54 protein-coding genes and 1 pseudogene (1 of these 55 only partly in view) are annotated in these 56,393 nt (G+C 37.3%); 31 read left to right on the top strand and 24 right to left on the bottom strand.

Annotation, left to right across the window (positions count from 1 at the left end):
• Nucleotides 1-2,011 carry the 5' portion of a TonB-dependent receptor plug domain-containing protein gene (locus ACM46_RS14640; protein ID WP_048507420.1) on the bottom strand. 845 nt of this gene lie to the left of the window's left edge, so the window shows 2,011 of its 2,856 coding nt (coding positions 1-2,011); it begins with the start codon at nt 2,009-2,011; its stop codon lies off the left edge, out of view.
• Between the two features lie 235 nt (nt 2,012-2,246).
• Here ACM46_RS14640 and ggt point away from each other — a divergent pair, with 235 nt between their 5' ends.
• The gene (gene ggt / locus ACM46_RS14645) at nt 2,247-3,935 is read left to right on the top strand and encodes a gamma-glutamyltransferase (RefSeq protein ID WP_048507421.1); all 1,689 of its coding nucleotides are present in this window, start codon (nt 2,247-2,249) and stop codon (nt 3,933-3,935) included.
• A gap of 184 nt (nt 3,936-4,119) precedes the next feature.
• A complete protein-coding gene (locus ACM46_RS14650) occupies nt 4,120-5,400 on the top strand; it encodes a dicarboxylate/amino acid:cation symporter (RefSeq protein WP_048507422.1) in 1,281 nt (426 codons plus the stop codon).
• 112 nt (nt 5,401-5,512) lie between these two features.
• Here ACM46_RS14650 and ACM46_RS14655 read toward each other — a convergent pair whose 3' ends face one another.
• From ACM46_RS14655 to gyrB, 6 genes are all read right to left on the bottom strand, one after another.
• Nucleotides 5,513-6,364 carry a diacylglycerol/lipid kinase family protein gene (locus ACM46_RS14655; protein ID WP_048507485.1) on the bottom strand — a complete coding sequence of 284 codons (852 nt, stop codon included), beginning with the start codon at nt 6,362-6,364 and terminating at the stop codon, nt 5,513-5,515.
• Between the two features lie 44 nt (nt 6,365-6,408).
• Nucleotides 6,409-7,236, bottom strand: a complete 828-nt coding sequence (locus ACM46_RS14660) for an RsiV family protein (RefSeq protein WP_048507486.1) — start codon at nt 7,234-7,236, stop codon at nt 6,409-6,411.
• A 102-nt stretch (nt 7,237-7,338) separates the two neighbouring features.
• Nucleotides 7,339-9,273, bottom strand: a complete 1,935-nt coding sequence (locus ACM46_RS14665; RefSeq protein WP_048507423.1) for a transglutaminase-like domain-containing protein — start codon at nt 9,271-9,273, stop codon at nt 7,339-7,341.
• Between the two features lie 6 nt (nt 9,274-9,279).
• On the bottom strand, nt 9,280-11,169 hold the full coding sequence (locus ACM46_RS14670) for a DUF3857 domain-containing protein (RefSeq protein ID WP_241486021.1): 1,890 nt from the start codon (nt 11,167-11,169) through the stop codon (nt 9,280-9,282).
• 255 nt (nt 11,170-11,424) lie between these two features.
• Nucleotides 11,425-11,850, bottom strand: coding sequence for a DUF5684 domain-containing protein (locus tag ACM46_RS14675; protein WP_048507488.1), 426 nt, complete (start codon nt 11,848-11,850; stop codon nt 11,425-11,427).
• 83 nt (nt 11,851-11,933) lie between these two features.
• Nucleotides 11,934-13,868, bottom strand: a complete 1,935-nt coding sequence (gene gyrB / locus ACM46_RS14680; RefSeq protein ID WP_048507424.1) for a DNA topoisomerase (ATP-hydrolyzing) subunit B — start codon at nt 13,866-13,868, stop codon at nt 11,934-11,936.
• Between the two features lie 231 nt (nt 13,869-14,099).
• On the opposite strand from gyrB, the gene ACM46_RS14685 reads away from it, so the two are divergent.
• Both ACM46_RS14685 and ACM46_RS14690 read left to right on the top strand, forming a co-directional pair.
• Nucleotides 14,100-15,443: a cytochrome ubiquinol oxidase subunit I gene (locus ACM46_RS14685; RefSeq protein ID WP_048507425.1), complete on the top strand. Its 1,344-nt coding sequence runs from the start codon at nt 14,100-14,102 to the stop codon at nt 15,441-15,443.
• Nucleotides 15,440-16,444: a cytochrome d ubiquinol oxidase subunit II gene (locus ACM46_RS14690; protein ID WP_048507426.1), complete on the top strand. Its 1,005-nt coding sequence runs from the start codon at nt 15,440-15,442 to the stop codon at nt 16,442-16,444. Before ACM46_RS14685 ends, ACM46_RS14690 begins: the two co-directional genes overlap by 4 nt.
• Nucleotides 16,445-16,521: 77 nt before the next feature.
• Here ACM46_RS14690 and lysS read toward each other — a convergent pair whose 3' ends face one another.
• The 4 genes from lysS to ACM46_RS14710 all read right to left on the bottom strand — a co-directional run bounded on the left by lysS (nt 16,522) and on the right by ACM46_RS14710 (nt 19,979).
• Entirely contained in the window at nt 16,522-18,216 is a 1,695-nt protein-coding gene (gene lysS, locus ACM46_RS14695; RefSeq protein WP_048507427.1) for a lysine--tRNA ligase, read from the bottom strand.
• A 235-nt stretch (nt 18,217-18,451) separates the two neighbouring features.
• Complete coding sequence (gene rlmF / locus ACM46_RS14700; RefSeq protein WP_048507428.1) at nt 18,452-19,378, bottom strand: 23S rRNA (adenine(1618)-N(6))-methyltransferase RlmF; 927 nt, start codon at nt 19,376-19,378, stop codon at nt 18,452-18,454.
• A 2-nt stretch (nt 19,379-19,380) separates the two neighbouring features.
• Nucleotides 19,381-19,755, bottom strand: a complete 375-nt coding sequence (locus tag ACM46_RS14705; protein WP_048507429.1) for a c-type cytochrome — start codon at nt 19,753-19,755, stop codon at nt 19,381-19,383.
• Nucleotides 19,755-19,979: a hypothetical protein gene (locus ACM46_RS14710; protein WP_048507430.1), complete on the bottom strand. Its 225-nt coding sequence runs from the start codon at nt 19,977-19,979 to the stop codon at nt 19,755-19,757. Before ACM46_RS14710 ends, ACM46_RS14705 begins: the two co-directional genes overlap by 1 nt.
• A 206-nt stretch (nt 19,980-20,185) precedes the next feature.
• Here ACM46_RS14710 and ACM46_RS14715 point away from each other — a divergent pair, with 206 nt between their 5' ends.
• The 15 genes from ACM46_RS14715 (at nt 20,186) to ACM46_RS14785 (ending at nt 32,520) form a co-directional block, all read left to right on the top strand.
• Nucleotides 20,186-20,671 (top strand): hypothetical protein, encoded by a 486-nt coding sequence (locus tag ACM46_RS14715; protein ID WP_131707599.1) that lies wholly within the window; start codon nt 20,186-20,188, stop codon nt 20,669-20,671.
• Nucleotides 20,672-20,769: 98 nt separating this feature from the next.
• A complete protein-coding gene (locus ACM46_RS14720) occupies nt 20,770-21,393 on the top strand; it encodes a hypothetical protein (protein WP_241486022.1) in 624 nt (207 codons plus the stop codon).
• 250 nt (nt 21,394-21,643) lie between these two features.
• Nucleotides 21,644-23,068 carry an anthranilate synthase component I family protein gene (locus tag ACM46_RS14725; RefSeq protein WP_048507433.1) on the top strand — a complete coding sequence of 475 codons (1,425 nt, stop codon included), beginning with the start codon at nt 21,644-21,646 and terminating at the stop codon, nt 23,066-23,068.
• An 86-nt stretch (nt 23,069-23,154) separates the two neighbouring features.
• Entirely contained in the window at nt 23,155-23,763 is a 609-nt protein-coding gene (locus tag ACM46_RS14730; RefSeq protein ID WP_048507434.1) for an anthranilate synthase component II, read from the top strand.
• 1 nt (nt 23,764) lies between these two features.
• A complete protein-coding gene (locus tag ACM46_RS14735; RefSeq protein ID WP_048507435.1) occupies nt 23,765-24,247 on the top strand; it encodes a hypothetical protein in 483 nt (160 codons plus the stop codon).
• 52 nt (nt 24,248-24,299) lie between these two features.
• Nucleotides 24,300-25,289 (top strand): anthranilate phosphoribosyltransferase, encoded by a 990-nt coding sequence (gene trpD / locus ACM46_RS14740; protein ID WP_048507489.1) that lies wholly within the window; start codon nt 24,300-24,302, stop codon nt 25,287-25,289.
• 107 nt (nt 25,290-25,396) lie between these two features.
• The gene (gene trpC, locus ACM46_RS14745; protein WP_048507436.1) at nt 25,397-26,170 is read left to right on the top strand and encodes an indole-3-glycerol phosphate synthase TrpC; all 774 of its coding nucleotides are present in this window, start codon (nt 25,397-25,399) and stop codon (nt 26,168-26,170) included.
• Between the two features lie 89 nt (nt 26,171-26,259).
• Nucleotides 26,260-26,952, top strand: a complete 693-nt coding sequence (locus tag ACM46_RS14750; RefSeq protein WP_241486023.1) for a phosphoribosylanthranilate isomerase — start codon at nt 26,260-26,262, stop codon at nt 26,950-26,952.
• Between the two features lie 11 nt (nt 26,953-26,963).
• Nucleotides 26,964-27,488, top strand: a complete 525-nt coding sequence (locus tag ACM46_RS14755; protein WP_048507437.1) for a hypothetical protein — start codon at nt 26,964-26,966, stop codon at nt 27,486-27,488.
• Nucleotides 27,472-28,017, top strand: a complete 546-nt coding sequence (locus ACM46_RS14760) for a hypothetical protein (protein ID WP_048507438.1) — start codon at nt 27,472-27,474, stop codon at nt 28,015-28,017. The genes ACM46_RS14755 and ACM46_RS14760 overlap by 17 nt, the downstream gene beginning before the upstream one ends.
• Nucleotides 28,018-28,021: 4 nt before the next feature.
• Entirely contained in the window at nt 28,022-29,206 is a 1,185-nt protein-coding gene (gene trpB / locus ACM46_RS14765) for a tryptophan synthase subunit beta (RefSeq protein WP_048507439.1), read from the top strand.
• Nucleotides 29,207-29,285: 79 nt separating this feature from the next.
• A complete protein-coding gene (gene trpA / locus ACM46_RS14770) occupies nt 29,286-30,020 on the top strand; it encodes a tryptophan synthase subunit alpha (protein WP_048507440.1) in 735 nt (244 codons plus the stop codon).
• A 78-nt stretch (nt 30,021-30,098) separates the two neighbouring features.
• Nucleotides 30,099-30,845, top strand: a complete 747-nt coding sequence (gene lipB / locus ACM46_RS14775; RefSeq protein WP_048507441.1) for a lipoyl(octanoyl) transferase LipB — start codon at nt 30,099-30,101, stop codon at nt 30,843-30,845.
• Nucleotides 30,846-31,186: 341 nt separating this feature from the next.
• On the top strand, nt 31,187-32,143 hold the full coding sequence (locus tag ACM46_RS14780; RefSeq protein ID WP_131707600.1) for a protein-glutamine glutaminase: 957 nt from the start codon (nt 31,187-31,189) through the stop codon (nt 32,141-32,143).
• 65 nt (nt 32,144-32,208) lie between these two features.
• Nucleotides 32,209-32,520, top strand: coding sequence for a hypothetical protein (locus tag ACM46_RS14785; RefSeq protein ID WP_131707601.1), 312 nt, complete (start codon nt 32,209-32,211; stop codon nt 32,518-32,520).
• 105 nt (nt 32,521-32,625) lie between these two features.
• Here the strand turns inward: ACM46_RS14785 and ACM46_RS14790 are convergent, their stop codons facing one another.
• On the bottom strand, nt 32,626-33,378 hold the full coding sequence (locus ACM46_RS14790) for an SDR family oxidoreductase (protein ID WP_048507444.1): 753 nt from the start codon (nt 33,376-33,378) through the stop codon (nt 32,626-32,628).
• Nucleotides 33,379-33,678: 300 nt separating this feature from the next.
• Here ACM46_RS14790 and ACM46_RS14795 point away from each other — a divergent pair, with 300 nt between their 5' ends.
• From ACM46_RS14795 to ACM46_RS14820, 6 genes are all read left to right on the top strand, one after another.
• Complete coding sequence (locus tag ACM46_RS14795) at nt 33,679-34,311, top strand: NAD(P)H-dependent oxidoreductase (protein ID WP_048507445.1); 633 nt, start codon at nt 33,679-33,681, stop codon at nt 34,309-34,311.
• Between the two features lie 32 nt (nt 34,312-34,343).
• Nucleotides 34,344-34,778: a MarR family winged helix-turn-helix transcriptional regulator gene (locus ACM46_RS14800; protein ID WP_048507446.1), complete on the top strand. Its 435-nt coding sequence runs from the start codon at nt 34,344-34,346 to the stop codon at nt 34,776-34,778.
• Nucleotides 34,779-35,201, top strand: coding sequence for an organic hydroperoxide resistance protein (locus ACM46_RS14805; protein ID WP_048507447.1), 423 nt, complete (start codon nt 34,779-34,781; stop codon nt 35,199-35,201). It abuts the gene before it with no gap.
• A 190-nt stretch (nt 35,202-35,391) separates the two neighbouring features.
• Nucleotides 35,392-36,129: a hypothetical protein gene (locus tag ACM46_RS14810; protein ID WP_048507448.1), complete on the top strand. Its 738-nt coding sequence runs from the start codon at nt 35,392-35,394 to the stop codon at nt 36,127-36,129.
• A gap of 11 nt (nt 36,130-36,140) precedes the next feature.
• Nucleotides 36,141-36,869 (top strand): hypothetical protein, encoded by a 729-nt coding sequence (locus tag ACM46_RS14815; protein WP_048507449.1) that lies wholly within the window; start codon nt 36,141-36,143, stop codon nt 36,867-36,869.
• Nucleotides 36,870-37,029: 160 nt separating this feature from the next.
• Nucleotides 37,030-37,746 (top strand): NERD domain-containing protein, encoded by a 717-nt coding sequence (locus tag ACM46_RS14820; protein WP_083997418.1) that lies wholly within the window; start codon nt 37,030-37,032, stop codon nt 37,744-37,746.
• Nucleotides 37,747-37,807: 61 nt separating this feature from the next.
• On the opposite strand, the gene def is transcribed toward ACM46_RS14820, so the two are convergent.
• The 9 genes from def to ACM46_RS14865 form a co-directional block, all read right to left on the bottom strand.
• Entirely contained in the window at nt 37,808-38,437 is a 630-nt protein-coding gene (def, locus tag ACM46_RS14825; RefSeq protein WP_048507450.1) for a peptide deformylase, read from the bottom strand.
• Between the two features lie 177 nt (nt 38,438-38,614).
• The gene (locus ACM46_RS14830) at nt 38,615-39,487 is read right to left on the bottom strand and encodes a ChaN family lipoprotein (protein ID WP_048507492.1); all 873 of its coding nucleotides are present in this window, start codon (nt 39,485-39,487) and stop codon (nt 38,615-38,617) included.
• 537 nt (nt 39,488-40,024) lie between these two features.
• Nucleotides 40,025-41,053: a hemin-degrading factor gene (locus tag ACM46_RS14835; RefSeq protein WP_048507451.1), complete on the bottom strand. Its 1,029-nt coding sequence runs from the start codon at nt 41,051-41,053 to the stop codon at nt 40,025-40,027.
• A gap of 4 nt (nt 41,054-41,057) precedes the next feature.
• A complete protein-coding gene (locus ACM46_RS14840) occupies nt 41,058-41,708 on the bottom strand; it encodes a class I SAM-dependent methyltransferase (protein WP_048507452.1) in 651 nt (216 codons plus the stop codon).
• A gap of 2 nt (nt 41,709-41,710) precedes the next feature.
• Nucleotides 41,711-42,481: a heme ABC transporter ATP-binding protein gene (locus tag ACM46_RS14845; RefSeq protein WP_048507453.1), complete on the bottom strand. Its 771-nt coding sequence runs from the start codon at nt 42,479-42,481 to the stop codon at nt 41,711-41,713.
• Nucleotides 42,481-43,521 (bottom strand): FecCD family ABC transporter permease, encoded by a 1,041-nt coding sequence (locus ACM46_RS14850; RefSeq protein WP_048507454.1) that lies wholly within the window; start codon nt 43,519-43,521, stop codon nt 42,481-42,483. The genes ACM46_RS14845 and ACM46_RS14850 overlap by 1 nt, the downstream gene beginning before the upstream one ends.
• Nucleotides 43,505-44,383, bottom strand: coding sequence for a heme/hemin ABC transporter substrate-binding protein (locus ACM46_RS14855; RefSeq protein WP_048507455.1), 879 nt, complete (start codon nt 44,381-44,383; stop codon nt 43,505-43,507). Before ACM46_RS14855 ends, ACM46_RS14850 begins: the two co-directional genes overlap by 17 nt.
• A gap of 22 nt (nt 44,384-44,405) precedes the next feature.
• The gene (locus ACM46_RS14860) at nt 44,406-45,512 is read right to left on the bottom strand and encodes an HmuY family protein (protein WP_048507456.1); all 1,107 of its coding nucleotides are present in this window, start codon (nt 45,510-45,512) and stop codon (nt 44,406-44,408) included.
• 15 nt (nt 45,513-45,527) lie between these two features.
• Nucleotides 45,528-47,645: a TonB-dependent receptor plug domain-containing protein gene (locus ACM46_RS14865; protein WP_048507457.1), complete on the bottom strand. Its 2,118-nt coding sequence runs from the start codon at nt 47,643-47,645 to the stop codon at nt 45,528-45,530.
• 93 nt (nt 47,646-47,738) lie between these two features.
• On the opposite strand from ACM46_RS14865, the gene ACM46_RS14870 reads away from it, so the two are divergent.
• Both ACM46_RS14870 and ACM46_RS14875 read left to right on the top strand, forming a co-directional pair.
• The gene (locus ACM46_RS14870; RefSeq protein WP_048507458.1) at nt 47,739-48,557 is read left to right on the top strand and encodes a T9SS-dependent choice-of-anchor J family protein; all 819 of its coding nucleotides are present in this window, start codon (nt 47,739-47,741) and stop codon (nt 48,555-48,557) included.
• Between the two features lie 194 nt (nt 48,558-48,751).
• A complete protein-coding gene (locus tag ACM46_RS14875; RefSeq protein ID WP_048507459.1) occupies nt 48,752-50,041 on the top strand; it encodes a T9SS type A sorting domain-containing protein in 1,290 nt (429 codons plus the stop codon).
• A gap of 213 nt (nt 50,042-50,254) precedes the next feature.
• On the opposite strand, the gene ACM46_RS14880 is transcribed toward ACM46_RS14875, so the two are convergent.
• The 3 genes from ACM46_RS14880 to ACM46_RS14890 all read right to left on the bottom strand — a co-directional run bounded on the left by ACM46_RS14880 (nt 50,255) and on the right by ACM46_RS14890 (nt 52,111).
• Nucleotides 50,255-50,545, bottom strand: coding sequence for a putative quinol monooxygenase (locus ACM46_RS14880; protein ID WP_048507460.1), 291 nt, complete (start codon nt 50,543-50,545; stop codon nt 50,255-50,257).
• A gap of 88 nt (nt 50,546-50,633) precedes the next feature.
• Entirely contained in the window at nt 50,634-51,521 is an 888-nt protein-coding gene (locus ACM46_RS14885; RefSeq protein WP_048507461.1) for a sulfite exporter TauE/SafE family protein, read from the bottom strand.
• Between the two features lie 182 nt (nt 51,522-51,703).
• Nucleotides 51,704-52,111 (bottom strand): RrF2 family transcriptional regulator, encoded by a 408-nt coding sequence (locus tag ACM46_RS14890; protein ID WP_034743243.1) that lies wholly within the window; start codon nt 52,109-52,111, stop codon nt 51,704-51,706.
• A gap of 366 nt (nt 52,112-52,477) precedes the next feature.
• On the opposite strand from ACM46_RS14890, the gene ACM46_RS14895 reads away from it, so the two are divergent.
• The 4 genes and pseudogenes from ACM46_RS14895 to ACM46_RS14910 all read left to right on the top strand — a co-directional run.
• The gene (locus tag ACM46_RS14895; RefSeq protein WP_048507462.1) at nt 52,478-52,906 is read left to right on the top strand and encodes a DUF4268 domain-containing protein; all 429 of its coding nucleotides are present in this window, start codon (nt 52,478-52,480) and stop codon (nt 52,904-52,906) included.
• Between the two features lie 148 nt (nt 52,907-53,054).
• Nucleotides 53,055-53,897: a hypothetical protein gene (locus tag ACM46_RS14900; RefSeq protein WP_048507463.1), complete on the top strand. Its 843-nt coding sequence runs from the start codon at nt 53,055-53,057 to the stop codon at nt 53,895-53,897.
• Nucleotides 53,898-54,320: 423 nt separating this feature from the next.
• Entirely contained in the window at nt 54,321-54,962 is a 642-nt protein-coding gene (locus ACM46_RS14905) for a hypothetical protein (protein ID WP_048507464.1), read from the top strand.
• A gap of 586 nt (nt 54,963-55,548) precedes the next feature.
• A pseudogene (locus ACM46_RS14910) lies at nt 55,549-56,393 on the top strand (T9SS type A sorting domain-containing protein); the annotation flags it as partial.

The raw sequence follows: 56,393 nt of genomic DNA on the forward strand, positions 1-56,393 counted from the left end.
GAATTTTCGCTGTAAATCCTGCGGAAAAACTTGCTGACTCTTCCTGCTTCAACTGTGGAATTCCTAGAAGTCTCGCTGCCTCGGAATCATTTGAAAATGTACCCACTTCGAATGCTGTACCTCCTACAAACTGGGTAGCCGTAGCATTGAAATAAATCTGCTGCAAAGAAGGAGCTCTAAACCCTGTTGAATGGGCCGCTCTCAAATTAATCTGGTCCGTCAGTTTATACCGCGTAGCTATTTTATAATTGAAAGTAGACCCAAAATCTGAATAATTCTCATACCGTAGCGCCGCACTTACAAGCCATTTATCGGTAACATCCAACTCTGTATCTACATAGGCAGCCACGGACTGTCTTCCTTTATTTAAAGCATTTTCAGGTCTGAATCCGGGAAACACCTGTGATCCTCCCGGTCTTGTATTTCCAAAGAAGTCTGTAGGTTTTAAAGCGCCAGCTGTTGTTGGCGTCTGGATTCTTCCATTAATATCATAAAGCGCCCATGAAGCTTCTTCTCCATTGGCAATTTTATATCGTTCAAATCTGGCTTCCCCACCAAAAGCCACGTTAAAACCTTTCAGCCAGTCGATTTTCGTATCAAAATCTGCATTGATGGTATTTTGAGAAAAGCTCAGCCCGCCTGCATCAAATTCTGTTTTACCGGGATAAGACATGGATGCATTTGTTGTATTTTTAATGGTATAGTCAAAAGTATTACGTCCAAAAGTATTACTGATGTCGTAGTTTATTTTTCCTAATTTTCCTTTAATTCCTCCTGCAAAAGAAAGATCAATAACATCTGAAGCTATTTCAGGCAGGAAACCGTTCGGATACAATGCAGTAGAAGTTCTGCTCTGATTGGGTCTTCTGTAAAAGCCGGCTGCATTTCCGTCTCTGTAAGAAATTCCCCCAAAAGCATACCCTTTTACCGATGATGAAAGATCAAATTCCGAGTTCATAAAAAACTGGCCGGACGTTAATTTGGACTGTCCCACTCTCATATTAAAATCGTCCCGCGTGAGCTTTCTATAAGCCAGCTCATTTTCAGTAACATCATTTTTCAATAAATTCTGTAGCTGGGAAATCGTATTGGCGGCCTGAATATCAGCCTGCTGCTGTGCCGTAAAATATCCGACATTAGGCGCAAACTGATGAATAAGGTTGATGATCTGCTGTTGATTGGAAGTAGTATTGATATTTCCGTACAGTGAAGATATATTCACACCACTTTCCAAAGCTCTCTGTTCAATTGCGTTATAGCCATTAAAAATATCTCCGGTCGCTGCCTGAGCTCTTCTCGTATCGTCTCTGCTCAGTAAACTCCCCGTAAAATTGATAAATCCGTTGGTTCCGATTTTCGTTCCATAATTAAGATCTACCTGATATTTTCCGCCATCCCATCCTCCATGATGATCATTTGCTCCTTTTGAATTAAAAGCACCCGCTGTAATAGCGGCAGTAAATGCATTGGTATTTTTTTTCATGATCACATTGATCACTCCGGCGATAGCATCAGAACCGTATTGGGCGGAAGCTCCGTCTCTGAGCACTTCCAGTCTTTCAATCGCAAAGGCAGGAATAGCGTTCAGATCCGTACCCACAGAACCTCTTCCCGGTGATCCGTTGATATTGACCAAAGAAGAAGTATGCCTTCTTTTTCCGTTCAGAAGCACCAGAACCTGATCCGGACCCAGCCCCCTTAATTGAGCGGGATCCACATGATCTGTCCCGTCTGCCACCGTAGTTGAGTTGGAAGTAAAGGAAGGAGCCGCATAATTCAAAATTTGATTAAGATCTGTCTGCGGACTCAAAACTGACTGGGAACCAATATTAATAACATCTACCGGAACCGGAGTATCAGTAGCTACTCTGGCTTTGTTCCTTGAGCCAATCGTAATTTTCACTTCATCTACCTGATTTGTTTTTAATGAATCTTTGGTTTGTGCTGCCACATTTGCAGAAATAAAAAACAAGGCGCCTAACAGAACAATTTTTTGATTATTTTTTTTCATATGTATTATTTATTCAAAAATAGCAATTAACATATCAAAAACACAATAAAAATAATATTGTTTTAAAAATAAAACACAAAATAGCATGTTTTACACAATACTCAATAATATAATTTATTTTTTAAACATAAACTCAATCTATCTGCATTCTTTGATTACTATGATAGATACAAACTCCTGTCAAATACAGATATTTTATTTAAAAATTATCTACTTTTGCCCTAAACATAATCTTATGAAGAGAGTATTTCTGGCTGTCGTGTTGATGGCATTTCATTTTTCACCTGCTCAGTTTACAGGTTTTAATATTATAAAAGAGGTCAAAGTAAAGAATAAAGGAGTTGTGGTATCTGCCCATCCTCTCGCCAGTGAAGCCGGTGCAGAAATTATGAAAATGGGTGGAAATGCCTATGATGCTGTTGTAGCGACACAATATGCACTTGCTGTAGTGTATCCTCAGGCCGGAAATATTGGTGGTGGCGGGTTTTTAGTAGGCGTAAAAAATAATGGTGAAAAATTCACGCTGGATTACAGAGAAACAGCACCGAAGAAAGCGTCAAGAGATATGTACGTCGACAAAAACGGAAAAGCCAACACAGATCTTTCCCAATATGGAAGACTTGCAGTAGGTATACCGGGAAGTATTGCCGGTTTTTTCGCTACGTTAAAACACTGTAATCTTCCGATGGACAAAATCATCCAGCCGGCTATTGATCTGGCGGAAAAAGGATTTGCCATTACTGAAATGGAAGCTGATATGCTGAACACGCATAAAGAAAAATTCCTGGCTCATAATAAATCTGCTATTGCTTTCGTAAAACATACTCCCTGGAAAGCAGGTGATATTTTGGTACAGAAAGAACTGGCTGCAACCCTGAAACTCATCCAGAAAATGGGAGCAAAAGGATTCTATGAAGGAAAAACAGCTGATCTTATGGTAGCCGAAATGAAAAAGGGCAATGGAATCATTACACTGGAAGATCTTAAAAATTATAAAGCTGCAGAAAGAAAACCTCTGGAGTTCGATTATAAAGGAAACCGCGTAGTTACCATGCCTCTCCCATCAAGCGGCGGTGTATTGCTTGCCCAAATGCTGACCATGGCAGGCTACGAAAACCTTGAAAAATACCAGCAGAACTCTACCGAAGCGGTACAAATCATGACAGAAGCAGAAAGAAGAGCTTATGCAGACAGAGCAGAATATATGGGTGATCCTGATTTTATTGAGGACAAAACAACCTATCTTACCTCGGATGCTTATTTAAAAAATCGATGGAAAAGTTTCAGTTTCAGCAAAGCAACTCCAAGTTCGGAAGTGGGAAAAATCATCAGCCAGCCGAATGAATCTACACAGACCACTCATATTTCGGTGATAGATAAAGACGGAAATACTGCCTCTGTAACCACTACCCTTAACGGATATTACGGAAGTAAAGTCGTTGTTTCAGGAGCCGGATTCTTTTTAAATAATGAAATGGATGATTTCTCCATTAAGCCAGGCGTTCCTAATATGTTTGGTGCGGTAGGCGGAGAAGCGAATTCTATACAGCCCAATAAAAGAATGCTTTCTTCCATGACTCCTACGATTCTGCTTAAAAACGGAAAACCTTACATGGTTGTAGGAACTCCCGGAGGAACCACCATCCCTACTTCCGTATATCAGTCTATTGTAAATGTGGTAGATTTTAAACTGAATGCAAATATCTCCGTGAATGCGCCTAAGTTTCATCACCAGTGGCTTCCAGAAAAAATTACAGTGGAAAACAATTTCCCTGAAAGCACAATCTCTGCTTTGAAAAGCAAAAATTACGTGATTGAAAAAATAAAATACATCGGAAAAACAGAACTGATTCTGATGGATGATAACGGAAACATTCATGCTGTGGCAGACGGCCGCGGGGATGATTCTGTTGCTGTAGAATAGAAGTCAGGAAGCTAGAGACTGGAAGAAGGATTACCGGAAAGGAGCGGTAAAAATGAAGCTGGAAGTTAGAAGCTGCAAGAGGGAGGTTATTGAAACCCAGGCTCAGATTAATTTAACTGACTTTCGTCATGTTTTAAGATAAAAATTCTTAATTTTCCATCTTCAAAACATAAAAAAGAACTCTTTGAAAGCGAAAAAAATCTACAATCAGCTTTATTTCCAAGTGATTATTGCCATAGCGGCCGGTATACTTTTAGGAAGGTTTTATCCTGAATTGGGTGAAAAAATGAAACCGCTTGGAGACGGATTTATTAAACTGGTAAAAATGATCATCGCTCCGGTGATTTTCATTACCCTGACCTTAGGAATTGCTCATATGACCGATCTGAAAAAGGTAGGCCGTATCGCAGTAAAGGCAATGATTTACTTCTTTACTTTTTCCACGCTGGCATTAATTATCGGTCTGATTGTAGGGAATCTCTTACAGCCCGGTCATGGTTTAAATATTGATCCGGCAAGCCTATCCGGTGACGTATCCCAGTATCAGCAAAAAGCTCACGATTCAACCCTGACAGGTTTTATCATGAATATCATTCCAGAAACGCTTTTCAGTCCGCTGGTGGGTGAAAATATACTTCAGGTTCTTTTGGTTGCCATTTTAATGGGTGTAGCCCTGGTTTTAACCAAAGAAAAAAGCCAGAAAGTAACCGATTTCCTACAGGATCTGTCTACTCCGGTCTTTAAGATTGTTCATATGCTGATGAAACTGGCTCCCATCGGGGCCTTTGGTGCCATGGCTTTTACCATTGGAAAATACGGACTTCATTCCGTTCTGAATCTGATATTTTTAGTAGGTACATTCTATATCACTTCTTTTCTTTTTGTGGTACTGATTTTGGGAGCAGTTGCCTGGTACAACGGATTCAGTATTTTTAAACTGATGTTTTATCTTAAAGAGGAACTTCTGTTGGTTTTAGGAACAAGTTCTTCGGAATCGGCACTTCCCGGGATTATGGAAAAGCTGGAAAAAGCGGGTTGTTCAAGAGCTATTGTAGGACTCGTAGTTCCGACCGGATATTCTTTTAATCTGGACGGAACGAACATTTATATGACGCTGGCTTCTCTTTTTATCGCTCAGGCACTGAATATTCATCTTCCGCTGGAAAAACAGCTGATGCTTCTTCTGGTGGCAATGTTAAGTTCAAAAGGAGCCGCAGGTGTAACCGGAGCCGGATTTGTGACCTTAGCTGCCACACTGGCCGTTGTTCCTGAAATCCCGATTGCAGGAATGACTTTGATTCTGGGAATTGACAAGTTTATGAGTGAGTGCAGAGCTTTAACCAACGTGATTGGGAATTCCGTAGCGACTGTTGTGGTAGCAAATTGGGAAAAGCAACTAGATAAAAAACAACTGCAATATTGTCTGGATCATCCGGCTGAAATTGAAAAGAAACTGGAAGTTTGATGATTTCCAACAATAGCAGAGTAAAAAAACACCATTACAACACATTAAAAATCAACAAACTAGCATCAAATTCTTTTTTTTTAGATATTATCAAAAGTAACGCAACCTCAACTTACACTAATATATTCAGGCTGGCAGGTAAAACTTTCACATGGATCGGTGATTTTATTTTATTAAACTCACCGTCAAGATGCCAGTTTTTGGTATTGACTTTAAATGAAATTTCTGAAACAGGAAGGTAAGTAACATACTCATCATCCTTCAGTCTTTTTGTAAACATTCTGAACGCAAAAAGTGCCGAATAGGTCAGCGGAAACTTTTTCACAAGAACCATATCTACCAAACCATCACTTTTACTTGCCTGGGGAGCAATATAAGCCTTATTTCCAAACTGGCGGGTATTGGCAATGTTCAGCATCAGGTATTTTCCATTGTATTGCTGGTAGGCTTCATCAAAAAACTTCACCTTGATCGGTTTATAATTGAAAAAGGTTTTCAGTGAAACTTTAATGTAATTTTTGAATCCGCGGCTTGTTTTCTCGAATTCTTTCACCACTTTTCCGTCAAAACCAGTTCCTGAAACATTGATGGAAAGTTGATCATTGACTGTGAAAGTATCTATTTTCCTGGATGATCTGGCTTTAATTTTTTCCAAAAGCTCATCGAGGTTTTTGTTGAATTTAGTTTCATTCGAAAAACCATTCCCCGATCCCGCCGGAAATATGGCAAGAATTTTATCGGTATGAATCAGGTTTCTGGCCACTGTTGAAATGGTTCCGTCGCCTCCGATGGCCACAAAAATATCCACTTTATCAAAACGCTCCTGAATAAATTCATCGGTCCCCGCTATAGAGTCCGAGATATAATATGAAGGGCGATCCACCTTCTTTTTTAACTCGTCGAGAAAAGGCTGGTAATTCTTTTTCGCCGAAAAAGGATTAATAATAAAAGCTACTTTTTCCATTACCGCAAAAATAGAAAATGCTTCCAAATCCGGAAGCATTAATTTTACTTTATTTTCATTCTTTCTTTAAATTCGGTATTCAGGGTTCCTTTCAGTTCTTCCCATGAAACCGGAATAACGATATCTCCTGCCGCAAAAGCCGCAATTTCATATGGACTGTAGTGGAAGTAAAGGTTTTTCTCATCAAAATAAAAATTATCTGTAGCCGGAATGGTTTCCACCAAAAGCATTTCGGAATTTTTCACTTCTCCTTCACTATCGGTAGTCCCGCTTTTCACTTTATTGATATTCTTCATTAATAAGGTTTCAATCTTAGCTTTTGGCATGGATGTAATGTCTTTAAGCTCCAGCTTCCTGTTGTTTTTAAGATCAAAGACTCTTTCCGAAAATCCATAATTATCGTGAGCTCCGCCTTCATAAGCACTCTGTACATATTCTATATGCATATAATCGTTGGCAGTAGAGATCAGATTCATATGGGAACTTGTATACCAGCTCTGCGCATATGAAATACCGGAAATCCAGTCCTTACTGTCACTTTTCACAGATCTGAAGTAGGCATTTTTTTCGGAATCCAGATAGGCTTCCAGTCCTTTTTTAGAAAAATCTTTGATACCCTGATCATGAAAATAGATGCTGTCCAGCAGTTTTTTATCTTTAAGAGTCGGGAAAACAAGCAGCTTAGAAGTGAAGCTCACCGTTAACGAATCTGCAATTTTTGATGAATCTTCTACTTTTACAGAGTCTACTGTCCATTTCTCAGGCTGGGTTATTTCTGTTTTACCGGAAGGGGCTGCTGTCTTTTCTCCTTTTTTACATGCCGAAAAGACAAAGAAAGAAGATACTGCCACAGCGGCAATCATATTTTTCATAATGCTATTTTTGATTGTAAATACAAAAACCATTCAAAAAATGAATGGTTTTTATAAAATTTACTATTTTTTAATAATACAAGGTAAAAAACAGTTTTTTTATTACTTTTTGATCAGGCTAATGACCTGGTTTTCACTTTTCGAAGCGGTTTCCCAAATCTGCTTGAAGGCAGGATAATATTCTTTAGGATAATCTGGGCTGGCAATTTTCATGGTAGAAATCACCTCAAGTTTATTCCCTTTTTGCTCGGCAATATAGCTGTATTCTACTTCTTTATCCTGTGTAACGATCTTTTTACTTTTAGGCATTGCTTCTATCACATATCCTTCCGGTATTTCTAAAGTTACTTTTTTCGTTTTAGTAATGGATGAAATGAAATCAATAGGGTATTTTCGTTCTTCCGTCTGATCAAATTCATTGGAGTTTCTGCTTAAGAAAAGCATAGGATTGATGATCATCTTTTTCCCCACTCTATCAATCAGGTTATCTGAAGAGAATTTCATGGTACTTTCAAAATCTCCGTTTTCCAGAATTTTACAATCAATTCCTGTAAAATCTATTGAAAAGTTTTCTTTGTACTGCTTTTTGTATTTCTCAGCATTTTCATCGTAATTTTCTTTGGAAAACATGGCATAAGAACCGGTATCTTTATCAGAATAGGTTCCGGAAACGCTTCCGTCTTCATTAATTTTAGCTTCGGTGGTAAGATAATTAAAGCTGGTTGTGGTATTCGCCATCTGCATTAAACTCGCTTTATCTTTTGCCATAAGAATTCCATACTGATTCCAGTCTCTTGGAGGAAGATTATTCATTGAAGACTGTTTTGAGGTAGCATCATACAAATTAAAGCCGTCTTTTATTTTAACGGCAGCAACGACAAAATTCATGCTTACGATACTTGGAGACACCATATTGATCAAACCGTTATCAACAGTAGAGATCACAAGTGGTTCTGCCTTTAATCCTGCCTCTCTGAGCATCATCACAAGGAAAAGATTGATTTCCGCCGCATTTCCTGTTTTGGTTTCTATGAGCTTTTTGATTCCTTCTTCGGTGTAAATTCCCCTGTCTTTGTTCCATGTAAATGTATTTTTTACATAATTAAAGATGGCATCTGCTTTTTCAGCATCTGAACTCAATCCAGCTACCGCTGCAGGCATATTTTCTTTAGCCAGTTTCGATTTCCTCAGCTCTACTCCGAAATCTTCATCTTTATAAAGCTTTTCTTTTATTTCTTCCCAGGAAGAGGAATGCATTTTAAGCTGTCCGAAGTTAGAGGAATGAAGCTCTGCGCTTACTTTTGTACGGTAATTTCTGTCGTTTTTAACAAATTTCTCGGTTTTGAATCCTTTCAGATTTTCATACGCGAATCTGTAGGTCTTGAAAGGCATTCCATACATATTTTTCTCCTCTATCATTCTGTATTTGGGAAGCAGCGAACCTGTATAGTTCACGTTGTAAGCTATATAAGTAGGCGCATCCAGAACGTATTCGGTATATAAAGACGGGGTGTCGGATTCTATCAAAATCTCGGGTACAGCGTATAAAAACGGAGACAGCACTTCGTACTGGTATTCTATAACGGAACCATTTTTCACATTGGGAAATGCAAATTTGGTAATAGTGGTATATTTACTTTCTTTACTTTTATATTTTGAACTTTTATCAACTTTTGTAGGTGCTGCCACGCCATTTTCAAGGTTGTATACAAAAGCTTTCATTTTATTCAATACCTCTTCATCTCCTTTTGAGTTTTTGTGCAGAGGGATTTCAAGATTCAACCAGTCTTCTGCTTTATCTTTATCGTAGACTTTTATTCTGTAAAAAACTTTTTTTCTCAGATCACCTGAAGAAGTGTCAACTCCGAAATGCACCGATTTATATAAGATCTCAACTGGTGCATTTTCATCCAGTGTTGATTTTGTTTTCGTAAGATCCGCATTGTCAAATTTCGGAGGATCCAGAAATTCGTGCTTCTGACCATTTACACAGATCAAAATTCCGGAGCAGAAGGCTGTTAAAAATATTCTTTTCATGTTTTTTTAAATCTTGGTTAATAAGATTTTAGAATTGTCTCCGTTTAACGCTTTTTTCCGGAAACTTACGTAATCATTGTATTTCTCTTTAGGAAAAATTCCTTTGTTGATTTTAATCAAACGGGTCACTTTCAGCGTCTCATTATTTTTCACAATATTGAGTTTGTAGGTCCCGAATTCGGAATTAACGGTTATATTTTGTGGAACTTCATCAATTTTATAATTCGCAGGAATGATAAAATTAATTTCATAATCATCTTCATAAGACTGTCCTATTTCAAATGGAAGCTCTCTGTTTTCGTCAGATTTGTAATAATTGTTACTGAAAATAGGTACTGCTCTGAAGATTAAATTGGCACCTGTATTTTTAGAATAATTATTGGCTTTAAAATCCATTTTGAATTTTACCTCTGCATTATCTTTATCATTAACGAAATCCGACATTTCTATTTTTTCAAAATTCAGCACGTCAAACTTCTTTTTCATGGCATCTACTCTATCTTTTGGAGACAGATAAGTATACCTCATATTGTTGTCGTACTGGCTTCCTTTGTAAGCAAACTGAACTTCTCCTTTAATGCTGTTGTCTTCTGCAATATTAATTTTCAGGATCTGTTTTTCACTGTTTTGCTCTGCGGTGTATGCCGGCGTATTGATAAGCTCTATCCCTTTTTTGGTAACGGCAAGAACATTTCTGTCTGTAGTACTGGATCCTAAATGATTAAAAGCGGTCTGCTGTGATGTATTTTCCAGCCAGATGTTTCCTTTTTCAGTCGGAACCATCAGAATGGCGTGGTTTCCTCCCATAGATGGAAAGTCCGGATCAAAAGAAACCTCGGATGAACTCGCATTGATAACACAGTAATGGGATGGAATTCCGGCCTCATTCAGCAGCGTTTTCATATAATTGGTAAGTCCTTTACAGTCTCCATAGCCTTTTTTATGAACTTCTTCCGGCAGCATGGGAAGCCACCCTCCAATTCCAAGACCCACAAATATATACCTTGTCTTCGTCTGCATATACTGATACAGCTTTTTTACCTTGTCTTCCGTAGAGCCTTCCAGTTTCAAAGCAGCTACTTCAGCTTTGATGGCCGGTGTAGAAACAGAAACGGGTTCTACCAGATTGTTGTAATACCAGGTTCCGAAATCTGTCCAGTTATTCAAAGTTCCCTGCTTGCCTTCCAGATTGAATTTGGCCAAAGCAAAACTTACTTTGGGTAGTATTTTTTCAGGTTCCGGCAACATCAGAACATCATCAATAGCCGGGACATTCCTGTAAGAATAGGTTTTCTCATTACCGTTATCTGTTACGGTAACCGAAGCATAATTGTATTTCGAAGGATATGTTTTCGTTCTCAGATCAATTCCTGATTTATTGATCACTTTGAACTGAGCTTCTTCCAACGATGTATTCGGAGAGGAAAATGGTAAAAATTCGGGGATGAAAATTGTATTTTCATTGGTAATCTGGTAAGAAAAATCAATAGTATAAGGATAATAAGCGGAGGTATAGGACAGCGCTAAAACCCTGTTATCAGAATAAAATACGCCTTGCGAATTGTTGGCAAAATCTCCGAAATCAGATTTTGAAAAGCTTTTCACTTTTTTCCCGGATTCATCATAAATAGTAACTTTCACATCAGAAACATTATCTCCTTTTTCGTAAGGGATATAGATTTGTGCTTTAGAATCACCATCTTTATTTAAAACCGTAGTTACGGTATTATACTGATATTTTATTTCATCAATTTTATTAATCTGAGCCGTTGTAAAATCTTTTCTGATCACTACATTGGCATTTTTCTTTAAATTTTCCGGAATGGCAGAAACCGGATAGGTTTGTGCAAAATATATTGAGGCTGTGGACAGCGCTCCTATAATCAAAATTTTCATCATGGTCATTATAACTGAGCAAAAATAATAAAATCTTAATAAATGTTAAATTTTTATTTTAACACAAATAGCAACACAACACTAAATCATTCATTATCAACAAGTAATATATTTAATTATTTTAACAAATTATCGTTTAAAACAAGGATTCTTTTATGTTTTCAGCAAAATTACCCACAAAAATATTTCATGATATTATAAAATTGAGCAAAAAAAAGACCCCATTTCTGGAGTCTTTTAATATTTTTTTAGTGACTACTGATCATTTGGAATTCTGTTGCTGTCATACTTATCATTGCTGAAAGCAAGTACCGGCACGAAAATAAACCCAAAGAAGAAAAGAAGAATGGTATACACCGGAGTTTCTTTTCCGAAGGCTTTTGCCAATCTGTCATTCACTACCCATGAAGCAAATAAGTTCACAAAAGGAATCAGGAATAAGATGATCCACCAAATGGGTTTCTTCACGATATCCAGAAGTACAATGATATTATACACCGGGACAAAAGCAGCCCACGCATCTTCTCTTCCGGCTTTCTGAAATATTTTGTACATACAGTAGCCATAGAATATGTAAATTAATAATCCGAAGATCATGGTGCCCATTCCCAGTCCTGCAGCTGCCGCACCAGACATTGCATCTACCCCTTCATAAGGGTCTGTTTGTAAAAGAGTTAACATATTGTTATTTTTATTGGTTTTCACCAAATATAAAAAAAGCTTCTAATAACTAGAAGCTTTTTTTAATATATTTTCAATAACAATTATGCATCAATCTTTGCATATTTTGCATTTTTCTCGATAAACTCTCTTCTCGGTGGAACTTCATCCCCCATCAACATTGAGAATATACTGTCAGCCTCCACTGCATTATCTATCGTTACCTGCTTTAAAATTCGGTGTTCCGGATTAAGGGTAGTTTCCCAAAGCTGCTCAGGATTCATCTCCCCAAGACCCTTATAACGCTGAACCTCTACACCTTTTCCGTCCGGAGCCATTTCCAAAGTAAATTCTTCACGCTCTTTCTCGTTGTAAGCATAGATCTTTTTGTTCCCTTTCTTTAATAAATATAAAGGAGGTTGCGCAATATAAATATACCCGTTTTCAATAAGTTCCTTCATAAATCTGAAGAAGAAAGTAAGAATCAGGGTAGAAATGTGAGATCCGTCAATATCTGCATCGGTCATGATTACGATTTTATGATATCTCAGTTTTGCCATATTTAAGGCCTTGCTGTCTTCTTCTGTTCCTACAGAAACTCCAAGAGCGGTATAGATATTTTTAATTTCTTCGTTGTCATATACTTTATGAAGCATTGATTTTTCAACGTTCAGGATCTTACCTCTTAACGGTAAAATAGCCTGGAAATGTCTGTCTCTTCCCTGTTTAGCGGTTCCACCTGCGGAATCTCCCTCTACCAGGAACAATTCAGATTCTGCCGGATCTTTGGAAGAACAGTCGGATAATTTCCCAGGAAGTCCGGAACCTCCCATAGGAGATTTTCTCTGAACCATTTCACGGGCTTTTTTAGCAGCCTGTCTTGCTTTTGCTGCTAAAACTACTTTCTGAACGATGGTTTTAGCCTCATTTGGGTTTTCTTCCAGGAAGTTCGTAAGCATTTCTCCTACAATTTTATCTACAGCCCCGGAAACTTCAGAGTTTCCTAGTTTTGTTTTGGTCTGTCCTTCAAACTGAGGTTCCATTACTTTTACAGAAACCACGGCAGTTAATCCTTCACGGAAGTCATCACCGGTAATTTCTACTTTCTCTTTTGCCGGAATTCCAAGATCGTCGGCATACTTTTTCAGGGTTCTTGTCAAAGCACGTCTGAAACCTGCAAGGTGAGTTCCCCCTTCATGAGTATTGATATTATTAACGTAAGAGTGCAGGTTTTCGCTGAATGACGTATTGTAACGCATCGCTACTTCTACAGGAATATCATCTCTTTCCGCTTCCATGAAGATCACATTCTCCATGATAGACTCTCTGTTTCCGTCGATATATTCTACAAATTCTTTAAGACCTCCTTCAGAATGGAAAATTTCCATCGCAAAAGATCCGTCTTCATTTTCAACTCTTTCATCTACCAGAGTGATGGTAATTCCTTTATTAAGAAAAGCAAGTTCACGCAATCTTGTTGCAAGGGTATCATAGTTGTATACCAGTTCCTGAAAGATAGTCCCGTCCGGCTGGAAGAAAACTTCTGTTCCTCTCTCCGTGGTCGTTCCTATTTCAGCAACTTCTCCAAGTGCTTTTCCTTCTGAATATTTCTGCTGGTACAATTTCCCTTCACGGCTTACTGTAGCTATTAATAGAGTAGAAAGTGCATTCACACAGGAAACCCCTACTCCGTGAAGACCTCCGGATACTTTATAAGAATCTTTATCGAATTTTCCTCCTGCTCCGATTTTAGTCATTACAACCTCAAGAGCAGATTTTTGTTCTTTTTCGTGGAAATCTACGGGAATCCCTCTACCGTTATCTTTTACAGAGATTGCATCTCCTTTATGAATTCTTACTAAAATAGTATCACAATGCCCTGCCAAAGCCTCGTCAATAGAGTTATCTACTACTTCATAAACCAAATGATGAAGACCTCTTACCCCTACATCTCCAATGTACATTGATGGTCTTAGTCGAACGTGTTCCATCCCTTCTAAGGCCTGGATACTGCTAGCTGTATATTGTTTTTGACTCATATAAAATTAATAATTTTGCCTAATGCAAAGACCTACAAATATCGTGATTTTTTTCGACTTATGAAAGTTAAAATATGTCAAAAAAGTCCATTGTTTTTAACGAAAAAAAGAGAACCCCGTTTTGTCTAAAAAACTTTAAAGTTATTACCTATTTCCCAAACTTCAACTGCATTAAATCATATTATACATCCATAATTTATCCTTAAATTTATTTACTCAAAAGTTGATTATATGGATGATTTTATAGCAGCCCGGGCGCAGATGGCTCTCTCGCTGGGCTTTCATATCATTTTTGCCTGTGTGGGAATGGTGATGCCCTTCCTGATGGCCTTTGCACACTGGAAATACCTGAAAACCAAAAACGAAGTATACAAAGGGCTTACCAAAGCCTGGAGCAAAGGAGTTGCCATACTTTTTGCCACAGGAGCCGTTTCAGGAACCATGCTTTCTTTTGAACTGGGATTGTTGTGGCCGGGATTTATGAAACATGCCGGGCCAATTTTCGGAATGCCGTTTTCTCTTGAGGGAACTGCGTTTTTTATTGAAGCCATTGCCATAGGTTTCTTTTTATATGGTTGGGAAAAATTTAATAAATGGTTTCATTGGTTCTGTGGATTTTTGGTAGGATTAAGTGGACTGGCTTCCGGAATTCTTGTCGTAGCTGCCAATGCCTGGATGAATTCACCGGCCGGTTTTGACTATATCAACGGGCAATATGTCAATATAGATCCTATTAAAGCCATGTTTAACGATGCCTGGTTTCCTCAGGCCCTGCATATGACCGTTGCAGCTTTCTGTGCTACCGGATTCGCGGTTGCCGGAGTTCATGCCTTCTTAATTATGAAAGGAAAGAATGTGGAATTCCATACAAAAGCGTTCAGAATTGCAGCCGGATTTGCCTTAATCGGAGCATTCGGAGCACCTTTGAGCGGTGATGTCGCGGCCAAATCTGTTGCCGAAAGACAGCCCATTAAACTCGCCGCGATGGAAGCTCATTTTGAAACTGAAAAAGGAGCTCCTTTTGTCATAGGCGGAATACCTGATGAAGAAAAAGGAGAAGTGAAATATGCCGTTAAGATTCCAAAAGTATTAAGCTTTCTGGTTAGCAACGATTTCAATCATGAAGTAAAAGGATTAAATGATTTCCCGAGAGACGAATGGCCGCCTGTAGCTGTGGTGCACTACGCTTTTCAAATCATGATTTTCTTCGGGGTTGTGATGATATGCATCGGAGGAGTTTACCTCTATGCCTTCTTTTTCAGAAAGGAATGGCTGGAAAAAAACTGGCTTCTGAAAACATTTCTTTTTGCAACTCCTTTCGGATATATCGCTCTGGAAGCGGGATGGACGGTTACTGAAGTAGGAAGACAACCCTGGATTATCTACGGAATTATGAAAACCGCTGATGCCGTAACGCCTATGCCCGGAATCCAGTATTCTTTTTACTTTTTCACGGCCATTTTCGTATCCTTATCTCTGATCATTATTTTCCTTCTGAGAAGACAGATCAAGATGGTACCGAAACTATACGACCCTACAGACCCTCAGTTTAACGATAAAAACAAAAAATCATGATCTACGTTGTTATAGGTTTTCTATGGCTTTCTATCTGCCTCTACATCATTTTGGGCGGGGCTGATTTCGGAGCCGGTATTGTTGAACTTTTCACCCATAAAAAAGCCCGGCATAAGACAAAGGAGATTATGTATGAATCTATTGCTCCTGTATGGGAGGCCAATCATATGTGGCTTATTATTGCTATTGTTATCCTTTTTGTAGGGTTTCCCGAAATTTACACCACCCTTTCTACCTATCTCCATATCCCTCTGGTTCTAATGCTTTTGGGAATTATTGCAAGAGGTACGGCTTTTACCTTCAGACATTATGATGCAGTGAAAGACAATATGCAGGTGGTATACACCCAGGTATTTTATTATGCCAGTTTATTGACCCCGTTTTTCTTAGGATTAATCGCGGCCGCGACAGTTTCTCATTCTATCAATCCTGATGCCGTCGGATTTTTAGACCTGTATATTTTCAGCTGGCTGAATTGGTTCGGCGTGTCCGTAGGCCTTTTCACAGTGGCTCTTTGCGCTTATATGGCTTCAATTTTTTCTTTAAGAGAAACTAAAGATAAAGCTGACCTTACCCTGATGATCAAAAAATCCAAACAGACGATGGTTTTCGTGGTCATAACGGGAATTTTGGTGTTTTTAACGGCTTATATTTCTGATATCCCTCTTCTGATGTGGGTATTTTCAAAACCATTGGGTATTATGGCGATTTTCTTTGCTACTATTGCCTTAGGTTTGATTCTACGTGCTATGAACCAGCGGAAACTGCTTCCGGTACGCGCACTGGCAGGATTCCAAATGGTGATGATCCTTGTCGCAGCTACTTACCAGCACAATCCTGATATTATTCTGCTTGGAAACGGACAGCATCTTTCCCTTCTGGCGCATATGGCTCCTCCGAAAACAATAGCTGCTTTAGGCTGGGCTTTGATGCTTGGTTCTTTGTTTATCCTGCCGTTTTTGTTTTATCTGATGGCTTCATTCAGCAGACAGAGAAAGTAAGATCTGACTAAATAGATAGAAAAAAGAAACCGGCACAGAGTGATTCTGTACCGGTTTTTATTTATTTTAAAGTAAGCTTATACGAGTTTCATCAAAAGAACCTCATCAATCTTCTCTACTTTCACCAAATTATTCTTAGTTAAAGTTTTCGAAGCTTTGTCCCATTTTTTACCGGAAAGCTGACTTTGTTGTTTCACATCGTTTAATGGAAGCTGTTCTCCTGATTTCAAAATCTCAAGAATCACTTTTTCATCTTCTCCCAATTCAACCTGAGGTACCGTTTTTTCCGGTCTCATCTGAGGAAAGAATAACACTTCCTGGATGGATGCGTTGTTCGTAAGGAACATGATCAGTCTGTCCATCCCGATTCCTAATCCGGAAGTTGGTGGCATCCCGTATTCCAATGCTCTCAGGAAGTCCTGATCAATAAACATCGCTTCATCGTCTCCTCTTTCTGACAAGGCCATCTGAGATTCGAAACGCTCTCTCTGATCAATCGGGTCATTAAGCTCGGAATATGCATTTGCGATTTCTTTACCGCAAACCATCAGCTCAAAACGCTCGGTTAAACCTTCTTTGCTTCTGTGTTTCTTCGTTAATGGAGACATTTCGATCGGATAATCTGTGATGAATGTTGGCTGAATGAAGTTTCCTTCACACTTCTCACCAAAGATCTCATCAATTAATTTTCCTTTCCCCATAGTTTCATTCACCTCAATTCCGATAGATTTAGCAAAATCAAACAATTCCTGCTCAGTTTTCCCTGTGATATCGAAACCTGTGTATTTCTGAATCGCTTCAGTCATAGAAACTCTTGGGTAAGGTGCAGTCCAGTTGATGGTATGCTCTCCGAAAGTAGATTCTGTACTTCCGTTTACCTGAGTAGCACAGAATTCCAGAAGTTTCTCTGTGAAATCCATCATCCAGTTGTAGTCTTTGTAGGCTACATAAATTTCCATCGCTGTAAATTCAGGGTTATGAGTTCTGTCCATTCCTTCGTTTCTGAAGTTTTTGGAGAATTCATAAACCCCGTCAAAACCTCCAACGATCAGTCTTTTCAGATATAATTCGTTAGCGATTCTTAAATATAATGGAATATCTAAAGCATTGTGATGCGTAATGAACGGTTTTGCAGCAGCTCCTCCCGGAATCGACTGTAAAATTGGGGTTTCCACCTCAAAATAACCAGCATCATTGAAGAAAGTTCTCATCGCATTGAACATTTTTGTTCTCTTTACGAAGATTTCTTTCACTTGCGGGTTCACCGTTAAATCTACATAACGCTGTCTGTATCTCAGTTCGGGATCTGTAAATCCGTCGTGTACTACTCCATTTTCATCAGTTTTAGCCTGGGGAAGCGGACGTAAAGCTTTGGTAAGAAGTGTAAAATTCTTCACCAAAATAGTCATCTCACCTACCTGAGTCGTGAATAAAGTTCCTTCGATACCGATAATATCTCCGATATCCAAAAGGTGTTTGTATACTTCATTATACAATTCTTTATCTTCACCCGGACAGATCTCGTCTCTGTTGAAATACACCTGAATCTTACCTTTAGAGTCCTGCAATTCAGCAAAAGAAGCCTTTCCCTGAATTCTGCGGGACATCAATCTACCAGCGATCTTCACCTGTTTATTCTCAGAAAAATCCTGTTTTATAGATTCTGTAGTATCTGTAATAGTATACTCCTCCGCAGGGAATGCATTAATTCCCATCTCAGTAAGCTTGTTCAGCTTTTCTCTTCTAATGATTTCTTGTTCTGATAATTGCATTTCTTATTTTTCTAAAAGCGTACAAATTTAGGCATTTTTAGCGATTTGTCAATTATGAATTTTGAATTTGCTTTGCAGGGAATCTATTGGTGAAGATTATCATTGAGAACTGACAGCCTAAAAACGTGAATAGTCAATGGTGAATTGGTTTCGCGGTGAATTTCTTTGTATGGATTAATATTGACCATTCACTCGCGCAGCAAAATTCACTATTGACTTGCTCACAACTCGTCCCCTAAAACCAGGCTTTCCTGTCTTTCTGAGGAACAAAGGTCCAAGCGAGCATTCTGCTTATTTTCTGTCCCTGAGCCATATCAATCGTTTTGATATCTAGTGCCTTCACTTTCTTTAAAAGAGAATTGAGCTTATACAAATTGTCTTTTTTTGAAACCAGACACGTAAACCAAAGAATCTGTGAAGAATACTGAACACTTTCCTCAATCATTTTTGAGATAAAAGCAATTTCTCCGCCTTCGCACCACAGTTCAGACTGTTGTCCCCCGAAATTAAGCAAAGGTTTTGCAGATTTTGATTTATTGATGTTTTTCGTTTTTCTAAGATTTCCTTTCAGTGCAGAAGCTTCGGAATCATGAAAAGGAGGATTACACATAGAAAATGTAAAACGGTCTCCGGATTCAATAATATTTTTAAAGATATGGTGAGAATCGCGCTGCTGTTTCAAGTGAATGACTGGTAACAGATCCGGATTGTGATCCAGAATACGCTGTGCATTTTCCAGAGATGCCTCATTGATATCTGTTCCAAGCATTTTCCAGCCGTACGATCTGTGAGCCAGTAAAGGATAAACAAGATTCGCTCCCGTCCCAATATCTAAACCCGACACGGAATTTCCCGTGGAAACCTCAGATTTATCTTCAGCTAAAAGGTCTGCAATATAATGGATGTAATCTGCCCGGCCCGGAATGGGAGGACATAGATTGGTATCGGGAATATCCCAGTTTTTGATGTTGTAAAAATGTAAAAGTAATGCCTGATTAAGCAGTTTTACCGCTTTGGGAAGACTGAAATTAATCGTTGCCGTTTGATAGGCATTTACAAAAACATAATGTTTCAGTTCTGGCACACAAGAAATAAGCTGATCAAAATCATAGGGATTACGATGCAGATTTCTTGTGTGCAGACTGGATTTTTCGGTAGACATATTTATTTTTTCTGACTCAGAATATATTCCACCATTTTTTTAGCATCTTCTTTAGATACCTGTGGATGGGCAGCCATCGGAACGCCTCCCCAAACTCCGCTTCCACCTTCTATAATCTTGGAAGCCAGCAGCTCAATATCCTTTTCAGAATACTTTTCTGCGATCTCTTTGTAAGAAGGTCCTATCATTCTCTCATTCACGGAATGGCACCCTGAACAGTCTAATGTTTCGATGATCTGATCACCTGAAAGATTAGCTTTTGCCGGCTCTGAAACAGCGGATGTTTCAGAAGACAGAGATGGTGCTTCCGTATTTTCTTTTTTAGAACAGGAAAGGATCAAAAATCCCATTGCTCCTGCCAAAAGGAATTTTTTCATTATTTTTTTGCTGCAGTAGAATCTGTTTTTGCTGCTTCAGGAGTAGCTGGTGCAGGCGTTGTTGCTGCAGCCGGAGCAGCTGTCTTAGCTGTAGAATCTACTACTGTTGGAGCGTCCGGTTCCGGCAACATCGTGTTGCTGTCCTGTAATGTATGATCCGGTTTCTTAGAACAGTTTACTACGAATAAACTTCCGATGAATGCAATTGCTAATACTTTTCTCATTATTTTTTCTATAAAATTTAGACAAAAATATAAAAAATAAACTTTGGAATTGATGACATTTTCCCATCACCAGCATTTTTCATTCCTATTTTTGATAAATTAGTTCAGTCAACATGTCATCAATGAAAAATAGTGAAGAATGGAAATCAAATAAGAAGTTTATCTGGATTTCTTTCATTTTAGGTTTTATATTCCTGTTCTTTTCAATGAAATATCTGTTCTCAGAATTACCAAATAAACAGAACATTCATGAAATAAAAGGTATTTTTAAAGAAATTAAGGTAAATAAAGAAAAAAGAGGCGGAAAAAGCCTCACAATTCATGTCAAAGAATATCCTGAAATTAATTTTATGATAGGAAGTATTGCCATAAAACAAATGTATTTCCAGAGATTTATGGCAGAAAATAAACCGGGAGATTCAGTTACATTTTTTATTGAAAAGCATGAATACAACAGAAAAATTATAAAATCAGAAACAATTCCGTTTCCGGAAAACTTTTTATCCCGGAACAATATCAGCATTGTTGAAATTCATAAAAAGAATACCAAGTATCTATCATTAAATAACTATAATGAAGCTCATCAAAATAATAATCTTTTAGCAATTCTATTTTTTGGAGGACTCGGGATATTGATGATCTGGTTAGGAATAAAAAGCATAAACTATTACAAAACAAGTCATAAGCAATAGCATTTCATTGTCTCAATCTGTTTTTATCTGGTAATTTTTTCTAATTTTAATCAATAAATAAATGCATTCCCTTACTCATGATCTTTGTTTCTAAAATTTTGTTTTTCACGAGTCATCACGGTTTTTACACGGTGATTATACTTCTGCTGTTTTTCGGGCTACTTTCTTTTGTAACCAAAAAGGCTTGGTTTCTTGCTCCCATAATTCCTCTGGCGATTCTGAACGGTGTGGCCGGACAATATCTGAATGCCTGGTTTCTCAACAAATACGGCGTAGAAAGTACAGCAGTCATTACTTCAGATGTAGAGACCAATTCTACGCTGAATGACAGGTACATCCATGATTATGAAGCTATTGTAAAGAAGCAGGATGGAAAATATACCTCAACATTCTTTTCTACCACTTCGGCCTCTATCTACCCTATTGAAAATGCAATCCGGATTCCCGAAGCAGGACAACATTTTCCCGTAAAATATATTCCCGGATATGAAAAAAACATAGTGATTCTGTATTACCAGTCTGAAGAAGGAAGTACTATGCTGCAATATGAAAAAATGGCTCCCGTGACATCTGCCAAGATCAAATATGAAGCAGACAGAACAAATAAAGAATTTGTTGAAGAATATATTGATGCTTTGGAAAACTACGTAAAATACTACGACAATGAAGAATACAAAATAAAAATTGAAGAATTAAAACAGGAACTGAAACGGCTTCAATAAAGGTTTTCTATAATATGTTCTTTTATTTCCTGTCATTTTTTTGTTTTTATATTAAAAAAATTTCTACATTTGTCCCATGTTAAATATGAGCAACAATATTTGGTGGTGGCTTTCAAACTCTTCGTCGGGTCTGGAGGTATTGTCATGTTGCTAATAAGCAGAATAATTAAACTACACAATATATAGGCTTTGACGGATTCCGTTAAAGCCTTTTTTTTATTTAATCCTAAAACAAAAAAATACAAGCAAGATGTCTGTTCAAAAAATAAAAATAAAAACTGATTCTAAAAAAACACTGGGAGATCTTTACACTCCCATGAATATCTATCTTCAGATCAGAGACAGATTCAGAGATACTATCCTTCTGGAAAGTTCAGATTCTAAAAATATCGACAATAATTTTTCTTTTATTGCCGTGAATGCCGTAGCAGGAATTGAAGTGAAAAATCTTACAGAATTTGAAATGAAGCTTCCGGGAGCAGATCCTGTAAAACATTCCATCGGGGAACGCAATATTGCGGATTTATTTGATGAGTTTCAAAGTATTTTTGAATGTGAAACCACCCACGACCCGATTGAACAGACCGCTCAGAGCCTTTTTGGGTATACCAGCTTTGAAGCAGTTCAGTTTTTCGAAGACATCAACTTGAAACCACAGAGTCCGGAAGTGGAAATTCCTATTCTTCGCTACAGATTCTATCAGTATGTAATTGCCATCAACCATTACAACGATGAAATGCACATTATTGAAAACCAGATCCCTGGTATAAAATCTGAGCTTTATCTGCTTGAAAACCTGATTAAAAACCAAAACACTCCGGTTTATCCTTTCGAAAAAACGGGAGAAGAAACGTCTAACCTTACCGACGAAGAATATATTGAACTGGTAAAAACAGCACAAAAACACTGTATGAGAGGCGATGTTTTCCAGTTGGTACTTAGCAGAAGATTCCAGCAGAAATTCAAAGGAGATGAATTCAATGTATATCGTGCCCTCAGAAATATCAATCCTTCCCCTTATCTTTTCTTTTTTGATTACGGAAATTATAAATTATTCGGGTCCAGCCCGGAAAGCCAGCTGATCATTAAAGACCACAAAGCGGTTATTCATCCTATTGCAGGAACATTCAAAAGAACCGGACATCTGGAAACGGATCTTCAATCTATCGAAGCCTTGAAAAATGATCCGAAAGAAAACGCAGAACACACCATGCTGGTAGATTTAGCCAGAAATGATCTGGGGAAACTGGGTAAAAATGTAACCGTAACCAAGCTGAAAGAAATCCAGCTCTTCTCCCACGTCATTCATATGGTAAGTGAAGTTACCGCCGATCTTCCTGAAAACCTAAACCCTCTGGAAATGGTTTCGGCAACGTTTCCGCAGGGAACTTTAAGCGGTGCTCCCAAACACCGAGCCCTCCAGCTTATTGATCAGTATGAAAAAGATTCCCGCGGTTATTACGGCGGATGTATCGGAATGATCGGATTAAACGGAACCTGCAACCAGGCCATTATGATCCGTACTTTTTTAAGCAAAAACAACACCCTTTATTATCAGGCCGGAGCAGGATTGGTCGCGAAATCTGTTCCCGAAAACGAATTGCAGGAAGTGAATAATAAATTGAATGCTTTGAAAAAAGCGGTAGATAAAGCGGGGAAGATTGTAGCGAGTTAAGAGGTGTGGGCTCCGGGGTGCGAGGTTCGGGATTTGAAGCAAACCAGATACAAATAACTAATAATCAGTAATTAAAATTTAAAAAAATGAACAATAATATAAATCAACCAGCAACAAATACTCAGTCTAAAGTTCTGGTTTTTGACAACTACGACAGCTTTACTTATAATCTTGTCCAGATCATTGAAAAAATTCTGGATCAAAAAGTAGATGTGGTAAGAAATGATCAGATCACTTTGGAAGAGATTGGAAAATACGATAAAATCATTCTTTCTCCTGGCCCAGGAATTCCCGAAGAAGCGGGAATCTTGCTGGATCTGATCAGAGAATACGCCTCTACCAAAAGTATTCTGGGTGTATGTCTTGGGCAGCAGGCCATTGCGGAAGCTTTTGGAGGAAACCTGATCAATCTTTCTGAAATTTTCCATGGTGTGGCTACTTCCGCCGAGCTGGTGAAAGAAAATACCAAGATCTTTAAAAACCTGGCTTCAGGAATGGAAGTGGGAAGATATCACAGCTGGGCGGTTAACCCGGAAGGATTCCCGGAAGAACTGGAAATTACTGCCGTAGATAAAGACGGAATGATCATGGCTTTGCAGCATAAAACCTACGATGTGCATGGGGTTCAGTTTCACCCGGAAAGTATTTTAACTCCGGACGGAGAAGTTATTATCCGAAATTTTTTAATGAACTGAGATGACCGGAGAAGAGTTTGAAAAGTTTCTCGCCAGAAAAGAGATCTATGTTCAGAACAGCAGAACCCAAAGTTCTGATGAAGATGTTCTTCAGCTCTACTCTTACATTTTGGAACATGAAAACCGGGACAGTGACTGGTGGAGCGAATGTCATGGCACCGATGATGTTATCCGGATCATTCAAAATTCCGGAGAGGATATTTTTGAAAAAATCAAAGAAGATATTCCAAACTGGAGCGGTTTTCAGACAGAATTATTGGCCCTTTCCCTAATATCCAGTTATGAAGATGATTATAAAGTCAATGAGAGAATGAAGCTGTATTTAGAATTATTTGATATCCAAAAACACGACTGTGATCTCTATTTAATTTTTGATCAGTTACATATTAATTTAAAACTGGCAGACCGGGAAGTTTTGGAAAGACTGGCAAAAAAACTCAGTTTTAGTTCAGTTGAAGATTTAATGCAATTTGTTTACCCTTAAAATTATGAAACCTACAGACACCGATTACTTAACAACCATAAAAACTCCACAAATGAAAGAAATACTACAATACCTGTTCAATCATCATACGCTGTCTAAATCTGAGGCAAAAGCTACGATGATTGAAATTGCTCAGAATAAATTCAATTCTGCAGAAGTGACTGCCTTTATCAGTGTTTTTCTGATGCGGAATATTACTTTAAACGAATTGGAAGGTTTCAGAGAGGCTCTGCTTCAGATGGCAGTTCCTGTACAGCTTAATACCGGAGACACGATGGATATTGTGGGAACCGGAGGCGATGGAAAAAACACAATCAATATATCAACTCTGGCAAGTTTCATTGTTGCCGGAGCAGGACAAAAAGTGGCAAAACACGGAAATTACGGGGCTTCTGCTACCACTGGATCATCTAATGTAATGGAAGAATTGGGCTATCAGTTCAAGAATAATTCAGATCAGCTGAATGAAGAACTGGAAAAAGCCAATATATGTTTTCTGCATGCTCCGTATTTTCATCCTGCGCTTCAGTCTGTCGGTGCTTTAAGAAAAGCTCTAGGCATGCGTACATTCTTTAATCTTTTAGGTCCGCTGGTGAATCCGGCAAAACCTAAATACTCCGTAATCGGAGTTTATAACCTCGAAATTGCCCGAATTTACCAATATCTTCTTCAAAAAGAAAATCGTGAATTCATCCTTGTGCATGGCCTGGACGGATATGATGAAATAAGTCTTACCCAGGACAGCAAAATCATTACAAAAACAGGTGAAGAAATTTATTCGGCCGAAGATTTAGGATTCGATTCTGTACAACCGGCAAGTATCAGCGGAGGGGAAACTCCTCAGGAATCTGCCAAAATTTTCAGGAATATACTGGAAGGAAATGGTTCAATACAACAAAATTCTGTAGTGCTGGCCAATGCATCAACCGCCCTTTTCCACACTCAGAAATTCGGAACCTATGAAAATTGCCTGTTGATGGCCAAAGAAAGTCTCGAAAGCGGAAAAGCATTGAGAAGCCTTGAATTATTGGTGAATAATTAATAGACAACTCGTTAAAATTATTAGTTAGTTGATACAGAAAATCTCAAACTATTTTCCGCCACATCTAACCTCTAATTTCTAACCTCTAACTTCTAGTTTTAAAAAAAATGACAATATTAGATACCATTATCGCAAGGAAAAAAGAAGAAATTGCCGTTTCAAAGGCTGGAATTTCAATTGATCAATTAAAAAATTCTGAGTTTTTTGGAAGAAAAAGCTTTTCCCTGAAAGAATCCGTGAAAAATAAAAGCGGAATTATTGCTGAATTTAAAAGGAAATCTCCTTCAAAAGGAATTATTAATGATCAAGTTCAACCTTTGGACATCACTTCTGCCTACGAAAACTTCGGAGCATCCGGGATTTCAATTCTCACAGACCATGACTTTTTTGGAGGTAGCTTCGAAGATATTCTGCAGGTAAGAAACGCTATCGGCATACCTATTCTCAGAAAAGATTTTATGGTAGACGAATACCAGTTTTACGAGGCCAAAAGTATCGGAGCTGATGCTGTTTTACTCATCGCAGCCTGCCTTTCTCCCGATCAGGTTCAGGAATATACCGAGCTGGCTCATGAACTGGATCTTGAAGTTCTGTTGGAAATCCATACTGAAGAGGAACTGAAACATTTCCATTCCGGAATTGATCTCGTAGGTATTAACAACAGAAATTTAAAAGACTTCAAAGTAGATCTTCAACATTCTGTCCGGTTAAAAGATCTCCTTCCGAAAGAAGTAATGTCTGTTGCGGAAAGCGGCATTTATAGCCTGGAAGATTTTAAATATCTGAAAGAAAAAGGATTTGACGGCTTTCTCATGGGAGAATATTTTATGAAAAACGAAAATCCGGCAAAGGCGTTTGAGGAGTTTAATGCGGTGATATGATGATGTGACGATTTGGTGATGTGATGATGTGGTGATTTGATGATACGGTGATGAGTGAATGGAATGAATTAATTGAAAATAAAGACTTGATGGACTTGATAAATATGAAACCTGAAACCGACAATCTGCAACCCAAGCTTAAAGTCTGCGGTTTAACAAGATTGGACCAGATCCGGGAACTGATTTCCATGAAAACCGATTTTCTTGGTTTTATATTTTACCCAAAATCGCCGAGATATGTTCTGAATCATTTGAATACGGAAGATATTTCGAAGATAGAGCACCATGCAAAAACCGGAGTTTTTGTGAACGAAGAAGCAGATCAAATTACAGATATTGCTGAAAAAGCAGGATTAAACCTTATTCAGCTTCATGGTGATGAAAGTGAAGATTTTATTACTGAATTAAGACAGAAATTGAATCAGGAAGTTAAGATCATTAAAGTGATCAGAATCGGCAATAATGATCAGGAAACCAAAGAAAAATTACAACAAACGATCAATGCTCACCTTTCTATCGTTGATTATTTTCTCTTCGATACGGACGGAAAAGCATTCGGAGGAACCGGAAAACAATTCGACTGGACGCTTCTGGATACATTGAAAATTCCTCTTCCCTATTTTCTGAGTGGTGGAATCTCTGAAGAAAACGTCAAAAATATTGATCTTTTGAATCCAAAACCTTTCGCCCTGGATATCAACTCAAAATTCGAATTTGAACCGGGAAATAAAAACATTGAAAAAATAAAAAATTATATCGAAGTTGCCCACAAAGCACTCTGAACACACACACAATGATGAACATACATTTGTTAAAAAAAACATTTTATAAAACCTTATTTCCGCCAAAATTCGGAAATGGAAAAATCCAGTCTCTGTATAATTTTGTTTCCCAAAATGACAGTGATGCAGAAAACTGGAGTATAGACGGACAGCTTCAGGAATTCATCGGAATTATTAAAAGCTTTGATGAAAATGATATTCAGTATTTCTTTGAAAGAATTAATTTATGGAACAGTTATTATCTTGTGATTATTTCCGACAAGTTTTTGGACAGCCATGTTAAAACCAATGTAAAATATGATCTGGGCAGGATTTATGCTAAAATTTTTCTGCTGTATGAAGATTCGGATCCTTATTTTTTAATTGACAATCTGGAAATAGCTGTTACGATGTATGATTCAAAAATAGATACGGCCACATTAATTGACTTGACCAGCAAAATTGAATTATTGCATCATAAAAAGCTGATCACGAGACAGCAACGTAATTACAACATACAATTTATCAATAATTTAACTGATGAATTACAAAATTAAAAGACCGGAGGAATTAACAGATTTTGAAATCACCCATATTCTTCATCTTTGGGAAGTTCCGGAGTGGAGTGAAATGACACCTTCCGATTTCCGCAATACCTTTAAGAATTCCGAGTTTCATGGTTTATTTGGTGCTGAAGATGAAATTCTTTCTGTTATGCGGCTTAATTTCGACTTTGTTCTCGAAATTTCGGGAAAACAATTCCATTTTGCTGAGGCAGTGGGTTTGGTTTCCGCTCAGGAGAAAAAAGGATACGGATCACAGCTGGTAAAAGGTTTTAAAGAAAATATGATCCAAAGAGATATAGAGGCTATAGGTTTCTGTTTTGCAGATCTGCGTCCGTTTTACCGTCAATGCGATATTGACATTTTAGAATACAAAGCTAAATTTATTAAAGAAAAGAATAACAATGAATGGATCAGTTCCGAAGACGATGATGTACTAATTTTCAATGCTTACGGAGAAACCATAAAGCTGTTCACCAGCCTTAGCCCGGAAAAAAATGCTTATTTAATGATTAAAGAATAATACAATGAATTATAAAAACCCTAATGAACACGGATATTATGGTGAATTTGGAGGAGCTTTTATCCCTGAAATGCTTTATCCGAATGTGGAAGAACTGCAAAAAAACTACCTTGAAATTATAGAATCTGAAGAGTTTCAGAACGAGTATCAGGATTTGCTTAAAAACTATGTAGGACGGGCCACACCACTCTATTTTGCCAAAAATCTAAGTGAAAAATATAAAACTCAGATTTATCTAAAAAGAGAAGATCTCAACCATACCGGAGCTCACAAAATCAACAATGCTTTGGGACAGGTTCTTCTGGCTAAACGTCTTGGAAAAACAAGAATTATTGCAGAAACCGGGGCCGGACAGCATGGAGTGGCTACTGCAACGGCATGTGCCTTATTAGGCCTGGAATGTATTGTGTACATGGGAGAAATTGATATCCAGAGACAGGCTCCGAATGTAGCAAGAATGAAAATGCTGGGAGCGGAAGTGGTTCCCGCCACCTCAGGTTCCAAAACATTAAAAGATGCCGTGAATGAAGCGCTTAGAGACTGGATCAATAATCCTGTAACAACGCATTATGTCATTGGAAGTGTGGTTGGGCCGCATCCTTTTCCGGATCTGGTAGCTAGATTTCAAAGCATTATTTCAAAAGAGATCAGAGAACAGCTTAAAGAAAAAATCGGGAGAGAAAATCCGGATTACGTCATTGCCTGTGTGGGTGGAGGAAGTAATGCTGCAGGAACGTTTTACCATTTTGTAGAAGAAAAGGAGGTGAAAATCATTGCCGCAGAAGCAGGAGGATTAGGTGTTGATTCTGGAAAATCGGCTGCTACTACTTTCCTCGGGACATTAGGGATTCTTCACGGAAGCAAAAGCCTTGTGATGCAGACTGAAGACGGGCAGGTCATTGAGCCTCATTCTATTTCCGCAGGACTGGATTATCCGGGAATCGGACCGTTTCATGCTCATTTATTCAAAGAAAAAAGGGCGGAGTTTTTCAGTATCAATGATGAAGAAGCTTTAAAATCTGCTTTTGAATTAACTAAACTCGAAGGAATTATTCCGGCGCTGGAAAGTTCTCACGCACTGGCTGTTTTGGATAAAAAGAAATTCGGTGAAAATGATGTCGTGGTGATCTGCCTGAGCGGACGCGGTGATAAGGATATGGAAACGTATTTAAGAGAAATAGGAAGCTAGAAATTAAAATCAGTCTTTTGACTTCAATTTATAGCCCCTTTCTAACTTCTAATCTCTAACTTCTAACCTCTATTATAAAATGAAAAAACTAAATATATACTTCACAGCAGGAATTCCGCAACTGGAAGATACCGCTGATATTATACAACTGATTCAGAACGCAGGTGCCGATATGATGGAAATCGGAATGCCTTATTCAGATCCTGTGGCAGACGGTCCTGTAATTCAGCAGGCCCATGAGCTGGCTTTAAAAAACGGAATGACTATTGAAAAGCTGTTCTCCCAGCTGAAAACAGTAAAGAATGAAATACAGATTCCCATTATTCTGATGGGTTACATCAATCCTGTTTTGAGCTTCGGATTTGAGAAGTTCTGTATGGAATGCTCGGAAAGTGGTATTTCAGGGCTTATCATTCCTGATCTGCCTCCTATTGAGTTTGAAAACAATTATCAGCAGATCTTAAAAAAATACAACCTTAATTTTACGTTTCTGGTCACTCCCGAAACTTCCGATGAAAGAATTTTATATTTAGATTCTTTGAGCTCAGGATTTTTGTATGCGGTAAGTTCCTCATCAACCACCGGAAATGACAATGCTGTTCTGAAAAATGAAAACTATCTGTCCAGACTGGCTTCTCTTCCGATTAAGAATCCTGTGATGATTGGTTTTGGAATCAAATCTAAAGAAGACTTTGACAATGTGACGGAAAAAGCAGACGGCGGCATCATAGGAACAGCCTTCGTTCATACGCTTCTTCATCATAAAGACTGGAAGAATGCTGCCATAGATTTTATCCATTCTGTAAAAGGTTAAAATTCACTAAATTTGTATGTCCGAAAACGGGAGGAAATTGCAACTCCACATTCCCGTTAAGAAAACAGACATCAGCATATGAATACAAATCAGAATAAGTCAGTAGAATTTGAAGATCTGGGAATAAAAGAATATCAGCCTGCCTGGGATTATCAGGAAAGTCTGATGAAAAATATCATTGATACTAAAATAAAAAACCGTGATTTACCCGCGGAACAGCATATAACTACACCCAACCATTTTTTATTGGTAGAGCATCCTCACGTTTATACCTTAGGAAAAAGCGGTCACGAAGAGAATATGCTTGCCGGGATCGACAAACTGAAAGAGATTGATGCCACTTTTGTAAAAGTAAACCGTGGCGGAGACATTACTTATCACGGATACGGGCAGATAGTAGGTTATCCGGTACTGGATCTTGAGAACTTTTTCACCGATATTCATTTGTATATGAGAAATCTGGAAGAAGTAATCATCAGGACTATTGGTGAATACGGCCTTAAAGGGGAACGTTCCAAAGGAGAAACCGGAGTCTGGCTGGATGTAGGAAAACCTTATGCACGAAAAATCTGTGCGATGGGCGTAAAAGCTTCACGATGGGTAACACTCCATGGATTTGCTTTGAATGTAAACACCGACATGCGTTATTTTGAATACATTATCCCATGCGGAATCAAAGACAAACAGGTAACCTCATTAAAAAGAGAACTGGAAAGACAACTGACTTCTGAACAAATGGAAGAACTGAAAGCCAAAATCAGAAAACATTTCATTGATGTTTTTGAAGCTGAACTTATTTATAAGTCATCAACTAAGCCTGTTTAAATATTCTATTTTTTAGAGTTGAAAACAGCTCATTATTAAAAAATACACCTTCAATAAACGAATCCTGACAGATTATCTGTCAGGATTTTTCTTTGGTTCATATTTCAGTTTCATTAGTAAATTAACATTAAAAGCATGAAAACAATGCGTAAAACACAGCTTTAATCCTTACAATTGTTAAAATAAATATTTTTTAATAGAAAATAATTGGCAGTAATTTTATTTTTTTTTACATTTAATCTCACATTAAAGTGAACTATTATTACACCAATCACACACTTAAAAACAACACACACTTAACAATAATACATTTTATTACTAACCATCAAATTATGAGAATTATGAAAAATTTTTTGCTATCAATGATGGCGTTTGTGGCAGCAATGTCATTCAATGCCTGTACAGAATCTGCCGCAGAACAACAGCAACTGAGTCAGAACGAAACCAGCAGCAAAGCTTTTACAGAACTGGGAAAAACAGTTCCGGTAGGGATAGAAGATGAAAATGGTACTCTGAAAGTCTCTTTCATGGTTACCGCTCAATTCTACACCATCACCCCTACCAAAGACAATGAAAAGTACATCAGCCTGATCCGCGAAGCTGTACAAAACGAAACCCCTATCCAGGTATTCATTAAGCCGAATACCCATGAAATTGCAAAAGTAGAAAAAGGCAGCGAGGAAGATGTACGCTATTTCAAATCTGTTTTCACTAAAGAAAATAAAGAGGTAGCCAGCAAATTAACCACTGTTCTTCCTAATGTAGCTACACTGAACAGTATGTTTAATCTGATCAAAAACCAGGCTTGTGGTACTACGACAGCATCTTCTCCGTGTATTACGTTCAGATATCCGGTAGACGGATGCTATGCAAGAGCTCACAAAATGAGACAAATTCTGATCAACAACGGATATGACTGTGAGAAACAGTTTGTATACGGAAACCTTAAAGCATCTACAGGTACGTGCTGCGTAGCATGGAGCTACCATGTTGCTATTTTGGTAAGTTATAAAAATGCTTCCGGAGTTACTGAAAAAAGAATCATAGATCCTTCCCTGTTCCCAAGCGGACCTGTTACCGATACAGCGTGGAGAAATGCCTGCATCAATACAACCTGTGGATCTGCTTCGGTAAGTTCATACGCCAATACAGCCGGAAATGTATACTACAGAAGCCCAAGTGCATCTTATCTGTATGATAATAATCTGGTAAATACCAATTGTGTTCTTACCAAATTCTCATCTCTTTCAGGATGTTCTCCTTCACCGGCTCCAAGTGTGGCAAGCTGCGGATTCTAAATAACTGAAACATTTCCTGTAATTCTCACCACGAACTACAGGAATTGTTTCCTAAATATTTTTCTATGAAAATCTGGACTTTTCTATTATTAGTACTATTTATGACTACATCCTGTTCCGGAAACTCAGGACCACAAAACCTGACCTGGTATAATAATTCCGTCATTACGGACGTTTACGACGATCCTGAAAAACCAGCAGAATTTACCCGTATATCCATTGGGATAAGTCCGCAGATTTTTTATCTGTCTAAAAAAGGAAAGGACTATAAAGCACTTCTGGAAAAAGCAACCATGAGCCATAAAAAAGCAAAAGCTTATCATATTGGTATTGAAAATAATACGAATATCATCAAACAAATCAATGAAATTCCCTGATACAATTGTTCTTTTGTCTGCATACTACATGCACATCAAAACGATAAAAAGCAGTGATTTCATATAAAACTTCCCCATTATTCAGATATAATGGGGAAATTTTATTTATCTGATCACAGAAATTCCTGCATCTACTTTCAGCTCTGCTCCGTGAATATAGGAAGCCTCTTCTGAAGCCAGAAACAGTACTGCGCTGGCAATCTCCTCCGGTTCACCCTGTCTTTTAAAAGGAATGGTAGGAATGATATGCTGAACTGCACTTTCAATCTGCTTTGCATTCAGGCCTGTATTTTTAAAAATATTGGTTTTAATATGTCCGGGACTGATGCCGTTTACCCGTATTCCGCGTTCTGTAAGTTCTACAGCAAAAGTCTTTATAAATGACTGGACCGCAGATTTTGCAGCGGAATAAACTGAGAAATCGGGCATGGCTATTTCTGTGGCTACGGAAGTATTAAAAACAACTGAACTTCCCTTTTTCATTAACGGAAGCATCTGCTGAACCGTAAAAAACGGACCTTTTACAAGCATATTGAAAAGCTCGTTGAAATAATTCTCATCCACATTTTCAACCGGAGAAAATTTTCCATACCCTGCATTGGGAAATACGAAGTCAATAACTTCCGTATATTTTTCTACTTCCTGCTTTAGTTTCAAAAGGTCTGTCATATTTCCCGCATCAGAAACAAAACCGAAAGCATTTTCACCCAGTTCTTTTAAAGCGTTCTGTACTGTTTCTTCACTTCGGCCGGTAATGATAATATTCCCGCCTTCTTTTATAAATTGTTTCGCAGTGGCCAATCCCATGCCATTGGTGCCGCCCGTAATCAGACCTGTTTTGTTTTTAAATCTCTGCATTGTTTTTCTGTTTTAAAGTTCTGCTGCAAAGTTTCAAATAAATGATTTCTTAAAAAATCCGATTCCTGCGGTAAATGTGGCTCGCAATGGCGAAAAGGTGAAAAGGCAAAGAAAGCGAAGATGGCTAAGATGGTGAAGGAGCGAATTTTTGAATTAGTTTATTTTTCTAAAATCGTTATAAATTAAATCTATTAAAATTAAATTGTACACAATGTAAATTAATCTACCTTTGTTAAAGAAATTCATCAGGTGATTTTTTAAAGGATGATTTCATAGAACAAATAATTAAAAATAATAGAAATGTCATTAATAGAAGACTTACAATGGAGACATGCCGTAAAAGCATATGATCCTTCAAAAAAAATATCAGAAAAAGATCTTAATACTATTCTGGAAGCTGCGAGATTGGCTCCAACCTCATCCGGACTTCAGCCTTTCCGTATTATAGTGGTGGAAAATCAGGAATTAAAAGAAAAAATGACTGCCGGAGCTTTAAACCCTGAAGTGATGAGAGATTCTTCTCACGTTCTTGTATTTGCAGCCTGGGACAGCTATTCCAATGAAAAAATTGACCAGGTATATGATTATCACACCGATGTAAGGGATTTGCCGAGAGGACGTTTTGGAAGCTATACAGATAAAATCAAAGAGATGTATAATGCACAGACTCCTGAGGAACATTTCGCCCATACGGCCCGCCAAACTTATATTGCTTTGGGATTTGCCCTTGCACAGGCTGCAGAGTTAAAAATAGACAGCACTCCTGCGGAAGGTTTCAGCAATAAAGTAGTAGACGAAATTTTAGGATTGGAAAAATTAGGATTAAAAAGTGTCAGCCTTCTGTATCTTGGGTACAGGGATGAGGAAAAAGACTGGCTGTCGACAATGAAAAAAGTGAGAGTTCCTATGGAGGAATTCATCATCAAAAAATAATCAATTCATACTTCTCTTTCATACTCAGCATTATGGAAAATTCAAAACAGTTACAATTAGAAAACCAGATCTGCTTTCCGCTTTATGTGATTGCAAAGGAGATCACAGGTCTTTACCGGCCATTTTTAGATGAGATTGATATTACGTATCCTCAGTATCTTGTGATGATGGTATTGTGGGAAAATGATGGTCTTGCCGTCAGTCATATTGGTGAAAAGCTGTTTCTGGATAGCGGTACATTAACTCCTCTTCTGAAAAGACTGGAAAGCAAAGGAATCATCAACCGAAAAAGAAAAAAAGAGGATGAAAGAGTGGTTGAAGTATTTTTAACAGAAGCAGGAAAACAACTGCAACAGAAAGCCTGTGAAATTCCGGGGAAAATACAGAATAAGATCGGTGTAGAAACCGAAGATCTTCTTCAACTTAAAGAAACTATCCAAAAAATATTAAGCAAAATAGAAAAATAAATGAAAACATTATACACAACAAAAGTAACAGCACAAGGCGGAAGAAACGGCCATGTACAAAGTGAAAACGGAGTTCTGAATCTTGAAGTAAGAATGCCTAAAGCTTTAGGTGGCGGCAATGATGATTTTGCCAACCCTGAAATGCTTTTTGCGGCAGGATATTCAGCATGTTTTGACAGTGCACTTAACAGAGTGATCAGTTTATCTAAAACCCAAACTGGAGAAACAACCGTTACGGCTCAGATAAGCATCGGACAGATTGAAAACGGAGGTTTCGGTTTGGCTGCAGAGCTGGATGTAAATATTCCCGGAGTTTCGATTGAGGAAGCACAGGCTTTGACGGAAAAGGCACATCAGATTTGTCCTTACTCTAATGCGACGAGAAATAATATGGAGGTGAAATTTTCTGTTACGAATAACTAGATTTAATTGATTTAATGATAAAGCAAATCTGTTTCTTTTTGAAGCAGATTTTTTTTTGTTAAATAGGTTCTATCCTTATATACCCGATATTTTAAAGATTGTTTTCAAGTTAAAATTATTAATTTTATGGAAGTATAATTTGGACTGATACAACCATTTGAGATGTTGTCTATTCCATCATAAAATTACAATGATTAAATACTTATTTTTTATTCTGAGCTTTATTTTTGAAATGGGAAACTCACAAATTCTTAAACCTTTTGATAATGAAAAATGCCAATACTTTTCATATAAAATTAAAGGAAATGAAGCCGTAAAATTTGAATTTCTCAGTGAAGAAGACTACAATAATCTAAAATCAAAAAAAATAAAATTAAATCCAATCTTCAACTTAGAAAACCAAAATTTATTATCTGAATTTAAAACGAAGTTTCCAAAAGTTTTTCAAGATTCTTGTGCAACATTCTCTTTTTATGAAAACAACAAATTAAGAAAATCAAAATCCTGTAACATAAAATTTCTTCTTGTTGACAAAAAATCTGATTACTATATTTTTAAAATGGCTGGATTTGAAATATCAGGATTTTTATTATTTAATGAAAAAACTAAAATTTCGCAAGTCACGGATGGTTTCCCTCAAATTTTAGAAAATGGAAAATATATTGCCAGTTTTGATAACGGATTAAATTCAACTACAATAAACTTTTATAAAAAAAGCGAGAAAAATTTTAATGAATATGAATTGAATATAACACCAAGATTTAGGATTGATGAATATAATCTTTACAAAAATCCCTATGGAAATTTTGATGTATTTATTGCCGTATCTTCAAAAAGTCTTAAGTTGATTGAAGAGGGAAAGAATGGAAAAAAATATGAGTTGGATGAAAATAATGGTTGCAATTTAAAACTAAAAATAAGCTACTAAAAGATATTTTAATGAAAAAAATCATTTTAATTCTAATTGTATTCTCCATACTCATTTCTTGTAATAAAGGGAAAAAATATGGCTTTGATTCCCCGGAGGAAAGTATAAAATCAGTATTGGACAATTTTCCGATGATTGATAAAAAATTAGAAAAAGTAACAAAGGTTGATCTGGATTCCTTGTCTGTAACGCTTTATAAAAATCCAGAAAAAAAAGATTACGACGAGGTTTTAGTTTTTGAAAAGAACAAAAGATTTTACTCCATTCCATTCTTTTCAAATATGTATTTTGATTATTGGGATTTCATCAACGAAAAGCAACCTCTCCTTTATCCGAAAACCAATACAACTTTTGAAAAGCAGATGAATATTTTAGTTAGAGAGTTAAATTTAAAACCTGCAGACTTTACAATTCTAACAAAAGTAATGATGAGTAACATTTTAAATACTGAAACCAATCTGTATTTAAAACCAAAAATTTTCGAAAATTATGTTTATTCTACCTATAGAGTAGATAAATACAAGTTGGAAGAATCCGATTCCTGTATCAATAGAACTCAATCAGTTTTCAATCATATTCTTAAAGATTCTGAAAAAACAATGCAATACAATCAATACTTTTTAGATTCTGAAAATGGAAGGGTATATGAACTTATCAATGAATCCAGAAAAAGAGGTGAACTAAAATTTAAAATCAAAACATATAGAATCGATTGTTTTTCACATAGATTAAATATTTAACATCGCTACCTTGACGATGCACTTATCAAAATCATCAATTTATTTAGAGCCCTTTGACGGAAAGGACATGAGAGGTGAAACTTTCTCTAGAATTAATATCTTTAATTAAAATAAAATCTGTTTCTTTTGGGAGCAGATTTTTAAATAGTATACAAACAGCATGAACAGTAGTCTTTTAATCATTTTTATCTTAGGCATCCTGTACTTAATCATCAGATATTATATTCCAAAAATAAAGGGATATATTGGTGAGCGAAGGGTTTCTGAAAAACTTAAAAGATTAAATAATAAAGAATATATTGTTCTGAATAATATTGAATTAAAGATTAAAGGTTCCATTTCACAAATAGATCACATCATTGTTTCAGATTATGGAATATTTGTTATTGAAACCAAGAATTATAAAGGCTGGATTGTAGGCTATGAAAAAGACAGGTATTGGTCTCAGGTTATTTATAAGTACAGACGTAAGTTTTACAATCCTATTTTACAAAATCAGGGTCATATTTATGCTTTAAAACACGTCCTGAAAAACTATCCTTATTTGCGATATTACTCAATAATTACATTTACAAAAAGGGCAACCCTTAAAACCAAAACATATACTGATGTGGTTTATACCAATAAGTTAATCAAAACCATAAAAAAATATGACTCAGCTTATATACATGAACGAACCAAGAATGAAATTGTCGCAACAATACTCACTGCAAGGAAAAACATTCGCGCTGAAGATAAAAGTATAATAGCCAACTCTACCATCAACCGAAATATTTCATGCCCTAATTGTGGAGGGAACCTTATTAAAAGAAATGGTCAATATGGATCTTTCTGGGGCTGTACTAATTTCCCGAAATGTAAGTATACAAGAAACTAAAACTTCTATCAAACAGAATATGCTGTACAGGAAAAGATTAAATTCAATTGGAAATCAATCATTATCTCGTCACAGAATCACTTCTTTTAAAAGCATCTACTTTTTTATAAGAATCGTTCTTCTCTTTTTCCTTTTTATCTGAAATCAGGATGCCGAAAAGGTGGTCTATTTCATGCTGGAAAATCACGGCGGTAAAACCTTCCACAATTTCAGCATATTTCTGCCCTTTGAGATCAACATATTCCAGCTGAATTACTTTGCTTCTGTAAAACTGATCTCTGAATTCAGGAATAGATAAATCTCCTTCAGGACCTAGATTCTGTAATTCCGATCTCCAGACAATCACCGGATTGATAAAATATTCGAAAGGATTTCCTTCTTTATCGAAACGCTGTACCCAAATTACTTTTCTGTTGATTCCAACCTGAGGAGCGGCAATTCCTACTCCGCCATTCGTAGAAAGAAGGGATTCTTTCATTCTTTTCACGAGTGTTGCCGTATTGGGATCTACCGGATCAATTTCCGTTGAGAGATTGAGTAAAGTTTTATGCTGTTCCGGGTCTGTCGTCTGATAAATCGGCATAGCCGTCTTGATATCCCCTTGATTGATGATTGAAATTTCTTTTGGTGTCAGCTTCTGAGCATTGATGAACCCCATAAAAAGGATCAGCAGAAAAGGTATTTTTTTCATTTTTATTCTTTGTAGCACAAAGATAGATATTGTGCTTCAAATAGGTAACTGGCACGGATATTTTGTATAAACTGGATAGGATATTTAATGAATCTTATAGTCACAACCCATCTATGATGTTTGTAAGGCTTCTATTTTTAAACAAAAAAACGGGCTAAAGCCCGTTTCTATTGAATTTTAAAATGTTTTCGTCATATCCGCAGGAATAATCAGATTGAATTCTGTCGGGATATATTCTTTTTCAGGGATCTTGAGTTCAGGATCTTCAGATTCAAAAACAGAGATCACCGCCATTTTAAGATTAGGATTCTTCTGTTTGATGTACCAGTAAATTCCACCGAATTCTTTACTGTGATAGTTTCCGTTATAATGAATGAATGTTTTCCCCGCCTGCATACTTTTGAGAATAGATTCAGCCATTGTAGCATCTTTTGTAGCCTGCGCCGAAATAAAATTCATCACTTTTGTACCTTCTGCATGGTCGCCCATCATCGCTTTCATTTCCTGATATCCCGGAGTATCCAATGTTACTTTTATAGGAAGCTGAGCGACATAGGTCTTTTCCAGAGCACTTAATTTATTTAAAGACTCCAGGCCTTCTTTTGAGGTTTGGGAAGCATATCTCCGTGGAATATTAGTCGCAATGAAACTTAACTTTTTAGTTTTAGCAAAATCGACTAGAGGTTTATAATCGGTAGCGTAGTTATTCCACAAACGTGCTGAATCTTTTAATGTTTTAGCATCAAATTTCCCTTCCAGATACTTATTCAGCTGCGACTGGTTATCTCTTTCGAACATTTCAGCTCCAAGAATAAGCTGTCCGTTTTTCTTCTGAAATAGTCCTTCCGTCACTTTCAGCTGAAGCCAGTGATTGATGGAGCTGTTATGATTTTCACCAAAGAAAACCACATCATATTCTGCCAGTTCTTTGACTAATTTATCCGTTTTAACCTCCTTTCCTTTCTTGTCATAAAACTGGTAAGCTTTAAAGTCCTGCCCGCTTAATGAGCAGAAACCAGCCAGCAAAAAGGCTATGAAAATATTCTTCATTTTTATTTTATTTAAATACAAATTACACCAATGTTTCTTCACAAATATCACAAATTTTTGTTTTGATTTTAAACCATAAAAGTCTTTTTTTAAACCATTAAGATCAATGAAAAGAGTAAGTAAAATTAAGACAAAATCCATTGGATTTTTTAAGTCACAATGAAACACTTAAAGCGAAGCTTATCTTAATTATTCTTTAAAACTTAAAAAACCTTAATGGTTTTATTATTTAACCACAAAAGTCACAAAAGTTTTTTATCTGAGTTCTTTAATTATTTCTAAAGTTAAACACATTGCGTACAAAAAGTACTAAAACTCTATGAAAATCTCTGATCTTTCAGCTTATGTGCTCTTGCTGTTTTCAGGATAAAAAAGCTTTTAAAACTAAAGTATCCCAAAAACTTTTGTGACTTTTGTGGTTAAACAAATCTGTCCCTCAAATTTCTTTTTTTTCAGCAAATTTTGCGATCTGCTTCAAAATAAAAAGACCGCTTTGAATTAAAAAACAAAACGGTCCATTCAAAAATCATCTAATTATTATTTCTCTAATTCTGCAACAAGATCTTTCCACTCCTGCAGTTCAGGAATTCCCGGTTTTCTCTTTCCGAAGAACTGAACAATGAAATCTCCTTCTTTGTTGAATACCTCAATTGCTGTTACTTCTCCGTCTTCAGTAGGTTTTTTAACAATCCATGCTTCTGCAATTTTTGTTACATCAAGGTGTAAGTTGAAATCAGGATCCATAACGTTGAACCACTGCTGGTGCCAAAGTGTTTTCTTCACATTTCCGGTGTGAATCTGGATAATTCCTCTGTTTCCAACGAAAGCCATGATCGGAATATTCTTTTCTGACGCGTCTTCAAGAACATTCACCACTTTTGCATTGTCGATTTTTTTAGTAAATCCTTCCGGAGCCAATCTTAATGCCTGGGTTCTGCTTACTCCGAATTTTCTGGTCATCATAAAGAAATCATGAGTATCTTTCAGTTCTGTCCATGCTTGTCTGAATCCTTCAGCATCAATCTCTGCATCTGCTTTTTCAGGAGCTTTTGGAGCCACAGCTTCTATCGTAAGAACCTGATTCTGATCTTCCGCTTTGAATTGATCTACAATAGCATCGAAAGCTGCTTCATCACTGTTTTTCGTAAGGTAGATCTTATGAAGGGCAAGACCGTCTTTTCCGAAAAACTGAAGGCTTTTTTTATCTCCTTCCACTACCGCAAATGCAGATTTCCAGTGGTTCAGGAATATTCTTAAATCAATATCTTCTCCTACGAAAAGCTGAGCATGCGGGCTGCTGAAATCACCATTCTGGTAGATTCCTTTTCTTTCGTGCACACATTCGTCGTTACGGGTAAGTGCCATTACTTTTCCCAATTTTTCCGCTTCGGTAAGGATAGCCGGGAATTCAGGGTTTAAAACAGTTACGCCTTCTCCTATGCTTGTTGCCAGTAATTCAGCTTCACTTACGCCCAGCTGTGCTGCTGCATTTCTTATTCTTATATGTGGATTTTCTGCTTTCAGAGCCTCCCATTTTTCCTTTAAATCATTAACTAACGTGCTCATTATTTTATTTTTTTATGGTTAAAACTGTATAAATTCTATGGATGGTTTCGTTCCCGGATTTACTGGGAATATCTTCTTCTTTATCGGAAATTTTCATTCTCTTGAAAGGGCTTTCAGAAATCAGCTGTTCCATTTCGCTGTTGCTGTACATGGTAAAATTGTACTCTGTGAAAGGCAGTGTTTCCATGAATCTTCTCTGTCCGAAAGTAAGGACGAAGGTTCCGTCTTTCTTTAAAACCCTGTAGATCTCGTTGAGGAATTCTACGGGTTTTTCCCAGAAATAAACGGTATTCACGGTAAATATTTTATCAAAAGTCTGATCCTTAAAAGGAAGTTTTTGTCCTTCATACAATACAAAATCGGCCTGACTTTCAAAATCTTTATTCAGTCTTTTGGCTTCGTTGTACATGGTTTCGGAAATATCTACTCCTGTGTATTTCAGATTCTGAGCTCTGTTGAGAATATTTTTCAGATGCCCTGCATTCCCATGCCCTATTTCGAGGATGTGTTCATCATCTTCTATCAGAAGCGTTTTAATGCTTTCTAATGTCATGCTGATGTTGGTGGTATTCATCATCTCACCTATTTCTATGCCTTTTTCCCCCTGAGGGTTGGCCAGATTCTGAGCGAGGATTTGTAATTCATCTTTTTCCATGGTTATCCAAAAATGATCATTGGGTTATTGGTAATAGGATGTTCGCAAATGGTGCACGGAAAGTTGTAGGCCTGACTAATATTGTCGGCGGTAAATACTTCCTGTGGTGTTCCATAAGCAGAAACCTTTCCTGATTTCATTAATAAAATTTTGTCTGCAAACTGAGCGGCAAGATTAAGATCGTGAAGTACAACGATGGCACTGTTGGCTTTTTGGGTGAAACTTTTAATGATTTCCAAAGCCCTGTACTGGTGTTTTATATCCAGATTATTCAGAGGTTCGTCCAGAAAAACCAGTTTATGGGCAATGCTGTTTTCAAGCTGAGCCATCACTCTGGAAAGATGTACACGCTGTTTCTCTCCTCCGGACAAGGTATTGTATTCTCTGTCCTTCAGATGAAAAATATCAGTTTGATCCATCATACTATTCATGGCTTCAAGATCTTCTTTTCCGGGCTGGGTATCAAAATAAGGATATCTTCCCATCATGATCACATCCTTTACTTCAAGCGGAATGTCATTGCTGTTGTGCTGGGAAAATTTAGCTTTGTGCTGAGACAGTTCTTTGATCTCCCACCGGGTTATATCTTTATCTTTAAACAATATGGTATGCTTAGACTTGATCTCATTGGCCAAAACACTCAGTAAACTTGATTTCCCGGCTCCATTCGGTCCTACAATGGCAAGAAATTCACCATATTCCAGGGCAATATCTATCCCATCCAGAATATGAAAATCTTTGTGTTTATAACTGATTTGATGTGCCTTTATCATTACAGGGATTTTTTAAATTTAACTAAAATAGCAATAAAAATAGGGCCTCCCATCAGGGCTGTAAGAATTCCTATCGGAAGTTCCGAAGGTTCTACAATGCTTCTGCTAAAAGTATCTGCCGTCAACAGTAATATGCTTCCGCACAGGGCTGACAAAGGCAGTATAAATGTGTAATTCGATTTAAATAAAAGTCTCAGGATATAAGGGACAATAAGTCCTACAAATCCTATCGTTCCTGAAAATGCTACACATGTTCCCACCATTAATGCTACAATAATGATGATCTGTTTTTTAAGCTTTTCTACATTGATTCCTAAGTGTTGTGCATCTTTTTCTCCAAGCATCATGGCATTTAAAGCCTTTCCTTTGGGAAGAAGAATAATGTAAGAAATGATCAAAACTACTGTTAAAATAATATTTTTCGTCCAGGTTGCTGCTGCCAGACTTCCCAGGTTCCAGAAAGTAAGGTCTCTGAGCTGCTCGTCTTTTGAGATATAGATCAAAAATCCGGTGATCGAAAATCCGATGGCCGTAATGGCCACTCCAGAAAGGAGCATCATGACTACATTGGTTTTTCCGCCAGCCGTAGAAATTCTGTATACGAGCATCATGGACAAAAAGGAACCGATAAATGCTGCAATTCCTACTATTGAAAATTGTACCACCTCGGGAAGATACTGTTTGAAATGTCCTCCTAATACAATGGCAATTGCCGCCAGCAGTGTCGCTCCCGATGTAAGTCCTATCAGATCTCCTGTCGCCAGAGGATTTTTAAAAAGACCCTGCAGGCTGGTTCCTGAAACGGCAAGCATGCTTCCTATTAAAATAGCCATAATAATTCTGGCTGCCCTCACATCCCAGATCACGTATTTATCGCTTAAAGATAAACCCGGATCTCCTTTTATATATTGCCACAAAACTTTGAAGGGTGACATTCCTCCAAAGTCGTAGACTCCTGTATTAAGCGCCAGTACTGCTATAATGACAAGCAGTACGGCACCTATAATTAGATGAAAGTATAATTTACTTTGTGTTCTCAATTAAAAGTTTGTTTAATCCTACTGCTGCTTCTCCTAGTCTAGGTCCGAAACCTGAAACCAATCCTCCATCCATTGCGATGATTTTCTTGTTTTTACCTGCGTTGGTCTGTGCTACGCCCGGCATTTTAAGAGCTCCTTCGTTTCCGCCTGCACCCTGAAGTCCGGTTTCAAAGAAGAATAAAACATCAGGATTCGCTTTTACTACGGCTTCCGGTGTCAAAGGTTTGAAATCTTCGAAATCCGTTACGGCATTTTGTCCGCCCGCAAGCGTGATCAATGCATCCATTGGTGTTTTTGTTCCTGAAACCATCAGCATATTTCCTCTGGCGTAGATGAACAATACTTTCGGTTTTTTAGCGATAGGCTGAACTTGTTTTAAATCAGCGTCTATTTTATCGTTCAGTTTCTGATAATCTGTATTTCCAACTGCTTTGGCTACGTCAGCAATAAGTTTTTTAGTTCCCTCTACAGTATATTCCTGGTTGAAAACCTCAGTTTTGATCCCTGAAGACTTGATTTTAGTCATTAATTCCGGGTTGATATCTTTCCCGGAAGCTAAAATTAAAGTCGGGCTTACTGCCATAATCGGTTCAATCGTCATAGATCTTACATGCCCAAGATCTTTAGCTGTCGCTTTTAATGTTGCAGGATAGGTGCTGGTAACATCTGTTCCAACGATTTCTTTTTCGTGGCCAAGTGCAGTTACAATCTCCGTAATACCTCCGTTTAAGGTAACAATTTTATTATTGGATTTTGGTGCTTCAGAAGCTGCTTCTGTGGTATTTTCTTTTTTAGCTCCTTCTTCTTTTTTGCATGAATATACTGCCATCAGAATGGAAGCTGCAAGTATTAATTTTTTCATGATGTACTATTTGTTTGATTTATTATAAAGGGTCAAATTCAAAATTGGAATACCCTCTGTTTCCGTTTTTGTCTTTCATCGCATTGAATCTCAGCTTAAAATAGAATCCTTCCGTATCTTTTAAGACAAAGAAACGGTCTGAGTATACAAAGGGCTGTGGTATATCGGGTGTTCCGGTAGTGGTTCTCCATTTATCTCCAAGTGCACGCTGGTCATTAAAAATAAATTTAGACTGATCTACATCGCTTAATTTGAAAGCATTATAAGCCTGTTCAAGATTACCTCCTGCACTGACTTGATATACTCCAACACCGTCTAAGGTATTCGTAACAATAAAGTCAGCATAGAAATAGCTTCCTGCACTCGTAGTAGGAGCTGAGAATACTTCGTTTGTAAACGTTGTAAATGCAAGGTCCCATTTTTTCTTTTTCGGCTGTACTTTTACAGGGGCTCCGGTTTTAAGATTGAAATAGGAGAAATTATACTCGGTATCTTTTGTGATAAGGTATTCCTGATAAGTGGTTGCCGCTACATCTGCATAGCGTATTTTATATCCGTTCTGGGAGCGTAAAATCTGAATTTTCTTCCAGCCTCTTGCTGCTCCCGACAAACTCACAGATCCTGCTCCGATATTATTTGAAGACGGAAGATCTCTTCCTAAATTGACCAGGTAGATTGGATTTTCCGCATCATTTTCTTTAATAGCAGCAATTCCTGTCGTTTGGGTCAGAAAACTTCCGTTTGGATTATCAACATACTGCATATTGGCAGCACTGAATGTTCCCACCTGAGCTTCTGTTTTAAGAGCTGTAACGTCCGATTCCTTTACCAGATTGATATCTGTAGCATTAGGAATTTTTGCAACCGTCATCGCAATAGATCCGTTGATCACTACACGGAACGCATCTCCTGTATAAAACCCAAGATCCCAGCTTGTTCTGGTATTGGTGGCAGCATTCTTGTAATCACTTAAATCAATCCACACCTGATTAGGCTCTGTAGGCCCGCCTACGGCAACATCTACTACTGATCCTGTAAGAGGAGCAACGGCCACCGGTTCTTCATCGGCTGCAAGGCACGACTGCAAAGCAACAATAGACAGAAGGGATAGTATTTTTAAATATTTCATAATGATAGCTTAGTTTTAAAATTGATAGATTAATCTGGCAAAATAGCTTCTTCCGTAATATAAATTAATGCGGTCTGCGCCTGCAATATGACCAGCTGCTGCACCAGCAGTAGAATTCAGACTTGTAACATCAAATATATTTTTAACCCCTGCGGATACTTCAAGATGATTTTTCCAGAATGGTTGGCTTACAATAAAATCCATCATGTGAAAACCATCTGTTTTACCCAGTCTGAAGCCTTCAATATCATTCTCCAGTACATAGTTTCTTCCGGGCCCTGTATATTTGTAAAACAGTGAAAAGCCTGTCCCCGCGTTTTTCAGTTTATAATTCACTGATGCTCCGGCCTGTACAAGATATTGGAAATCTGTAGGAGAAGTGTGCTCCAATTCATTTAATGACACGGAAGTACCATTAACCGAACCTCTCAATGAAAATGCCAGCTGATCTTTTCTAAAATCTACATTGGCAGATAAAAGCATGTTTCGGTAGATATTGAGGTTCATATATTTATAGGTGGAAGGTCTTTTTACCGTCACCATTTCTATTCTGTCCTGTACATCCAGGTATAATGCATTCACACTATAAGCTATTCTCCAGTCGTTCGCGGTTGAAAAATTCTGATCCCAGAAAACACCCGCTGAAAATCCTTTTTCAGGATTCAGATCAGGATTTCCCTGAACATCATGGTTGATATTCACAAAATAAGTAAACAGTTCATCGTAGGTAGGAAAGCGGTTCGCTGTCCCGGCAACAGCTCTCAGATTTGAATTTTCCGAAGTTTTCAGTCTTGCCGAAAGTGAGTAATTAAACTGATTATCAAACATATCGCTTACTGAAAGTCGTGCTCCGGGTCTTAATGAGAACTTATCAGAGATATTCCATTCGGCAGAAACGAAATTGGAATAGGTAAAGATTTTTCTTTTCACAGATTCACCAAAAAACTGCCCTGCAATAAGGGCTGCCTGTCCATTGGTATGGTCTAATTCATAACCAAGCTGGAAATCAAAAGTTTTATTGTTCAGGAAATTACTGAACATCCCTCTTGAATAGATTATATCGGTCTGGTAATAGGATCTTTTTTCATCCTTATTTATGACGGTCCTGTTAGGAATATCATAGTTATAATCAAAGTATTTTCTGTCCTGGATCTGATAAGAAAAATCACCCATATAACGGATGTCTCCTAAATTAGCCTGAATATTGAACTGATGAATCCATCTGTCGGTATTGTATTCTCTATCTCTACTCTGATAAACAACACCTCCCATCCCGTCGTTAAGAGGAATTCTATTGGTTTCAGGATTATAAAAATTAAATTTTTCGTTCAGATAAGAAAGTTTGTAATAGAATGAAGTTTTGTTCTTGGTGTACCTTATCAATGCTGAAGCATCGTATTGATCTTTCGGGTTCCATTCGTAGCCTCTTTTTATTTCAGGATCTGTTCCAAAATATTTATAGCCTTTGCTCTCCCCTTCATACCCCATAAATTGATTATGGTTAAAGCTGATGTTCGCAAACCAGTTGTTATCTATGTTGTAATCTACGTTAACGTTCTGAATATGTCTTCCGTTTCCTTTTTTCTTAAGGTCATAGTTATTTCTTACCGTTTCTTCCTGAAGAGATGCTCTTACCGCAATCTTTTTCGGACTTGTTTTTCTTGTAATGATATTAATGACTCCGGCAACTGCTCCATTCCCGTATTCTACTCCCATGCTTCCTTTTACCACCTCAATTCTTTCTACATTGTTCAGAGAAAGTTTGGTAAGGTCTATATTACTTCCAAGCCCTGTATCTCCTACTACCGGAATATTATCAATTAATATTTTCACATAATTTCCATCAAGCCCCATAATGTTGGCTGTAGAATTTCCCGAGCGGGTGTCTGGTGTAATCTGGATATTAAGACTTTGATTTAAAACATCTGCCACATTGGTAGCCGCCATATTTTTGATCTGCTGGGCATCTATGACGTCAACTTTATATATTGATTTATTGATGGACTGCTGTGTATATTGACCTGTAATGACAACTTCCTCTATTTTTTTATTTTTATTAAGAGAATCTTTTTCTTGTGCGTTCATCCAAAAGACTATGGATAATGATAGAACGGAAAGCACCTTCTTCTTCATAGAGTAAAAATTTTCGCAAATATAACGCTTTATTTAGAATAGTTAAAAATAAATACTTATTTTTGTAGAACAATTCTAAATAAAAATAACGTTATGAAATTAAAACTACTTTTAGGAACATTGATGTTTACGGCTTTTACAGCGCATGCACAAGTAGCGACGCTCAATGAAAATTTCAACAACTTTACTATTGGAGCAACCACTTTTCCGCAGGGAGGCTGGGCAGCAGTAGTGGCTCCTATTACAGGTGCATTTCCACCTGCATCTCCAAGAATGATTGTAGCTGCCCTGGAAAATGATAATACACAGAGATTTATCCAGTCTTATGCAGGTAATAATGCGACAACTCCTTCTTATCTTATTTCTCCTTTAATTGAGAATACAACAGGAAATAAAGTTTTAACATTTACGACTACATTGGTATCTCCGTCTCCCGGGCCTGGAACCATCCAGATCGGATTAGCCAACAGCGCCAGCGATATGTCTACTTTTGTAGCGGTAGGAAATCCTATCAATGTAACTACCATTGGAGTAAATCAGAACATAAGTGTTAATATTCCTTCAACTACAGGCTCTTATATTGTTTTTAGATTTACGCCAAGTGCTACCCACGTAGCTGTTCAAATTGATGATGTAGTCTATAAAGTGAATAGCTCTTTGGGAGTAAATGATACTGCTGCGGTAAAAGAGAACTTTAAGTTTGCAGTTAATTCTGACAACACTGCTTTAGAATTTATTACAAAGACAGAGCCTAAAAATATTGAGGTGTACTCTGCTGCAGGGCAAAAAGTTGCCGAAGGAAAACTAAAAGGCCGGAAATTTGACATCAGCACACTTCAGACTGGTGTTTATTATATGCTTGTTGAAACCGCTGAAGGATCAGCAGTGAAATCCAAGTTCATTAAAAAATAAGGTTTATTAGACTGTAAAACCTCTATAGAGCCGGCTGGAAGATTTTCCAGCCGGCTTTTTTCTGCACTATAAACGGTCATTTTCATGCTCAATTCTTCTGAAACAAGATAAATATCATGTTTTTATTTAGAATGATTAAAAATAATTATCTACTTTTGTGGAATCATTCTAAATAAGAATTTAAAAAATAAGTTATGAAAACAAAACTATTATTGGCTTCAGTTCTTGCTCTTTCTGTTCAACAAACTGTTTTGGCACAAACTGATGCATTAGGATACACGCAGGCAAATATGACGATGGGACCTTCCTACCAGAATCGTGTGTTTTTTAACCTTGCCAATGGTAATATGGTTTCCCAGCCAGCGAATACATGGGATGTTGCTTTTTACAGAAATTCCAACTTTGCATTTGGATCAAGAGTGAATGATGCAATGAATATAGAAGTATATACTGCTTCTACCAACATGGCAGACTGGGACAACATCAGCATCAGCAATATAGGAAGCTGGGGTGAGCCTTTATACAACCCTGACCAGACTACAGATATAAGCCAAGGAGCTTTTGAACAGGGTCCTATTACCCATCCTACCCTTCCTGCAACGGGCTGGGGAGTATACAACAGCATGACTCACCACATCGAAGGAAAAGCCATTTTTGTTTTAAAATATACCACTTCCAATACGTATGTGAAATTTGCTATTGAAGATGCTTTTGCCGGATATACCTTTAAATATTCAAAATGGGACGGATCTGCATGGGGACCTACTGAAACCAGAACTCTTGCCAACGGATCAGATAATGCGTATTTCAACTACTTCTCATTCACAACCGGAGCCAAAGTTCCCAATATGGAACCTCCTAAAAGCGACTGGGATTTTATGTTTACCAAATATTACACGTTCTATAATAATATGATGATGTATCCTCTTACGGGGGCTATTCAGGGACCAAGTGTAAAAGTAGCAAAAGTACAGCCTGAAACACAGGAAACAGCTACCTTCAGTACGCCTGCGGATACCAATTTCTCATCAAACCTTACTACGATCGGTCATTCCTGGAAAGGTATTGGAAACGTTTACAACAATGTAGTGTATTATGTGAAAAAAGGCAGCGATTATTACAGAATGTACTTCACGACCAACGGAGGCGCTACTACCGGGGATATGTATTTCAAATACAAAAAGATAACCGCTACTCTGGGAATCACGGAAGTAAGCAAAAAAGCGTCTTTCGGGATCTATCCCAATCCTACGACCGCTGACAAAAAAGTGACGGTTCTGTTTGATGTTAAGGAAAAAGCAAACAACAAAGGAAGCATAGAAGTCTATGATCTTACCGGGAAAAAAGTACATACTGCAGAACTGACCAACCAAGCCGGTTTCTACAAGCAGGAGCTGAACTTATCTCACCTTACTGCCGGAAATTATATTGTAAAAATTACTTTCGGAGGCAGTACGGAAACCAAAAAACTTATTGTGAAATAACTCAAAATTTTAATACTTTCTATTTTTTCTAATCAAAAGGCGGCCTCAGTACTCTGGGCCGCCTTTTATTTTTTTATTGAAAGATTCAAAGATTAAAATATTTAAAGATTATTGGATGCCCGGAACAATTCAGCTCAGCAACCCCTATTTTTTTAATCTTTTAATTTTTTAATCATTAAATCCTTAAATCTTTAAGCCTTTAAATCTCAAAGCCTAATATATCTTAAACCCCTTATACACTTCCGCAGAGCTTTCCAGCATTTTTGAAGCATCTTTACGGAAATCCAGAAGATGATCCTGTCCGTTGTGCCTGTTGTGGTGATCTACACTTTCCCACAACTCAATCAGGAAAAAAGTTCCTTTGTTGTCTTTGTCTTCAATAAGGTCATACTGAAGGCATCCTTCTTCTTTTCTGGTTTCTTTTACAAGGTTCTGAAACAGTTCTACAGCGTCCATTAAATAGTTTTCATTAAACTTAAAAAGCGCTACTATATGCAAATTCATGTTCTATTGTTTAGTGATGTAAAAGTAGAATATTTTCAAAACCAAAATTGTTTTTCCGGCATTTATTTTTCTGAAAACCTTAGAAATATCACTTAAAAACTGATTTATAAATAGTTATACAGCTCATCACAATAACGAGGATTCCAATCACCAGAAACATTTTTTTCACTGGAAGCTTTGCGGTGAGCATGGCAGAAAAAGGAGCTGTGATAATACCTCCAATCAGAAGACCGAGAATAATATTCCAGTGCTGGATTCCGAGAGTAAGAAAAAAAGTAATAGCGGCCGTTATCGTCAATATAAATTTAGCCACCGTAGAACTGCCAACAGCAAATCTTGGGGTAAAAGCATTTTTAATCAAAGTTCCGGTAACCAGCGGGCCCCAGCCTCCACCGGCAAATGAATCTATAAACCCTCCGATTACTCCCAGCCTGGTAAGATTGGTCTTTCTTTTCATCGCTTTGTTCTGCTTTTCTTTAAAAGCATTGGACAGGATCTGAATTCCGAGATAAAGGGTATAAAAAGCAATAAGTGTTTTTGTAATATTGGCATAATATTCTCCCAGATAGGTAAGGCTTACCGCACCGATAACAGCTCCTATTACCGCCGGAACAGCCAGCTTTTTAACGAGACTTTTGCTTACGTTTTTCAGTTTGATGTGGCTGAGACTTCCCGCCGCCGTTGTGAAACTTTCAGCAGAATGAATGCTTGCACTTACAATATGGGGTGGAATGTTCAGGAAAAGAAGGGTGGTTGTGCAGATCACTCCATAGCCCATTCCCATAGATCCGGCGACAATTTCCGCCAGTACACCTACCAAAAGCATCCAGTAAAAAATATAGTTGTCTTTGGCCAGAATATTCTGGAGCTCTTCTATATACCCCAACTCATACATGGACAGAACCGTGATCAGCAATAGCGCAGCCGTAATAAAAAATACATTGAGTCTTATCTGAATTTTTCTGGAAATTATCATATTATCATATTATTACAGCCCGACCCTAACCTTTAGATTTTCTGAACAGATTCTTTCTTCTGCTTTGAAACCATTGGCAGCATAGTTTGAGCATGTCTGAAACATTTGGAACACTGCAAATATCAAATAAAAATATTATCCTACCAAAAAAGTAGACTAATAAATCAAAAAAAAGGACCGGGTCAGTCGACCAGATCCATTAAAGTTTTTTTCTCAAGAATATTCAGTGAGGCATCTCTTACTTCGATGAGAACATCATGCAGTCCGCAGTGATCTTCGTTACAGTCTTCACATTTTTCATAAAAGTTTAAACTGACACACGGAAGCATGGCAATAGGCCCATTCACCAAACGGATAATCTTGGCAAGTTTCACATTTTCAGGATTTTCTCTTAAAAAATAGCCGCCCCCTTTTCCTTTTTTACTGTCGAGGATATCTGCTTTTTTAAGTTCCAGCAGGATATTTTCTAAAAACTTTAAAGGGATCTTCTTATGTTCTGCAATTTCGGAAATAAGAACCGGGCCGTCATTCCTTTTCTCTACAAGGTACGACAGCGCTTTAAAAGCATATTGGGATTTTTTTGAAAGCATTACAGCAAAAATAAGAAAATAGTTTGAATTTGGGAATTGGGGGAAGGGGAAAAGGGTAAGAAGGCTGAGAAGGCGAAGAAAGCTGAGAGGATAAAGGAGGCTAATTGATAAAGTGGTAAAGAGAATAAGATGAATGTGTAGATTCATAAAAATAATAAAATAAAGCTGCCAGGCAGGCAAACGAATTTACAAATATTCTTTTCAGCTTTCCTTCTTATTCGTGTTTAATCATCCGCCTTTTCGCCATTTTGCTCATTAACTTTTTCGCTTTATCAGCCTTATTTGCCTTCTTAGCCTCCTGAGCTTCCTTCGCCTCTCACTCCCACCCCTTTTGCCCTTCTCCCATTAAATTCTTAAGTTTGCCCCATGTTCAGTAAACAAGAAGCACAACAGCTAAAAAAGGAGTTTTGGACGGCTTTTGGAAAGTCTTTTCCGAGAAAATGGCTCCTTTACGATACCAAGATCAAGGATTTATCATTTAAATTTCTTGCCGACAACAAAAAAGCGGAAGTCTCTTTGGATATAGAAATGAAGGATGAGATCTTCCGTAATGCATACTATGAAAAGATCTGGTCTCTGGAAGATATTTTAAAAGATTTTATAGGAGATTTTCAAAAAGAGGAATATTTTACTCTTGAAAACGGAAAGATAATCAGCAGAATTTGGGTTGAAAAACATCATGTATCTGTGTTCAACAAAAACACCTGGCAGGAAACTTTTGAGTTCTTCCGTGAGAAAATGGATGGATTTGAGCGGTTTTATTATGAATATGAAGATTTCATCAAAGATGTGTAATTCAGGATATCTAAAGAAATTGAATTAAAAATTACAGATATTTTTCTTTCCATTAAAAATTATTGTCTTATTTTTAGACTATAATATTTTTACAAGGTTAAAAGACGATTTACCGTCGTTTTTAATTCTTTACATTGATCATCAGGAAATGGAAATCTTAGAAAAATATAAACTCACTTTTGTTAACCGTCCCTTCAGTTATCCTGATGGGAAAACGGTTAATCTTAAAATGGCCCTTCATCTTGTAGAAAAAGACTTTCTGGGCTATTTTATGGGACGTTTCAAAGACAGTGCAAGTATTGATGAAATCATCTCACAGATTGACTTCATTATTTCGGAAGGTTTCTATGATCCTGAATATTGTGAAGAAATCTATCTGGATTTTCTCACCATGAAATACACAGATACTTCCGTTGTGTTTGAAGATATTGATACTGACAGAAGGTTTCTTCAGGAAATTCCGTTTTCCGATATGAAAGAAATGCTTTTGCTGTGGAAAAATTTTGTACAGACTTCTCCTTTTGACGGAGCTGCTGTAGATAAATATTCAGAATTTCTCTACTATTTGAAAGATGGTGAATCTGAAGAAGTAGCAGTCTCATTTCTCGTAAAGATATTTGGTGAAATTGATTTTACTCTGGTAAAAACAGAACATATCGGCGAATACAGAAAAGAATTCAGCACAGCTTATAGCAAAGGAAAGAATGATGAGTTTTATATCACCAGTCTGTATGACCAAAACGGTGTGATGATCTATGAAAAGGAAGAAAATTATTTCAAGGGAACATCTGAAGTGGTGATTAGAAAGTATTACCTCGATGAAAAAACAAATTATCAATCAGAACTTTTATATAATGCTGAGGGTCAGTTTTCTGCCATGGAAAACCGCAATGCAGACAGCCCGTATATTTATGCTAATGAGATAGAAACAATCCTTCCCGGCTTCTTAGCAAAAAATCCTTATTATAAAAATTCAGATATGATTTCTTAATTCTCTGATTTTAAATATATTTGAACTCGCAAAAAGACCACCCATGAAAATTGAATACAGAGATGAAAATTTTAAGCTCGTGGACAGCATCCATGCTTATGGGAAAAAATACAAATGGTATGTCATCCAGACGACCAGAATAAAGGCCTGATCCCTCTATACAGCGGATAATGATTCCGCCTGAAATACCTATATGGTACCCCCTTAACGAATTTCTACACAACCGTACTTATAAAAAACTTTCCGTTTCAGAAATAATGATTCTGAAAAATACGGCATGAAATGGTATAAAATTACCAAAGCCAACTTAACCAAAGCAAGTTAATTGAATCTAAAGGCTGTGGGGTTTTGGAATGTGTAAGAAATTCAGATATTTTTTGACACAAACACAATGATTACACAACACACATTAAACGACTAAACATGAAAAAAGTATACAAAAACATTTTTGGAGAAGTGATTTCAAAAGCTAAAGCGGAGAAATTGGACGACTATCATTTATATTATTATGAAAAAGATTCTGATGTGCTGAAAGAAATAGAGTTTCTCACTGAAGATGAAATTTACAGTATCAATTACTTTATGAACCGGGAAGATGATGAAGAAGAGGTAGTGAATTATCTGAAAGAGAAATCTGATCTTTTTGATATTGAAAAAAGAGAATCTGCCGGAGACTTCATTATTACCACCAATAAAATCTATTCCCTGGCTGTAGATGAAAAACCTTTGATTTCAAAAACGGTTTTCTACCATAATGATCCCGAAAATTTCATCTGTTCTCAAATCCTTGATAACGAAACGATGCAACCTATACCGGAAAGAACCACAAAATGCTGGTACGCTGCCGATAAAAACGGAGAAAAATATGCTGCGATAGAGTTCAGTTACCAGGAAGACGGGAAACTTGAACTGGCCATCAATAAAATTCCGAATCCGGATAATGATCTGGACTGGGAGCATTACGAATACTCTACTTTTAAAAATTTACAGAGCCAGATTGATGCAGACATCAGCTATTACAAAACTGCGGTACTGCTTCCGAAAACTGCGGACAAAGAGAAGTAAAACATTCTCAGTTTAAACAGTAAACAGCTCCATTCAGAGTTTTTTCAATCAGGATTATTAAAATTCTTGATGAAAACAAAATACTATATTTGCTAAAAAATACAATTTCAACAGAAATAATAAAGAGAGACTTTCGGGTCTCTTTTTTTATACCCCTATAATTAATCTGACTTTAATATTAAAATATTATCATTATCGCAAGGGTAAACAAAGATTCACTACTTTTTTGAATGTTTTTAAAGCTAAACAAAGCCACTTCGTTTATTAAAGTAAGGCATTACTCCAATGAATTCTATGTCGCTTCAAGCACTATATTAATGATTGAAAATCAATTCACTAAGTCTTTTTGTTTTTAGGGCACATTATTCTGAATTTACTTGTTCAGAATAAATAATACGTCACGTTCTGTCGCTAGCCATAACTATTTTTGTTTCATAGAGATAAAATAGCATGTGTAAAAATAAGTACTATACGCATAAATGATAAAATTCACATTAAATCTTTTTAAGGAGACTTTAATAACCGTTAAAAAACGTTAAATTTGCGTCGAAATTAAAAAACTAATATTAAAACAAAACACAAAGAGATGAAGAAATTCTACTTGGGTGCATGCACTTTATGTACCGTTCTTGGGTTGTCTGCCCAGGAAGTATTGTGGCAGAAAGATATCCAATCTTCTACGCAGGATTTTCTAAGCCAGGTTACGACTACTATTGATCAGCAGTATCTTATTTCGGGAAGTTCGATCCAGTCAAAAAGCCAGACGCCAGCAGCTAATAGCCAAAAGCAAAACAATGGTTATGATTTTCATTTGATAAAACTCAATCAGCAAGGCGAGCAGGTGTGGGAAAAATACCTCTCCGGGAATAACCACGACTATTTGTCGGCTTCCGTAGCCACTCAGGAGGGAGGATTTCTTCTGGCAGGAACTTCTTATTCCGGAAAAGGTTTGGATAAAAAAGAAGATTCCAAAGGAGGATCTGATATCTGGCTGGTAAGGCTCAATGAATTTGGAGATGAACTATGGCAGAAAACTTTGGGCAGTTCCTCAGATGAGGAGGCAAGATCCGTTATTCAGACGACGGATTTGGGATTCTTTGTAGCCGGAAATGTCACCCTTCGAGAACCTCAGGGTACGGCTAAAGGTTACGGTTCCAAAGATGTCTTGATTTCAAGATTGGATAAAAACGGAAAAGTACTTTCTGAAACCATTCTTGGTGGAAAAGGCCTGGATGAAGTGGAGAAAATAATTCCTACGAAAGATGGAGGAGCATTGTTAGGGATTTATTCCAGAAGTTCTACAAACATCAATGATAAAAGATCAATGATCAATGATGTAAAGCAGTCCAATAGAAATGGTGCGTCTTCCAGTATCAATGATCATTTATCAAACATCAATTATTCAAAGAATTCCGAAAACTTCGGTGAAGG

It is taken from the genome of Chryseobacterium angstadtii (genome assembly GCF_001045465.1).
GTDB classification, from domain to species: domain Bacteria; phylum Bacteroidota; class Bacteroidia; order Flavobacteriales; family Weeksellaceae; genus Chryseobacterium; species Chryseobacterium angstadtii.

What these genes read in the sequence shown, in the direction of transcription:
- ggt (WP_048507421.1), top strand. Translation starts at nt 2,247, where the DNA reads ATGAAGAGAGTATTTCTGGCTGTCGTGTTGATGGCATTTCATTTTTCA.
- ACM46_RS14655 (WP_048507485.1), bottom strand. Translation starts at nt 6,364, where the DNA reads ATGGAAAAAGTAGCTTTTATTATTAATCCTTTTTCGGCGAAAAAGAAT.
- ACM46_RS14660 (WP_048507486.1), bottom strand. Translation starts at nt 7,236, where the DNA reads ATGAAAAATATGATTGCCGCTGTGGCAGTATCTTCTTTCTTTGTCTTT.
- ACM46_RS14665 (WP_048507423.1), bottom strand. Translation starts at nt 9,273, where the DNA reads ATGAAAAGAATATTTTTAACAGCCTTCTGCTCCGGAATTTTGATCTGT.
- ACM46_RS14670 (WP_241486021.1), bottom strand. Translation starts at nt 11,169, where the DNA reads ATGAAAATTTTGATTATAGGAGCGCTGTCCACAGCCTCAATATATTTT.
- ACM46_RS14675 (WP_048507488.1), bottom strand. Translation starts at nt 11,850, where the DNA reads ATGTTAACTCTTTTACAAACAGACCCTTATGAAGGGGTAGATGCAATG.
- gyrB (WP_048507424.1), bottom strand. Translation starts at nt 13,868, where the DNA reads ATGAGTCAAAAACAATATACAGCTAGCAGTATCCAGGCCTTAGAAGGG.
- ACM46_RS14685 (WP_048507425.1), top strand. Translation starts at nt 14,100, where the DNA reads ATGGATGATTTTATAGCAGCCCGGGCGCAGATGGCTCTCTCGCTGGGC.
- ACM46_RS14690 (WP_048507426.1), top strand. Translation starts at nt 15,440, where the DNA reads ATGATCTACGTTGTTATAGGTTTTCTATGGCTTTCTATCTGCCTCTAC.
- lysS (WP_048507427.1), bottom strand. Translation starts at nt 18,216, where the DNA reads ATGCAATTATCAGAACAAGAAATCATTAGAAGAGAAAAGCTGAACAAG.
- rlmF (WP_048507428.1), bottom strand. Translation starts at nt 19,378, where the DNA reads ATGTCTACCGAAAAATCCAGTCTGCACACAAGAAATCTGCATCGTAAT.
- ACM46_RS14705 (WP_048507429.1), bottom strand. Translation starts at nt 19,755, where the DNA reads ATGAAAAAATTCCTTTTGGCAGGAGCAATGGGATTTTTGATCCTTTCC.
- ACM46_RS14710 (WP_048507430.1), bottom strand. Translation starts at nt 19,979, where the DNA reads ATGAGAAAAGTATTAGCAATTGCATTCATCGGAAGTTTATTCGTAGTA.
- ACM46_RS14715 (WP_131707599.1), top strand. Translation starts at nt 20,186, where the DNA reads ATGAAATATCTGTTCTCAGAATTACCAAATAAACAGAACATTCATGAA.
- ACM46_RS14725 (WP_048507433.1), top strand. Translation starts at nt 21,644, where the DNA reads ATGTCTGTTCAAAAAATAAAAATAAAAACTGATTCTAAAAAAACACTG.
- ACM46_RS14730 (WP_048507434.1), top strand. Translation starts at nt 23,155, where the DNA reads ATGAACAATAATATAAATCAACCAGCAACAAATACTCAGTCTAAAGTT.
- ACM46_RS14735 (WP_048507435.1), top strand. Translation starts at nt 23,765, where the DNA reads ATGACCGGAGAAGAGTTTGAAAAGTTTCTCGCCAGAAAAGAGATCTAT.
- trpD (WP_048507489.1), top strand. Translation starts at nt 24,300, where the DNA reads ATGAAAGAAATACTACAATACCTGTTCAATCATCATACGCTGTCTAAA.
- trpC (WP_048507436.1), top strand. Translation starts at nt 25,397, where the DNA reads ATGACAATATTAGATACCATTATCGCAAGGAAAAAAGAAGAAATTGCC.
- ACM46_RS14750 (WP_241486023.1), top strand. Translation starts at nt 26,260, where the DNA reads ATGGACTTGATAAATATGAAACCTGAAACCGACAATCTGCAACCCAAG.
- ACM46_RS14755 (WP_048507437.1), top strand. Translation starts at nt 26,964, where the DNA reads ATGATGAACATACATTTGTTAAAAAAAACATTTTATAAAACCTTATTT.
- ACM46_RS14760 (WP_048507438.1), top strand. Translation starts at nt 27,472, where the DNA reads ATGAATTACAAAATTAAAAGACCGGAGGAATTAACAGATTTTGAAATC.
- trpB (WP_048507439.1), top strand. Translation starts at nt 28,022, where the DNA reads ATGAATTATAAAAACCCTAATGAACACGGATATTATGGTGAATTTGGA.
- trpA (WP_048507440.1), top strand. Translation starts at nt 29,286, where the DNA reads ATGAAAAAACTAAATATATACTTCACAGCAGGAATTCCGCAACTGGAA.
- lipB (WP_048507441.1), top strand. Translation starts at nt 30,099, where the DNA reads ATGAATACAAATCAGAATAAGTCAGTAGAATTTGAAGATCTGGGAATA.
- ACM46_RS14780 (WP_131707600.1), top strand. Translation starts at nt 31,187, where the DNA reads ATGAAAAATTTTTTGCTATCAATGATGGCGTTTGTGGCAGCAATGTCA.
- ACM46_RS14785 (WP_131707601.1), top strand. Translation starts at nt 32,209, where the DNA reads ATGAAAATCTGGACTTTTCTATTATTAGTACTATTTATGACTACATCC.
- ACM46_RS14790 (WP_048507444.1), bottom strand. Translation starts at nt 33,378, where the DNA reads ATGCAGAGATTTAAAAACAAAACAGGTCTGATTACGGGCGGCACCAAT.
- ACM46_RS14795 (WP_048507445.1), top strand. Translation starts at nt 33,679, where the DNA reads ATGTCATTAATAGAAGACTTACAATGGAGACATGCCGTAAAAGCATAT.
- ACM46_RS14800 (WP_048507446.1), top strand. Translation starts at nt 34,344, where the DNA reads ATGGAAAATTCAAAACAGTTACAATTAGAAAACCAGATCTGCTTTCCG.
- ACM46_RS14805 (WP_048507447.1), top strand. Translation starts at nt 34,779, where the DNA reads ATGAAAACATTATACACAACAAAAGTAACAGCACAAGGCGGAAGAAAC.
- ACM46_RS14810 (WP_048507448.1), top strand. Translation starts at nt 35,392, where the DNA reads ATGATTAAATACTTATTTTTTATTCTGAGCTTTATTTTTGAAATGGGA.
- ACM46_RS14815 (WP_048507449.1), top strand. Translation starts at nt 36,141, where the DNA reads ATGAAAAAAATCATTTTAATTCTAATTGTATTCTCCATACTCATTTCT.
- ACM46_RS14820 (WP_083997418.1), top strand. Translation starts at nt 37,030, where the DNA reads ATGAACAGTAGTCTTTTAATCATTTTTATCTTAGGCATCCTGTACTTA.
- def (WP_048507450.1), bottom strand. Translation starts at nt 38,437, where the DNA reads ATGAAAAAAATACCTTTTCTGCTGATCCTTTTTATGGGGTTCATCAAT.
- ACM46_RS14830 (WP_048507492.1), bottom strand. Translation starts at nt 39,487, where the DNA reads ATGAAGAATATTTTCATAGCCTTTTTGCTGGCTGGTTTCTGCTCATTA.
- ACM46_RS14835 (WP_048507451.1), bottom strand. Translation starts at nt 41,053, where the DNA reads ATGAGCACGTTAGTTAATGATTTAAAGGAAAAATGGGAGGCTCTGAAA.
- ACM46_RS14840 (WP_048507452.1), bottom strand. Translation starts at nt 41,708, where the DNA reads ATGGAAAAAGATGAATTACAAATCCTCGCTCAGAATCTGGCCAACCCT.
- ACM46_RS14845 (WP_048507453.1), bottom strand. Translation starts at nt 42,481, where the DNA reads ATGATAAAGGCACATCAAATCAGTTATAAACACAAAGATTTTCATATT.
- ACM46_RS14855 (WP_048507455.1), bottom strand. Translation starts at nt 44,383, where the DNA reads ATGAAAAAATTAATACTTGCAGCTTCCATTCTGATGGCAGTATATTCA.
- ACM46_RS14860 (WP_048507456.1), bottom strand. Translation starts at nt 45,512, where the DNA reads ATGAAATATTTAAAAATACTATCCCTTCTGTCTATTGTTGCTTTGCAG.
- ACM46_RS14865 (WP_048507457.1), bottom strand. Translation starts at nt 47,645, where the DNA reads ATGAAGAAGAAGGTGCTTTCCGTTCTATCATTATCCATAGTCTTTTGG.
- ACM46_RS14870 (WP_048507458.1), top strand. Translation starts at nt 47,739, where the DNA reads ATGAAATTAAAACTACTTTTAGGAACATTGATGTTTACGGCTTTTACA.
- ACM46_RS14875 (WP_048507459.1), top strand. Translation starts at nt 48,752, where the DNA reads ATGAAAACAAAACTATTATTGGCTTCAGTTCTTGCTCTTTCTGTTCAA.
- ACM46_RS14880 (WP_048507460.1), bottom strand. Translation starts at nt 50,545, where the DNA reads ATGAATTTGCATATAGTAGCGCTTTTTAAGTTTAATGAAAACTATTTA.
- ACM46_RS14885 (WP_048507461.1), bottom strand. Translation starts at nt 51,521, where the DNA reads ATGATAATTTCCAGAAAAATTCAGATAAGACTCAATGTATTTTTTATT.
- ACM46_RS14890 (WP_034743243.1), bottom strand. Translation starts at nt 52,111, where the DNA reads ATGCTTTCAAAAAAATCCCAATATGCTTTTAAAGCGCTGTCGTACCTT.
- ACM46_RS14895 (WP_048507462.1), top strand. Translation starts at nt 52,478, where the DNA reads ATGTTCAGTAAACAAGAAGCACAACAGCTAAAAAAGGAGTTTTGGACG.
- ACM46_RS14900 (WP_048507463.1), top strand. Translation starts at nt 53,055, where the DNA reads ATGGAAATCTTAGAAAAATATAAACTCACTTTTGTTAACCGTCCCTTC.
- ACM46_RS14905 (WP_048507464.1), top strand. Translation starts at nt 54,321, where the DNA reads ATGAAAAAAGTATACAAAAACATTTTTGGAGAAGTGATTTCAAAAGCT.